This window comes from Candidatus Zixiibacteriota bacterium (genome assembly GCA_040753495.1).
Lineage (GTDB): Bacteria > Zixibacteria > MSB-5A5 > GN15 > PGXB01 > DYGG01.
This window is the reverse complement of the sequence record JBFMEF010000048.1, coordinates 1-57671: the sequence shown is the minus strand read 5'-3', so window position 1 is coordinate 57671 and position 57671 is coordinate 1. Positions and strand designations below refer to the sequence as shown.

Sequence of the window (57671 nt, the reverse complement as noted above, 5' to 3'; positions counted from 1 at the left end):
ATCCGCTCTCCCGACGGACCTGCCGCGCCTGAAAATCTCGCAATGAGGTTGACCATCTCAATATTTTTTCCGGTATGCTTGTCGGCATGGATAAACTGCATGGTGTCGACCTCCGCTCCCAGGTTGCGGCAGAAACCGGCAATGTATTCGCGACAACGGGCGGCGCTGGCGCTTCCCGGCACCCGGGGACCAAACTCCACCTGCGCCACGAGGTAACTCATCGCCCTTTCGCCGTCGAAAGTCGGCAGTGACCTTTCCTTGTTTCCGGACCGGCAGGAAAGCGCCGTCAGCGCCATAAGCGCCATTACAATAATGCCTGAGTGTCTCATACGGTACAGGTGGAAAAAAGGGAGGCGGGGAGGGAAAGTCAACCGAATAATTTAGAACCGGATATCGACCCAAATGCGCAATTCGCGGATATGCGACTTTCGCTGCAGGGCGACGTCATTGGTGTCCTGCCAGCGGGCGCTCAGACCGCCGCGAATCTGCGAGGAGAATGAATACGAAATATTCGGTGTCACCATAAGGTCGGAACGTTCACCGGACGACGCCAGGGGGTTTTCGCCGTTGGCGCTTTCCGTTTTCTGTTTGCGCATAGTGACATCCACCGCCAGAGACATGGTCGAACTGAACTTTAATCGGCCAAACAGCGGAATCTTGATACCGGTCGGCGCCGAGAATGAATATTTGGTCGAAAAATTATAATTGGTCTGGACCGACCGTTGACGGCTGGTCATGGCGCCGCTCTGCGAATTGAATATCTTCTCATCCGTAACAGAGCGGTCGGTATTTACGTTGATCTGAACCCCTTTCAAAATATCAAAATTGACCGAGAGAAGCGGCCTCTGGGCAATTGTAACTCTCTCTGACGCTTGTTTACCGGTCTGCTTATTAATCACTTCAGAGGTGCTGCGGGTATATCCGGTGCGGGGATTGAACCGCTTGATTATCGGATTGAGCAGAGTAAAGGTCTTAAAGGGGCTGATGGCAAAGCGGATATCCGGGAAAGTGGTCTGAATCGATTTCTGGGGATTGAAAGATTTGACAATATCCTGGTCAATCTTCCGGCTGTATGACACATCGGTCCGCAGCCCGCCGAAGAAGACGGTGCCACTCCCGAAGGAATATCCGGTGCTCTTGGAGACAGCCGTGGAGTAGCCGGTGGTGGTGGCATTGGAATCTACTTCTGCCCCGATATCTTCGCTCAAGCCGAAGCGGAATTTCAGCTGGGCTCTTTCCAGAAGCCCGGTGTAGGAGTACCCGTACCGCTCATTGAAGTCGTAACTGATAGGATTTATCCATCCGGTCAGGAATCGCATCAATTTTGCCAGCGGTTCCAATCCTTTTCCTACCGAACTCTTTTTCTTCTGGGCATCCTCCGCTTCCTTCGTCCTGGCGCGGGAGCGCTGCGGTCTGCTGCCGGGGTCACCAAACAATTTTTTAAGATTCAGGTCGCCGCCGACGCCATAGGATTTGCTCGCCGCGGCATTGCGCGTAACATCATTGACCTTTATATCTTCACGATATCCGGTCGAGAATGTCATCTTGTGCGTGAGGAACGAGAAAATGGTCGGGGAGTAAGAAATACCAAAAGATTCATTATAGTTGGTCTCGCGCCCCAGCCGGAATTTGCCTGGGTTCAAACTGAAAACCACCGTGCGCGGGTCCGACATATCCCGCTTGGTATCCATACTATAGGTGGCATTCATATTGTCGGATATTTTGTACCCGAGTCGGAAATTACCGCGGAAATCCCGTCGCAAGCTCTCGGTACGGACCCGGCTGGTATTCTCCGAAACGGTCAGATTGCGGTCAAGATCGGCGGTGGAGCCAAAACTGTTGGGCAGAAGATAAAAACGGCTTCCGCTCAGTTTTTTGAGCAGAGGCACCGGCTCCGTCCAGAAGAAGGGCTTAATGCTGGGAATCTTGCCGAAAGAGAAATCGTATCTTCCGCTCAGATGATAATTTTCATTAAAGGAAACAGGGGTTTTGGGCGATTTGCCTTCCGTCTTGTTATAGGAATAGTTCATTCGCAGTTTATTCAGAAGGATGGAAAAGAGCGGATTGCTGGAGCGCTTGTTGAAACTTTCGGAAATGGTGAATCCTTTGCTGACGTTGATATTGCTTTCATCATCGCGAAGTTCTTCGGGAAGGACGATATCGGTATTGAACCTCAGAAGCGGGATTTCCGTGGTCTTCCCGTACCGTAAGGAAAGCGGCAGAGAGGCATTTAAGGAGCGGGGCAGGAATTTTTCCAGACCAATATTCACGTTGAAGCCGTAGCTGGTGGTGGAGCGTCCGCTGCCGAGGTTGCCCGATGAGCCTCCCCGCGTGGATGATGAAATCTCCCGGAAAAAGGCATCCCGGTACGAATAAGTCACTCCATAAGAAATCAAATCGGCGATATTCCCGCTGGCGGAAACGCGGGCAGCCGTTCCAACATCACGACGAACATCAATCAATTTTAATTCGTTAACCCAGACATCGCCGGTCGGCGTCTGTGCCGTGTCGAGATTGACCACGCCGCAGGCGAGATATTTGACGCGCGTCAGATTGGGCAATCCGAAAATGCGATAATTGCCATCGGTCGTATCGTAAGGCCGGTCCACGCTGCCGTCGCGACTGCGCATCATAAATTCCTTTAAGCCGGTAATCCGGTCGAAATCGATATTAACCTCGTTGGCGGAATTCCATCCCGGCTGAAGCATCGTCTGATATTCGTAGTAGTTGTTAGAGTCCTGACCAAGGCGGAAAAAGAACATAACCGAATCTACGCCGGGGGCTCCATGAACCAGCATATTGAGGCGCCGGTACCCCACATAGTTGGGAGCGTCAAACAGCACCCGTTCCACCAATCCGGTGTCGAGCGCTTTGAAGTTTTCGTAGTGAAGAAGAAGTGACTGCTCCGGCTCCGTGACCTGATTGGTTTTATCATAATAACCGCTGACACCGGGCGGCGGGTCGAGACGGTAATCGATGTTCTCCTGATTGTTTATGACCGCCACATTGAAACGGCTGGTGGTGGGCTGCAGCGGCGCAACCGGCTTCAGTTTATCATCCCAGTTGGATTGAATGAAATCCATAGTGGCAAAGTTTATCTGACAGACTTCGCCGGTAGGGGATTCAAACCAGACCCGCACATAGTTTATCTGCGACCATGACGGCGACCCGACTATCGTGTCCAGCACCGCTGTGTCTTTAATCGGAATGCGGTAGGTCTTCCAGCCGTTGAATTCAGAACTGTCCACATAGAAACCGCCCGGATTGGCGAGGTCAAGCTCAAATGAAAAATAGTTGTTGGCTTTGTCGGAAACGTTGTTTCTATAGATGTCTTCCGAATCCGGCTTTCCCCACCGATTGGGATCTTTGGCATTGCCCTCGGTGCCGTTTATGGCTTCGTAATCATAGGGGTCACATCCGTTACAGCCTGCTCCCTCACCGTTGTAGTACCAATTATCGCCGTTGGGGTCAGGATTGGTGACGGGGTCATACCCTGGCTCATCACTGTCTTTGCGACCATCCAGCCCCACATCCTCTCCCTCGTCGAGAATATTGTTGTAAAAACCGCCGATACTCCTTTTGTCTTCGGTGTCGAGACTGTCATTTCCGTTGACATCCTCGGAAATTATCCCCATTTCGAAGTGAACAATGCCCTTTTCTCCTTGAATGCGCAATTCCAGCAGCTGGGCGGCATCCTGATTTGCCGAACCGGCCGGCATATAGCGCATCAGCCCGTTCCAGGCGCGCAGGGAGTCGTAGGTGATATTGGAGGAATATTCTCCTGCCCGACGGTCGAGCTTGCCCGGCTCAAACCGCACCCAAAGGGTATGAGTGCCGCTTTCGCCAGGTTTTAGTTCCCGATTCCAGATATCGTTGGTTGCCACCTGGTCGTAAGGATTGTACCAGACCAGGCGCGCCCGATGACTGGCTGTGTCCAGTCCGGCCGGGCGTGATGATAGCGTCCAGAGCTCGCGGAAAATCCCCAGCGAATAGGAGTCGCGGCTCCCCTCAAAATCATCGATATATGCCACCCCATCGACATTGGGGTTCGGATGCGATTGCGCCATTTCGCCGGAAATCGCCAGGTTCGATTCGCTGGTGGTCGAATAAAACGGCAGCAGGTTTATCGCTTTGCTGAGGAAATTCGGCTTGAATTTGTACGAGGCATCGGCATCCCAAATCGTGGAGCGAGTGGTCTCCTGTCCCACTTTCGGCTTGCGGTCGGTGGCCTTATCGGACTTGTACAGATAGGTCGCCCCTAATTTAAAATTACTGCTGAATTCATATTCACCCCGGATGCCGAATAAGGTTTTCTTTTCCGCCGCAATAAAGGGCGTATATTCATAGTCAATCGATATATTGGCGTTCGGGTCAAGCGCCTCCTCGGTCAAGAAGGTGACAAGCCCAAAATCATATTGAATATTATAATCGGTCCCTTTGTTTAGCAGACGTCCGTTAAGGGTAATCCGCTCCGAATTTTCGATGATATTGGGCCTTCCCAGGCTAATCTCGGTGGCGCGACTTCGGTTGGAAACCTCGATGTAGTACTTACTTGCCTTTATTACTTCCTGCGTGGAAATCTGATAACTGTATATTTCCGGCACCTGATCTTTTAGCAGCAGGGTATCGTAGTAAGGTTTGTTGCTGGCAAACGGCTTGCGGTCCGGGAATATCAGAAGTCCCCGCACCGGGTCAACTATCGATGGCTTTTGCACATCGGCGAGACCATCCGACATCGCCTGTCCCGCCTGATTGATGCTATCCAGCCCCATCAATCTGATGTAGGGAATGCCGTCCTGATGGTCAAGATTATCCTCGGAGCGCTCGGTGTTCCCGGCTCCTTTCAGAATTCTAATCTCCAGACCGGAGACATCTATATTGGTGGCGTTAAGATAATAAACATTGCGCCACATATAATCCCAGGTGACCTGAGTTGAATCGGGATTTTTGTGACGAATCAGCTTCAGCGCGTACGGTTCCTGACCTACGTTGCCAACGGTGTCAATCGTGCCATTGGCTCGCTTGATAATCATATAGACGCCGATTTCTGTTCCGTAAGAGATATTGGCGTTATCAAACAGAATCCAGTTGTTCTTGACATCTACATAATAGGTGTTCCGGTCCACGGGAGTCGGGTTAACCAGCGCCGAGAGCTTTTCGTTGGCGAACTCGGTGGTATCATCGGGGTCAACATAGAGGTTGGCGTTGATGCCGGTCGTGGTCTGTGAATACTGGCTGATACCGGTATAGACATCTATATATGTGATGGCATCTCCGAGGAAGAAATCAACGAAGAAACCTTGACTGTTTTTTCTCCCCAGGTCAAAAATCCGTCCGGAGGCGTAGTTATAGTCGCGGATGTAATCTTTGCGGGCGCTTGCTCCGGCAATAATGGAGTTTCTTTCGGTGGTACCCTTTTCCTGACTGGCAATAGCGGTCATTGTCAAGTTGCCGATCTGCGCTGTTGTCTTTATGCCAAAGAGCCCCTGAATTCGGGAAGAGTATCCCACAAACTGCGTGTTGGGCAATGAAAGAGTGGTGTTCCCGGCTTCGATGCTTTTAATAATATCATCCTCATCCCCTTTGTAACGGAGCATTATCCGGTTTGCCAGCGGGATGTCGGTCTGGGAATCCTGTGTCACCGAGACCGAGATTTTGGTGCCGATGGTACCATTAATGTCAAATCGGGAAATCTGCTCCATATTGAGGGAGGGGAATTTGCTCTGGCGATAGGTGGCGGTAGAGGCGCGGTCATCCCACTGCGACCGACCGGAGAAAGTAATCTGATGATACCCCGATACTTTCAACCCGGCGCCGCCTTCCCCCGCAATCGACTCCAGTACTTTCGACTTGATGGGGATATTTAGCGACAGAAGTCCCCCCTGCTTCTGTTTCTGGTCTTTGGTCAACGCCTGCGCCCTCAAATCGCTCATGTTTTGAAGCAGACTGAGGTCGCGCCGCCGCTGCATATACTCGGCTGCATCGACCGATCGGGGGGTATATTCGTAGGCAAGCATGCCCGACCGATAATATTCCCCCGAAAAAGTTATGGTCTGGCTTTCAAAGTCGGAGCGAATAACCTTGGTGGGAAGCTCGCCGATTCTTTTCAGACGCGGAATTCTGGCATAACTGAGTGAGATTACAAACTTAGGTTCTTCCAGGGGGTAAGGGGCAATCAGCCCGGCAGGGTAATTCAATTCCCCGTGAAAACCAGGCTCGGCGGAATAAGATAAACTACCGATTGACAGGACAACCGATAAAAGAAGTGAATATGTCAGCTTACTGGTCGTATCTAACAGCTTGAAAAGCGGTTCATTTTAGTTCGTTAAAAAGATTCTATAGTTTCTCCTCCTTAAAATCGCCAAGAAATGTGATTTCTTCAGCCAGTTCAATCCCGAATTTCTCTTTGACTCTCTTTTTCAGCATCTCCGCCAGCCGCTTGATTTCGCGCGAGTTGGCGGTGCCGTCATTAATGATAATATTGGCATGCCTGTCATAAACATAAGCCCCCCCAATCCGCATCTCTTTGGCGCCGACCTCTTCCAGAAGTTTGCCGGCCGGGAGTTTCCCGAATTTCTCCCGCTTGTCCGGAATATTTTTAAAAAAACAGCCGGCCGAGTGTTCGGTCTCAGGGAGTTTGTCCTTACGGGTTCTCAATATCTCTGCCACCTTTCGGGCGCTCTCATTCTTATCACCGGGACTGAGCGCAATGCCTGCCCGCGCCACAAATTCCCGCGTCTGTTTCAGCTTTGATGTCCGATAGTCAAATTCAAAATATGAAGCCGGCTCGACTCTGACAGACCCTTTGCGGTCCACCAGTTCTGCCCATTTCAGCACCGAGCCCATTTCGGAGCCGTACGCCCCGGCATTTCCGAAGATAGCCCCACCGACCGTCCCCCAGATACCGGCCGCGAACTCCAGTCCGCTTAGACCTTTTTCTGTGGCGAAGTCAACCAGACGCTGTAAATCCTCGCCGGCGCCAACCGTTATTTCGGTCCCCTCCAGATTGATTCCCATAATGCTATTCTTGATTATCAGCCCGTTATACCCATCATCGGAGATAAGCATATTGGAGCCGCCCCCCAGCATGAAATAAGGAATTTTGAGTTCCTCGGCGATATGAACCACTGCGGCCAATTCCCCGGTAGTATGAACATTGGCAAAAAGACGAGCCTTGCCGCCGGTGCCAAATGTATTGTGAGCCGAAAGAGGCTCGTCTTTGGTGATCAAGTCGCCAAATTTTTCCATAAGTACTTTCGCTGCTTCCTTTAGCGGCTGCTCCAGCCTTTTTGCCAGAACTTTCATTTCAAATATACCACCAGATATTCTAAAATCAAGCCAAAACGGGGCACAAAACCGCTGCCGTCAGGCTTCTGCGACCTGCCAACTACCCCTTCTCCGCACCCGGTTTCTGTTCGGAGTCAGCCGCGGAAGCGGCCGGTTCCGGCGGTTTCTTTAGTTCGTCCAGATAATTTAAGCGGAGCTCAAACAGCATATTGGATAAAAACTTTTCTTCGTCCGGACTGAGATTATTCCTGGTCTTATCGGCCAGCATAGAGAGCAGTTCAATACTCGCTTTCGCCTGCTCCAGATTCCGTTCCACTTTACCGGTAATCGGAGAGACTATTTTCCCCAGGTACTGCATCGCCGCGATCTGAAGCGACATCACCAGCTGAAAAAACTGCGGGTTTATTTTTGAATCTGAAGTCACTTAAAGCCTCAGGTTATCGGAAATACGGGCCGCCGCTCAGGTGGGAAGCCAACTCATCCGGTTTGAAAACTGTACTTCTTCAGGGAAGCCTTTTTCGTCAAATAGCTTAACAGATTCTGACGGTCGCTGTCAAGCCCTTTATCGCTCAGCAGTTCGGTCACTATATTTCTGGTTATCGGCAGAAGTTCGGCATCTTTTGAGAGATTCGCAATCTTCAATTCGGGCAGACCGTGCTGGCGGGTTCCAAAAAATTCACCTGGTCCTCTCAGTTTCAGGTCGGCTTCGGCAATCTCGAATCCATCCCGTGTGCTTTGAAAAAGCTCCAGCCTTTCTTTCGCCATTTCGCTTACCGGCGGGGTCGCTACCGCTATTACCAGACCCGCTTCATTGCCGCGCCCTACCCGTCCCCGCAGCTGATGCAACTGCGACAGTCCGAACCGTTCGGCATGCTCAATTACCATAATCGAGGCGCTCGGAATATCGATGCCGACCTCGATTACAGTGGTCGCCACCAGTATCTGCAGCCGACCGGAGCGGAAGTCGGCAAGCGCTTTTTCTCTCTCTCCACGCTTTATACGTCCATGCACCAATCCCAGCCGAAACTCCGGGAAGATATCTTTTTTGAGCCGTTCGAATTCTTCTTCAGCCGCCTGCAGATCGACCTTTTCTGATTTTTCCACCAGCGGGTAAATGAAGAAAATCTGCTTGCCGGTCTTTAGTTGTTCCATTAGAAACTTGTAGATTTCCGGTCGGGCAGATGCATTCCGCCAGACGGTGCGGGTCGGCTTGCGACCGGGGGGCATACTCCGTATTGTGGTTATATCCAGGTCGCCGTAGAGGGTCAGAGCCAGCGTTCGCGGAATCGGCGTAGCGCTCATTACCAGCGTGTCAGGATGCCGCCCTTTACCGACCAGATTTCCACGCTGCATCACTCCGAATCGATGTTGCTCATCGATGACGACCAGGCTCAGTCGGGAGAAGTTCACCGGCTCCGATAGAAGGGCATGAGTTCCGAAAATGATTTGCGCCTCTCCGGATGATACCATCCGGTGCGTCTCTTTTTTGTCGGCGCCGGGCAGTGAGCCGGTCAGACGCTCCGCCGTGATACCGAGGCGCTCAAGAAATTCCGCCCAGTTGCGATAGTGCTGCTCGGCCAAAAGCTCGGTGGGAGCCATGAAAGCGGCCTGATAGCCATTCTCGGCAGCGAAAACCGATGCCGCCAGAGCCACGACCGTTTTCCCGCATCCGACATCCCCCTGCAACAGCCGATGCATCGGTCGCTCTCGTTGCATATCGGCGATAATGACATCAATTGCCTTATGCTGGTCCTCAGTCAATTGGAAAGGGAGCTGTTTGACAAAACCGCGCGTGGTGCTGCCGGGAGGCTGATATTTTTCCATTTTTCCGGCGGCGCGAATCTTTTTGCGCATCTTCAGAATCAGATATTGGAGCTCCAGAAGTTCATCAAAGGCGAGACGTTTCCTTGCCCCCTCGATATCCCCCGCGCTCTCCGGAAAATGAATCGACCTGATAGCCCGGTCAAAGGGGGTTAATTGATACTCCTGAGCCAGCTCCCGCGGGAGGGGTTCCGGAAGCCGGTCGCCACAAAGTTCCAAGGTCTGCTTGACGAGTCGGCGCATGACCCTGCCGGTTAAGCCGGTCTCTTTCAGTTCCGAGGTTGCGGGGTAAACCGGCACGATTCTTCCGGCATGAATCAGTTCGCTATCATCATCTTCCATCCGCTCCATTTCCGGGTGAACGATCTGCAGCTGCTGAAAATAGCTGACCGTCCCGGTGGCGGCGTAAATTTCCCCCTTGCTGAAATATTTCTCCAGGAATCGAATCCCGGAGAACCAGATTAAGGCTATAAATCCAGTGCCATCACCCAGCATCACTTCCAGCCGCGGCCGTTTTCCTTTGAGAATTCCCTTTCCCATGACTTTGCCGATAACAGTCACTTCGGTTTCGGACCGCAGGGACCCTATCGGTGTAATGACAGAACGGTCAAGGTATCGTCGGGGAAGGTAATAAAGCAGGTCGGCGACGGTTCTGATTCCGACCTTAGCCAATGCCTCGGCGCGACGCGGTCCGACTCCCTTTACAAATTGTATTTCGGTCTGAAGCGATATATCTGGCATCGGTTTAGATTAATTTTTATATTGAGATATGTCAACATAATTGCCTTAACCAGACAAAGGTTAAGGCGGGTTTACAAGACGGCAATTGAACAAATCTAACCGGGAGGTGACGATGAAAAATCCCGCATACAAAACAACCATACTTCTTTTCTGCTTAATCATTGCCGGATTGGCGACATCAAGGGCGCAAACCGGCTGGGAGAAGTCGCTGGACCTCAGCCTTAATGCCACCCAGAGCAGTTACTCCGACTCTTGGGTCGGCGGAGAAGCCGGCAGTGTTGCCTGGACTATCAATGCCAACGGCATATTTTCCAAGCAGCTATCGCCGGTATTCAATCTCAAGAACACGGTTAAGCTGGCATTCGGGCAGACCCATAGCCAGGATGAGTTAACCAAGAACTGGTCGAAACCGACTAAATCGACCGATAAAATCGACCTGGAAGCGGTCGGTCTTTTTACCATACAATCATTGATTCAGCCGTATGTCGCCTTCCGCTTTGAAAGCCAGTTTCTGGACGCCTCGGTCCCCGACCATAAGCGGTATGTCAACCCGATGCTTCTTACCGAATCGGCCGGTCTGGCACGACAGATTTTGAAGAAGGATAAAGACGAAATCCTGACTCGTCTCGGTTTCGCCTTCAAGCAGAATATAAACAAAGTCCTGCAGCCGCCCGATTCCTCGACCACCAAAGCGGAAACCGCCACCGACGGCGGTATTGAATCGGTTACCGATATAAAGAAAGTTTTAAGCGACAAGCTGGCGTATGTCGGGAAATTGACCGCCTACAAGGCGCTATTCTATTCGGAGAAAGAAAAATTCCAGGGAACGGAAGCCGAGGATTACTGGAAGGCTATCGATGTCAACTGGGAGAATTCTCTGACGGCAAGCGTTTCCAAATATGTCCAGGTTGTTTTCTATATTCAGCTCTTATATGACAAACAGATAAGCACCAAGGGTAGGCTGAAACAGACCCTCTCGCTGGGATTGACCTATAAAATGTTTTGAACGGCTTTTGGGTTTGGCGGAATTCGCACTGAAATCGTCTGACAGACTTGCCGCTAAAAGCGGATAAATTTTTGTTTTACAGCGGCGCACGACTGTGCGCCGCTAAATCTATCACGACCGACGGCGGGTCACTTTGGCTTATATACCAATCGCCCCCCCAATATCGTATATTCCACTTTACCGCTCAGTTTCCATCCGATATAGGGCGAATTTTTCGACTTGGAGCGGAAATTCTCTTTTTTCACAGTCCATTTCTTCTCCGGGTCAATGACGGTGATATCCGCTTTCTTTCCAATTTCCAGTCTGCCGCCGGGAAGTTTCAGGATTCGCGCCGGATTAATGGTCATTTTGCTTAAGGCATCAGCCCAGGATAGATACCCTTTGTCAATCAATCTGGTTTTTACCAGACCGAGGGTGGTTTCCAGTCCTATCATTCCTGGCGGCGCCTGGTCGAACTCGACATCCTTTTCCTCTTCGGCGTGCGGCGCATGGTCGGAGCTGATACAATCGATGGTACCATCAATCAATCCTTCTATAACGGCCTCGACATCCCTTTGCGTTCTGACAGGGGGATTGACTCGGAGGTTGGTATTGAATTCCTTGCCGATTTCATCATCGGTCAGCGAAAAGTGATGCGGTGTTGCTTCAGCGGTTACATTGATTCCTTCGGCTTTAGCCAGCCGCACCGCTCGCACCGCGCCGGCGGTGGAAATATGCGCGATATGAACCCGTCCTCCGGTGAAGGCGCAAAGACGGATATCGCGGAGCACCGCTATCTCTTCGGCGACCGCGGGACTTCCTTTCAAGCCCAGCCGGGTAGACTGATAAGATTCATTCATCACACCTGAGGCGCTCAGATAGCGGTCTTCCGCATGGGATATAATGGGTATATCAAACATTTTGGTATATTCGAGGGCGCGGCGCATCAATTCCGGATTCTGCAGATAATTGCCATCATCTGAAATCGCCACGGCTCCGGCATTTACCAGGTCTCCAATTTCGGCCAGTTCTTCCCCTTTGATTCCTTTAGTAATCGCTCCCACCACATGGACATTGGCGTCCGCCATCTCCGCTCGCGAGAGCACGAACTTGACCGTCTCCTGATTGTCGATGGTCGGCGTGGTATTGGGCATGCAGCAGACCGAGGTAAAACCTCCGGCGGCAGCGGCCTGGCAACCGGTGATAATGGTTTCTTCGTCTTCCCGCCCCGGTTCCCGCAGATGGACATGCATATCAATCAATCCGGGCACAACCAGTTTTCCGGAGGCATCAATGATTCTGTCCGACGGAATACCGGCAGATTCTTTTTTGGTGAGCCCATCTTTTCCGACTCTGGCAATCTTGCCTTCTTTGATAAAGATATCCGCCTCGTTGCCGAAACCGATAGCCGGGTCGATAACCAACCCGTTTTTGATGACCAGGTCAAATTCCGATATCTTCATCTATTCCTCCTCGGCTTTCTTGCCGGACAAAAGATACAGGACCGCCATCCGCACCGCCTGCCCGTTAGTAACCTGCTCCAGTATTACGGAAGCATCGCCATCGGCGACTTCATTGGTAATCTCTACTCCCCGGTTCATTGGACCCGGATGCATTATGGTGTAATTTTTGTTCAGAAGCGCCAGACGTTCCCGTGTCATTCCGAACAGGTTGGTATATTCTCTCTGTGAGGGAAAGAGCCCGGCCTGCTGCCGCTCCAGCTGAATTCTCATGATATTGACCACATCGGCGCCTTCAATCGCTTTATCCAGATTCTGATAGACATCAACTCCGAACTTTTCGATTTCGACGGGAAGCAATGTGGTCGGACCGCAGACCGCCACCGATGCTCCCATCGCTTTTAATCCCCAGATATTGGAACGGACCACCCGGGAGTGTTTGATATCTCCCACCAGCACAACCCGCAGGTCTTTGAGGCGCCCGTATTTTCTCCGGATGGTGAACATGTCCAGAAGCGCCTGAGTGGGGTGCTCATGCGAGCCATCCCCGGCGTTTATCACATTTGATTGGATGCATTGTGTCAAAAAGTACGGCACGCCGGTGGAGGAGTGCCGCACCACCACCATATCTATCTTCATCGCTTCAATATTGCGCACGGTATCTTTAAGAGTCTCCCCTTTTTTCACCGAAGAGGTCGCCGGCGTAAAACTGATGCTGTCGGCCGAGAGCCGCTTTTCGGCCAGTTCGAACGATATCCGCGTACGAGTGGATGGTTCATAGAAGAGGTTCAGAACCGTTATGCCTCGCAGTGTCGGCACTTTCTTGATAGGCCGCTCAATAATTTCTCGGAAAGATTCTGCCGTATCCAGAATCAGGGTGATCTCTTCCTCGGTCATTCCCTCCAGCCCCAACAGATGACGCGATTTAAGCTGCATTATTTCTTTCCCCCTTTCGCCCGGCGTTTTTTCGAGGCCACAATTTCCGGAACCGGCTTTTTCATGCCGCCTTTCACCACAAAAACCCCTTCCCGTCCGTCGGTTTCATTTAGCCGCACCAGCACGCGGTCATCGGCCGCAGTCGGAATATTCTTTCCTACAAAATCCGGTCTGATAGGCAGTTCCCGATGCCCCCGGTCTATCAGGACCGCCAGTTGAATTGATTTCGGTCTCCCAAAATCGATTATCTGGTCCAGCGCCGCCCGGATGGTTCGTCCCGTGAACAGAACATCATCAACCAGTATCAGATTCCGCCCCGCCACATCGAACAAAATCTCAGTTCTCTGTATGACGGGCTGGTCCAGTTTGAAATGGGTATCATCGCGATAGAGATTGATATCCATCAGACCAACCGGGATATCGCGGTCTTCAATTTCACGAATTCTATCCGCGATTCGTTTAGCGATATCGGCGCCGCGACTCAAAATTCCGATTATCACCAGCGATTCCGCGCCGCCGTTTTTTTCGAGGATTTCGTGCGAGATCCGCGTTATGGCGCGCGCAATCCCCTTTTCATCAAGGACTTCTTCTATCTTTTCCCTGGTCACACCGCCTCCGTTGAGATGAATTTATAGCTGACACATACCGGAGGAAAAAATGATTTGAAAACTATGGTTTGGAATACGTTGCTGATAACACTTATCATTTCTTCCTTTTGCCGCCTCTCCGGACGGCTTTAAAAGGTCAAAAAACCAAAGCGATTATATCATTAATTTTTCGGGCGTCAAGCAGTTTCTGAAAAAATTTCAGGGAAAACAGAAAGCGGCTGAAGACTTGAGGGGTGAAGCCCCTCATTCGGCTATTTTATACCCCAATTCCTCAATAAGTCCCGCCTCATCGAAGCGCCGGATTTCCCCCCATTCCTGAAGTTGAAAAGAAATGACTTCCGGCTCCGAAAGAAAACTGCGGTAAGCGGCGCTGCAAAAAAACTCCTCCCGGCTCAAAATGCTTTCGATTTTCCCTTGATTGAGGGTGATTATTCGCTGGCATAAGTCAAAGATAATATTCCCATAATGCGAAATTATCAGGACTCCGACCCCCTGTTCTTGAAGCGATTTCACCAGGCACCGAAAATGCCCAATCCCTTCGGCATCCAAACCGCTGGTCGGTTCGTCAAAAAAGATGTATGACGGTTTCATGGAGAGTATGGCGGCAAATGCCAGCCGGCGTTTTTCGCCGCCGGAAAGACTGAAAGGGTCGCGATTGAAAAATTCCGCCCGGTCCAGTCCCACCATCCGGTAACAGTCCTGCGATATCCGGTCAATGTCAGCGATGCCGAAATTTTCCGCGCCGAAGCGAATCTCCTTCTCCACGGTTTCAAGAAAAAACTGCCGCTCGGGATGCTGAAACGAGACCGCCAGACGGGGATTGTCCGAATCGAAATCAATATACAGGATTTGGCCGCGGTCCGGCTTCAGGAGTTTCGCCATTAGTTGTATCAGCGTGCTTTTTCCGCTTCCCGAGGGACCCACCAGCCCATAAACTGAACGGTTGTCAATCTCCAATGATTCGCCGCAAAATAATCGAGCGCCGGCAGAGCCATTTTGATAGGCGAATTCGAGGGTTTGGACTTTTATCTGATGCACCGGTAGGTTTCCCGCGGTAGTCGGGACTATTTTCTTTGCCGATTCGAGCGGGCCACGGCGCAGCCGGTGACGAAGCGGCGGCTCAATTCCGGCTTCCCGGCAGAGCGCCGGATTGGAAAATGTCTCGTCCGGAGTTCCCGAGAGAAGAACCTTTCCTTTGCTCAGTACGATTAGACGCGGATACTGTTCTGCTATGTAAGAGTATTGCGTTATTCGCACAACGGTCAGAAGGGGATGAGTCGAAAGCAACCGGTCTAAAACCTCACGCAGGAGCCGTTTTCCGGCTTCATCCAGAAACGACCCCGGCTCGTCCAGTATTAGAATCTCCGGCGATGCCGCCATTACTGATGCCAGCGCCAGTTTCTGTTTTTCTCCGCCGGAAAGTTGTGATGTCAGCCGTTCTCGTTTGTCATCCAAATAGAACAGACGGAGCATATTCTCTACCCGCTCCTTCATTTCGACTCGGGGCATATTCAGATTTTCGAGGGTAAAAGCGATTTCCCTTTCCACCGTTGATGCCACTAACTGATTATCGGGATTTTGAAATACCAGTCCGATTTTTCTTTTGAGAGCCTTGCTGTCGGCCATCGCAGCCGGATTCAGATCGTCGATTTCGATCTGTCCCGACTCCGCTTTAAGCAATCCTTTTGCAAGCAAAGCAAATGTTGTCTTGCCGGAGCCGTTGTTGCCGATAATGGCGCATTTCTCGCCGGAGCCTATTTCCAGGCTTAGCCCATCAACACCCCGAATCCCCTGCGGGTAACGATAAGTGACGTCAGAGAATTTAATCATAAGAAACCGCCGATGGGGTAATTAACGCCATCGGCGGAGAAATTCAAGTCAATTCAAACTCAATCGCGCTTATTTTCGAGACTTTCTCACTTGTAGCAGATATCAAGCTCACGCGCCGCCTTGACTTCATCCAGCCGGCGGACCGGGGTTGTGAAAGGAGCATGATGCAGCTTTTCCGCATCGGTCTCCACTTCTGCCGCTATTGCGATTAGAGTCTCGGCAAATGCCTCCAGCGTTTCCCGGCTCTCGGTTTCGGTCGGCTCAATCATGAATGCTTCCGGGACTATCAGCGGGAAATAAACGGTTGGGGCATGAAATCCGAAATCAAGGAGCCTTTTGGCGATATCCAGCGCCTTTGCGCCCAGTTTTTTCTGACGGGTGCAGGAAAGCACAAATTCATGCTGACAGACCGAATCATACGGCATATCGAAGCGCTCTTTTAAGAGTTCCTTAAGATAATTGGCGTTCAGTATGGCGTTTTCAGAGATATCTCTAAGCCCTCTGGCGCCTAAGGTTCGGATGTAAGCATAGGCCCGAATCGAATTGGCAAAATTGCCGTAAAAGGAGTGAACCCTTCCAATTGATTTGGGGCGGTCATAATCCAGGAACAGACGATTATCCTCATCGGCTTTCTTCGACAAGACCGGCGCCGGCAGATATGGCTCGAGCCTTTTTACGACCCCGACCGCACCCGCGCCGGGACCGCCGCCGCCATGCGGAGTCGAGAAAGTCTTGTGAAGATTGAAATGAAGAATATCGAATCCGATTTTCCCCGGCTGGACAATGCCCAACTGGGCATTCAGATTGGCGCCATCCATATAGAGCAGCGCTCCGGCGTCATGCACAATCTTTGCCACCTCGGCAATCTTCGACTCAAACAATCCCAGCGTATTGGGATTGGTCAGCATCAACGCCGCCGTCTCGCTGTCAATGGCGGAGGCGACTGTCTCAGGAGAGATAATGCCATTTTCATTTGATTTGATCTGAACGGTCTCGTATCCGGCGAGGCTGACCGACGCCGGATTGGTTCCGTGCGCCGAATCCGGAATCAAGATTTTCCGGCGGGGATTTCCTTTGTCCTTGTGATATGCCCGGATTATCAGCAGTCCGACAAATTCTCCCTGCGCTCCGGCGACCGGCTGCAGCGATACGGCGTCGAATCCCGAAATCTCCCTGAGATATCCTTCCAGCTCATACATAATCTGGAGGGAGCCAGCGGCGGTCCGACAGGGTGCCAGCGGATGCTGCTCGGCAAACCCGGGCAGCGAAGCCGCCCGGTCATTGAGTTTCGGATTATATTTCATCGTGCAGGAGCCGAGAGGATAAAAGCCTTTGTCGATATGATGATTTTTCACCGAAAGCCCGACATAATGCCTCATCACTTCCCCTTCGGTCACCTCCGGCATAGGGGCATCGACATCCCGCCGGTACTTTTGGGGAATCAAATTCAGAAGTTCCTGCTCCGAGCGGGATGGCTCCGGCATTGGTGTCCCGACTCTTCCCGCCCGGGATTTCTCATGAATCAAAATCTGTTTATTCATTATGCTGCAATTCGCTCGCTTCCGTTAATTTGACGCGCTGGTTGTGTCCGGATTTTTTAGTTTTTCTATCTGCTGCCGGGCATAAGTAGTGTCGGCGCTGGCCGGATTATTGGCGATAAAGTCTTCGAAGGCTTTAATTGCAGCGGTGGTATCCCCTTTCTGGCGCAGACAGATAGCGGTCCAGATTTCAGCGTCGGTCGCCATTTCGGTTCCGGCGAACTGTTTCCGGACTTTTCCAAAAATCGCCATCGCGTCATCGAAATTCTTACCCCGACGTTTCAGGTCGGCGACCGCCATCATCGCCTTGTCGGTATAGCCTTCTTTATTTTCCGGGTCGGCATCAATAATCCTCTGGAAGTACATCTCCGCTTCCGTGTACATACCCCGATCAGCATATTTTTCGCCGATAATGGCATTTAGTTCATTGGTGGCGCCGCTGTCGGCTTGACGCAGATAGTAGTTCAAAGTATGAATATCATTAGTGTAGTCGGTTATCGTCCCGATAAAATCAGGCGGCGGCAGGAAACCGGCGATGCGGTCGATTTCGGTGCCGTCGCTGTTGGCAAACACTACCGTGGGATAGCCGCTCACGCCATACTTGCGGGCGGTTATGGTATCCTGCTCGGCATTAATCCGCGCAAAAACGATATTGTTCGACATGGCGATAACCGCGGAATCGACAAATGTCACGGTGTCCAAACGTTTGCACCAGGTGCACCAGTCGGTATAGAAGTCGATTAGCAGTTTCTGATTTTTCTGCTGCGCCAGCTGCAACGCCTGCTCATAACTGGTGGCAAATTCGATCTTGGTCGGCGCTACCACCTCGGCTTTTTTGGAACATCCGGCAAGAGATAGAATCGCCGCCAGACTGAAGCAGACCACCATCAACCCTAACGTTCTCCCTTTTCTCATAACATCTCCAGTAACTAAAATTTATGATTTCCTTATCGTATTCAAGTTTTACGATAACCTAACGAGATTCTTTGTTTACAAAACAATCTAAGGTCCTCTATCGCTTCGCGGGCGATAAGACTGCCACCGCTGCCGCCTCCTGCATCGCCCGGGCAAAGGCGGCGATTTCGGCGTCGGTCCGCTTCTCTGTTACGGCGACAAGAAGCGCATCTTTCATATCGGGATAAAATCGTCCCAGGTCAATTCCCGGCATTATCCCATGGCGGTCAATCATAATCTCAATTAATTGACCGGCAGGAAGCGGTGTTCGGATAACGGTTTCGCGGAAATAATCGCCGGGGAAGTAGGCGGAAAATCCCGGCAGCGCTGCCAGTTTTTCAGCCGCCTGGTGGGTTTTATCCAGACAGAGGAGCGCCACCTTCTTCAGCCCTTGTTTGCCCAGCAGCGCCAGATAAACAGTTGCCGTCGTGGCGCAAAGCGCCTGATTGGTGCAGATATTAGAAGTTGCTTTCTCTCGTCGGATATGCTGCTCACGGGTCTGCAGGGTCAGAACAAAGCCGGGCTTGCCTTCTTCGTCAATGGTGCGCGCTGCCAGTCTTCCTGGCATCAGTCTTATCAGCTCTTTTTTGACGGCAAAAAAACCGACCAGCGGTCCGCCGAAATTCATAGGAATCCCCAGCGGCTGCCCCTCGCCTACGGCGATGTCGGCGCCGCACCCGGCCGGCGTTTTCAGAAGAGCCGCCGCAATCGGGTCAACGGCCTCTAAAAATAGCCCGCCGCTATTATGAATCAGATTAGCCGCCGGCTCAACATCCTCAACCAGTCCGAAAAAGTTCGGTTGCGCCATAAGAAGAGCCGCGGTATTGCTGTCAACCGCCTGGCGCACCTGCTCCAGGTCGGTCACCCCTTTACTATTTGGAATAATGACTATCTCGACATTCAATCCGGAGAGATAGGTCTTTATGACATCGCGATAGAGCGGGCTGACCGTATCGGAAATGACGACCTTATTCCGACGGGTATGCGCCAGCGCCAGATGGACCGCTTCGGCAGCGGCCGAGGCACCGTCATACATCGAGGCGTTGGCGGCATCCATTCCGCTTAGACGGCAGATGTTGGTCTGAAATTCGTATATTACCTGAAGCGTCCCCTGCGCTACCTCTGCCTGGTAGGGGGTGTATGCCGTTACAAACTCCGGCCGGCTCAAAATGGTCCCCAGCGCCGAAGGGATGAAATGGTCATAGACCCCACCGCCGGCAAAAATTACCAGTCCGGTCTTGTTCTTAAGAGAGATTTCTTCCATCTCCCGCAGCAATTCCATCTCCGGCAGCGGCGCCGGAAGGTCGAGCGGCGACTTCATCTGAATCGCCGACGGAATCGGCTTCAGCAATTCCTCAAAATTCTTAACCCCGATTTTTTCAAGCATTATCCGACGGTCATCGTCGGTATTCGGTATATATGACATAGACGGAAGACAATCCTATTCGACAAGTTTTCTGTAATCATCAGCGGTGAGAAGTTTCCCCAGTTCTGAGGGGTCGTTAGTCTTGATTTTAATCATCCATCCTTCCCCGTAACAGTCGCGATTGACCGCCGTCGGGTCGCCTTCCAGACTTGTATTGACTCCGGCGACTTCGCCGGAAACCGGCGCGAATATTTCGGAAACCGCTTTCACCGCTTCAATTGTCCCGAAGGGCTGAAGCGCCTTGACTTTGGTCCCGACCGACGGCAGCTCTACGAAGACCACATCCCCCAGTTCCCCCTGCGCGAAATCTGTTATTCCGACCGTAGCAATATCCCCATCCATTTTAACCCATTCATGCTCTTTGGTATATTTCAGGTCTGATGGAATGTTCAAAAAACACCTCCTCTATTTTTGCTCATCCTCAGTCGATTTAGTCGTGATTTCTTTGGTCTGTTTTTCAGCCTCTCCCATGCGGTAGATGAAGGATGTGTCGAACTGGCCGTTTATGAAATCAGGATGACTGAATATCTTTTTATGGTAACTGACCGTGGTGGGAATTCCCTCAATGATGAACTCCTCCAGGGCATATTTCATCTTTTCAATCGCTTCCCGCCGGGTTTGCGCCCGCACAATCAACTTGGCAATCATCGAGTCATAATAAGGGGGGATGACATATTTGGCGTAGGCGGCGGTATCCACCCGAATGCCATGCCCGCCGGGAACATGGAACGAGGTAATCTCGCCCGGCGCCGGGCGAAAATCTTTGTCCGGGTCTTCGGCGTTGATGCGGGCTTCTATGGCATGCCACTTGAGAATGATATCTTCCTGACGGTAGCGCAGTTTTTCTCCGGCGGCCACCCGAATCTGTTCTTTCACCAAATCAATGTCGGTCGCTTCTTCGGTAATCGGATGCTCCACCTGAATACGGGTGTTCATCTCCATAAAATAAAAATTGAGGTCGGCATCGACCAGGAATTCAATAGTCCCGGCTCCCAGATATTGAATAGTAGCGGCGCCCAGGACGGCGGTGCGTCCCATGATAGCCCGAAGTTCCGGAGTCACCAGAGGCGAAGGACATTCCTCAACAAGTTTTTGATGACGTCTCTGGATACTGCAGTCTCTTTCTCCGAAATGAATGATATTGCCATAGGAATCGCCCATCAACTGAATTTCAACATGATGCGGGCTCAAAATAGCCTTTTCCAGATAGACATCGGGATTCTTGAAAGCGGCCTCGGCTTCGACCCGAGCCATGGGAAAGTTGTTCTCCAGTTCGGTCTCGTCGCGACAGAGTCGCATCCCCTTGCCGCCGCCGCCGGCAACGGCTTTTATCATCACCGGATAACCAATTTCCGCGGCAATCGATTTGGCTTCATCGAGTGTGCCGACAATTCCTTCCGAACCGGGTATCACCGGTATCCCGGCTTCGCGCATCGTTTGCTTGGCGATGTTCTTGTCGCCCATTTTTCGAATCATGTCCGGTTTAGGACCGATGAAAGTAATTCCGCAGGATTCGCAGATTTCGGCAAACTCGGCGTTTTCGGCAAGAAATCCGTACCCGGGATGAATAGCGTCGGCGTTGGTTACTTCGGCGGCGGAGATTATTCGCTTGGCGTCCAGATAGCTGGAGCCGGCCGGCGCCGGACCGATGCAAACATCTTCATCGGCAAAACGAACATGAAGCGAGGCGCGATCGGCTTCGCTGTAAACGGCAACTGTCTTTATTCCTAACTCGCGGCAGGCGCGGATTACCCGCAGCGCAATTTCGCCGCGATTGGCAATTAATATCTTCTTAAACAAAGATTCCTATTCTCCAATCCAGTCCGATTTCCAATCAGACTAATATACATTAAAAACGATGAATGTCGCCTTCTTTTTCTGCCTGTGGCTCCCCGGATTGCCACCGCTCGGACGCTCCGGTGATACCCTTGACCCGTAAGTCAAAGTCGTCCGGGTTGGTACACTGATTCATCGCCTCTTCAAACGAAATCATCCCGCTCCTGTAAAGATGCATAATCGACTGGTCAAAAGTTATCATTCCGTACTGTCCCCCCTGCTCAATCAGGTCGGGAATGCTCGAGGTCTTATCCTGATTAACAATATAATCGCGAACTGCCGCCGTCGATATAAGAATTTCCAGCGCCGGTACTCGTCCCGGCATATCGGTTCGAGCCAGCAGCCGCTGGCAGACAATCGATTTCAGCGTTCCCGCCAGAAGCAGCCGAATCTGTTGATGCTGATGGGGCGGGAAAAAGGAGATTATGCGCGACAGGGTCTCCACCGCATTGAGAGTGTGAAGCGTTGTCAAGACCAGATGACCGGTATCGGCGGCCGTCAACGCAATCGACATCGTATCCAGGTCGCGGATTTCTCCTATCAGAATCACATCGGGGTCCTGACGAAAGGCATGGCGCAAAGCCGAGGCAAAAGTCTCGGTATCGGCGCCCACCTCGCGCTGGCTTATGATAGACTTTTTATCGCGGTAGATATATTCTATAGGGTCTTCGATGGTCAGGATATTGTCATCCCTGTTTTCATTCATATGCTCAATCATCGCCGCCAGAGTGGTTGATTTACCGGAACCGGTAGTTCCCGTGATTATGATTAGACCGCGCCGTTCCATTGCCAGTTTTCGAATGGTATCGGGAAGATTCAATTCATCAAAGGAAGGGACATTGGTATTGACGGCGCGGATGGCGATACCGCTGGTTCCCCGCTGGCGGAAGAGGTTTATACGAAATCGTCCCAGTTTGGCAACCGAAAGCGCCAGGTCCATCTCGTTCTTCTTCCGGAACCGCTCCAGTTGCTGCTCATTGAGAATCTGGCTGACAACGTTTTCCATTTCGTCTATGGTGATAGGGGTAGTCGATATCTGCTCCAGATGACCATTGACACGAATGTGCGGACGAATGCCGACACGGATATGCAGGTCGGATGCATTGCGGCTGAGCATCTCAACAAGCATCTGTTTGAGGTTCATATCCCGCCTCCTGAAGGTGTTCTTAACTTAACCTTGCGGGTCGATCAGGAACAGAACCTGCCCGAATTCGACGGGCTGGGCGTTTTCCACGAGAATTTTTGTAACGGTGCCGGCGACTTCTGATTCTATTTCATTCATCAGTTTCATCGCCTCGACGATACAAACCACCTGACCGACCGAAATTTTCTGACCCAGTTTCACGTAGGGCGGGGTATCCGGGGCCGGCGCGGCGTAGAATGTCCCCACCATAGGTGACTTGATCTCTACATAGTTCTTTTCGGCATCAGAAGGCTTCGTCTCCACTGCCGCAGTCGGCGGCGCTGAAGTCACAGCCGCCGGCGGCATCGCCACCGGGGCGACAGTCTGTATGACCGCCGGCTGGTCGGACTTGCCGTTGCGACCGCTCATCCGGCGAGTGATTCTTACCGTCCGACCCCAGCTGGTAACTTCAAGCTGATCAATATCTGATTCTTCAACCAATCTTATCAATTTCTTAATCGTTTTCTCACGCATATTCCACCTCGTAGGGGCTTGGGAACGGAAAAAAAGATAACAAATTAAAACTACAGTTCAAACAAATTTTTTGGTGACCGGGTCATCACTCTACCACCCCTTGTGGTCACGAGAACGTCATCCTCAATTCTTACCCCACCCCAGCCGGAAATGTAGATTCCGGGCTCTATCGTTATGACCATCCCTGACTTAAGTGTGTCGGTGCTGCGTGGACCAACATTCGGCTTTGAATGAATATAGACTCCCAAGCCATGCCCTAAACCATGTCCGAAGTTTTTCCCAAACCCCGCCTTGTTAATGATATCGCGCGCCACTTTATCTACCATCTTTCCTTCCACACCATGTCTAACCTTTTTTATCGCAGCAAGTTGCGCCCGCAAAACGATATTATAGACCTTTCTCTGCCGGTCGCTGGCTTTGCCGACTACCACAGTTCTGGTGAGGTCGGCGGTATATCCGTTATACATAGCTCCGAAGTCAAAAGTGACAAAGTCTCCTCTGGCGATTTTCTTTTTCGATGCCACCCCGTGAGGCATGGCAGAGCGGTATCCCGATGCCACAATGGTCTCAAATGCCGGCTTCTCCGAACCAAGGGTCATCATCTGGTATTCCAGTTCCGCGCGGACTTCGTTTTCCCTGAGACCGGGACGAAGGTATCCCAGGATTCGTTCGAAAGCGGTATCAGTTATATCCATCGCTTTTTGCAGCGAGGCAATCTCATCGGCGTCTTTTATCACCGAGAATTGCTCCACCATATCGGTCGCCGGAACGAGCAAGGCGCCGGCTAAGCCGTTTTGAATTCTCTGCAATTCGCCGTGTGTCACGTGCGCCGATTCGAAACCGTATCTAAGATTTTTCCCCTGGAACTGCTTGAGGTCTTTCAACTCGGAAATCGCGTCCCCTTTCGTAATTATGACTTTTGCCCCTTTGACCTCTTTGGCGGCCTGGTCCTTGTATCTGAAATCGGTGAGAAAGAAGGCGTCTTTTTCTCTGACAATCAGAAGCCCCGAAGAGCCGCTGTATCCGCAGAGATATCGAATATGCACCAGCCGATTCACCAGGAAACCATCAAGATTTTCCGCAGCGAGTTGTCTCTGTATTTTTTCAATTCGTTTCTTATGCATTTTTCTTGTCCTTGCTTAATGATGCTTCTATTATTTCAATCTTCTCGGAAATTCGGGGGTTGATACCGGCTTCCGCCAGTTCATTGAACACTTTCAGAGCCAGGCGATAGTACCCTTGCGCCATCAGGAGGTTTCCCAGAGTTTCGGTTCGGAACGGTATATCGCGCAATTTTTCCTCGGCGGTATCTCTCTTATCTTCTCCCTTACGGAGCATTACAATTTTGGTTGCCGTAAAAGGTCGGTCGGCTATCGACGACGCCAGTCCTTCGGAAGCGGGTGCCGTCAGGAGAAATCGCTCATAATATGAAAAGGCGCTGGCGCTGTCGCCGGAATAGAATTTGATATCTCCCAGATATTTCAGCGCCACGAGATTGTCCGGGTCTTTCTCCAGTACTCGGTAAAACTCCTGCTGCGACAATTCCATCTGCCCGGTATGAAACAACGCCCGGGCAAGGATTGTTCGCCCCGAAATCAGTTCCGGACATTCCGAGAGTCTCAGGCGGCAAAGCTCGATTGCCCGGGAGAATTTCTTCTCCAGAAAATATTCCATTGCGAGCGCGGGCCAGTACCCTTTGGCGGAGAGCTCTGAAATCAGGCTGCTGTTCATACCTGACGCCAATATAGGAGATACAATGATAGTAGAAAAGAAAATAACGCGGTCATAGAGCCGCTCCCGCCCGGTTTCGTCCCGTTTTTCCAACGCGACCTGGATTGGCGACTTGTTAATCAAGAGGATATTTTAGCCGGGGCTTACCGGGCTTATAACCAGTCAAACCAGTCCCAGAACTCGGTGCGGATGGTGCGGAAAAATTTGCGGTATATATGATGACCGACTTTTCTCTTGCCGCAGTACACATTGGCGACACCGGTCATTCCCGGTCGGAGAAGATGAGCGTCATTAGGCACCAGACAGGCGGTCTGAAAGACTCGCTCCCCATTGACATTCTCCACAATCTTATTGTCAATCCGATAGACATCACCGTAGAAAGATAACTCGGGATATCCGCGCACTTTGAATTTCACTTTTTGCCCCAGGCCGATATCGGCCAGTTCTTTTTCCGACAGAGTAATCATCGCTTCCACCGTGTCCAGGTTGGCGATTTCGCACACGGTCTCCCCGGTATCGAGATGAAGCACCATGCCCGAAATGGTCGCCTTAATCTCGTAGGCATCCTGTTGACGGGAATGGAAGTCTATCTGGCTTTTAAGACGGTCGATTTCGGCTTCTTTCGCTTTAATCTCTTCCGGGCGGGTCCCGGCTTTTAATAAATAGAGACGGTTCTGCGCCCCTTTGAGGCGCGCGTCCCAGACCAGGGAATCAGCCCGGGCATCCTCCCAGGCCTGTTTCGCTACGAGATTTTTCGCATACATTTCATTAATCCGGGTCAGATTCAAACTCGCCTGGTCCAATTTTGCCTGCATTTCCCGGACGGTATTGCGCGCCTCTTCTATTTCCTGTGGTCGCGCTCCCTGCTGAAGAATCGCCAGTTGCTCCTCCGCCTCACGCAGACGCGCCGTATATTCATTTATCAGGTGCGAAGTCTCGGTATTAATCAGGCGGGCGATTACCTGTCCCGCCACGATGCTGTCGCCGATGCTGACCAGCGGCAGCAATCGAGTGGTAGTATAGTCGCTCGAAAAGGTGCTCACTTCCCGCTTCTGTCCGGTGGAACGGCTCGATTTGTCGTACTGCAAAAGTTCCGCATATCCGGCGCTGTTGTATTTCAGCGTTAAAATCTGGCGCGGGCCGATTTCCAGTTCCCCTTTCACCCGCAGTTCGACTTTCACGAACGCGACCAGAAATATCAAACCGACCAGAATAATCGCCGCTGTTATCCGCCCGGGCCAGCGACGGAGAAGACTTCCTTCCGCTTTTATGGCTCGACCTGTCTCTTTGACTGCGTCCATAATCAGATTCCTGAATAGAAAGACCATAATGGCGGCAAATATCAAGAAGCCGGTGCCGCCCAATCGGGATACCAGGAACTGCGCCAGCATCATAAAGAAGTATCCCAGAATAAAGACTACATAAATAAAAGATAAAATTCCATAATAAAAATAGATTCTTTTCTCGCGGCGGCTGTACCCGGAGTCATCACGCCATTGTCCCAGCAGGAGCCGTCTAAGCAGCCCTTTCCAGTATCTTCCGGCTTTCTGGCGAAGATTGGGAATCTCCAGATAATCGCTGAGGATATAATAGCCGTCATATTTAAGAAGAGGATTGAAATTAAACAGGGTGGCAACTCCCGAGAAAGCCATCACAGCCAGCGCCACCAGATTTATCGCCGTATCGGTCGCGGTAACTCTCCAGACCAGCACCGACAGCGACCAGATGAAAATTTGAAAGAACCCGCCCGAGAAGGAGACCCAGAGACGTTTTCTCTTTTCGGTAAAGAGCCAGGCGTCGCTGACATTGCAGTAGAAGGCGGGCTGAAAATAAAGCAGTAGGAAGCCGATATCGCGCACCTCGCCGCCGTAAAATTTGCAGGTCAGCCCGTGCGCGAATTCATGCAATACCGCCACCATGAGCATTGAAAGATATAAGATGATTATCCCCTGAACCGAGAGAATCTCCCCCATTCCCCGGAGTATATCGCGGCTGTTATTCAATGATACGAGTACAGCCAGGAGAATCAGAAAAGCCGCCAGAGCGACAAATTGCGGCGTGAAGAATAGCCGCACACGATTTATCAGCCGGTCAAACAGGCGGCCCGGGTCGATGGCTTTCAGTTTTATAAACAGCAGTCTGCCGAGAAGGGATTGTTTTGGTTCTCTGGTCGCTTCCCGCTGCCGTCGCAGCAGTTCCAGCCGGGTCAGGTCATTGTCAAGAAAGCAGAGCTTTTGCAGGTGCGCCGCAAAGCCCTCAATAGAAGCGGCATCAATTTCCAGATTGAACCGCTTGGTGAATTCGACCGCGATATCAGCAGACCCCTTGGCGCCATCAAAACTTGTAATTATGAAGTATTCCGGCTCCCGCACCTGAAAGAAGAGACCGGTTATCGGGTCTTTGATTACAAAGTTCTTGGAGCCGTCTTTAGCGGTCACTTCCCGGATAACCAGATCGTCCCTGATTTTAGGCGGTTTGTCCATAAAGCCTCAGGCGATTTGTTGATATAAAATAAGTAGAGAGGGCGAATCCGTCAAAGGAATAAATGGCCGGTCTCAGCCGAATATCCGCTGATAAAGATAGATCATTAGCCCCATGAAAGCGATGCCGGTGTAAATGCCGAGCATATAATTTCCAACCCACCAGGGTCGCGACTTTTTCTTCTCCGGCTTTTTTAGAATGGTATGGCAGTGCTTGCAGACTATCGCCCCCGGCGCAATCTCTTCCATACAATAAGGGCATTTGCTTTTTTCTTTTGACTTAAGCAGTTTCACGGCAGTAAAATCGGCATCATAAATATATTTTGGCAATATAAAAATTAATGCCCCTTATCTGACAGGGAGAGTATCCTCGGGCGGCCCGAACCGCTCTGATATTATAGTACTGCCTTAGTCTCCGACAGATACCGCTTTTTCTCTTAAGCCGGGTATTCTACCCGCGCGAACCACTCCAGTTCGATTTCCGGAAAGAGGGCGTCCCGTTTCTTGCAGTCGGAGTAGAACTCCCAATCGCCGAGGGACGGACTCTCCCCGGCAATCATCCTGTCGGCCATCTCTGCGAGGCGCTTGAATATCGACCAATGTTCCGACAACCGCAGTTCGGCATAATCGCGGGCTGACCAGGTTGAAATCAGGAACTGCCAGTCGGAAGCGGCCATCAGCATCAACTCCCGCGCCAGCTGCTTGATAAGTTCGGTCAATTCATCCGAAATCGTGCTTTTATTTGCCTCATAATGGCGCGCCAGGGCGCAGAGTTTTTTCTCCGCCTCATAGATATGTTTCCAGGTCCATTCATTCTCAGCGTTGAGCCAGATATAATGGTTCCCCCCTTCGCCCCAGCTTCCCTCCGGTATTGAAATTACTTCGGTCGGCTGCACTCTATCGAGATGTTCCGCCAGAAAGGTCAAATCTACTTCGGGGTCAAGGCAGATTTTCCGAAGCACTTCCTTCAAAAACAGCGGACCTTCGAACCACCAGTGCCCGAAAAGTTCGGCATCATATGGCGCTGTCAAAATCCCCGCCCGATGCGACTGTTCGTAATATCCGGTAACGATATCATGAATCTTTCCGACAAAATGTTCCGAATTCTCCCCAATGCGGGCCAGGGCAGTCTTGCGAAAATACTCCACCTTGTCGGCTAAGTCGGACTTCGATGAGGTTACCGCCCAGTAACGATGCCCTCCCGGAAAACGTTTCTTATGGAAATCGAGATAATTTCCATCGCCGGGATATCCATGTTCGCCGGACCAGACCAGAAGCCCTGTCTCCGGGTCGCGGGTGAAAATCGAAGTCGGCTTTTTTCCTTCGGGTGAGGAGCTGACCAGATAGACCTCGCGGGGGGTTTTATCTTTCTGCTCTTCGCGCGGGCGATATTGGGCTTCGAATTGTCCCCAGAGACGTTTTAACGCCTCGAACCGGTCAAGGTAGACACCAATCGATTTTCCCCCTTTCAGCAACGCTGAATCGACAATGAAGAAATCAATCCCGTTCTCGGAGAGGAATTCATCCACACCTTTTCGCTGGTATGCCTCCTGGGAGCCGTCAATCGGCACCGGCGGCGCCCATTTGTAGCGGGGACGATAGGCGCACTCGGGCAGCCATATCCCGCGCGGTCTTCGCCCGAAATGCTTTTCATAGTTCTTCACCGCCAGTTTCACCTGCGCCTGCACGGTTTCATCGCGCGAGAGAAGAGGGAAATAGCCATGGGTCGCGCCGCAGGTCATTATCTCCAAAAATCCCCGCTCCTGCAATCGTCTCAGCTGACCGATAATATCGCGATTGATGGAATTGAACTGTTCCAGGGTGTCTTTATAGAATTTTTCCCAGAAATGGGCGTTCTCCAGCATATTCGGCTGGGAATATTTGAAGAATTCCGCGGCATCTTTTCCGGCGGCGTCGATTTTCTGAACCAGATAAGTCTCAAACTCGGTCTTGAAGGAATCATCGGCTAACTGCTCGGTCAGCACCGGTGAAATATCTATCGTCAGTTTCGGTTTATATCCCTCCTGAACCAGTTCATTGATAATTCGAATTAGCGGCAGATAAGTTTCCGCAGCCGCTTCGGACAGCCAGTCCATCCCGTGCGGCCAACGGCCATGGGCAAGCACATAAGGGAGATGAGTATGCAAGACGAAAGCGAAATATCCTTGCGGCATCTTATTTCTCCTCGCTGTTGCTGGCCGGTCCGAAACCGATGTTTTTTGGATGTACTTCCGGAATGCCGTGTATCTTAATTTCGCCGAATTGCTTCTCGAATTTTTTCAGGTTCTCATCGAGAGTTTTCTGCAGAAGTTTCGCGTGTGTGGGGGTCATGATTATACGCGCCTGCACCCGGGTTTTGGGCGCGCCGGGCATAATTCGGGCGAAATCCATAATTATCTCGGTTGCGGAATGCGCCACCAGGACCAGGTTGGCATAAATCCCTTCGGCCTCTTTTTCGCCGATTTCAATATTTACCTGTTGCGGTTTTATCTCCATTTTATCAACCTCGCATTTCCTTTTCTTGTCAATTGCCTGAACTTTATATATATTGAGTCAATCATTAAAATTGTAGAGCAGGCGCTCAATTATGCCAATTAAGATTGACCGAATTGATAAAATAACCGGTAATATCGGAAAAGCAAGGATATTAATTCTCGGCGATATCATGCTCGATGAATATCTTCACGGCGTGGTCAGCCGGATTTCACCCGAAGCCCCGGTTCCGGTGGTTGAAATCAACAATGAGCAGCTGCGTCTCGGCGGCGCCGCCAATGTCGCCAATAATATTCGCGCCCTCGGCGATGAGCCGATTCTGGTTGGCGTAATCGGCGAAGATGATGCCGCCATTAAGCTCTCGCAACTTCTTAAAGAGCGAGATATCTCGCGGGAGTATTTAATCGACAATGGCGAGCGGCGCACCACTATCAAGACACGAATCATCGCTCATTCGCAGCAGGTAGTTCGCGCCGACCGGGAGGATACTTTTGAAATTTCCAGCGACACCGAGAGGCAGATACTGAATCGGGTGCAGGCGGTCGCGGAAAAAATCGCGGCAGTGATAATCTCCGACTACGGCAAAGGGGTGATTACGGCGTCGCTTCTGGAGAAGTTGATACCGTTCTGCCGCGAAAGAAATATTTTTGTCGCCGTTGACCCGAAAGAGACGCATTTCTTCAATTACAAGAATGTTTCGGTCATCACGCCGAATCATCACGAAGCCGGATTCGCCGCCGGGAGAAGAATCAAGACTGATGATGACCTGCAGACGGTAGCACAGGCGTTGCTGGATAAGCTGAAAGCCGATTCTCTGCTGATTACCCGCGGGGAGAAAGGGATGTCGCTGTTCCAATCGTCCGGGGAGGCGGACCATTTCCCGACCGTGGCGAAAAAGGTTTTTGATGTCACCGGCGCCGGCGACACGGTGATTTCGGCCTTTGTTTCGGCGGTGGCGGCGGGAGCGAGCCTGAAAGAAGCGGCTGTGATATCGAACTGCGCCGCCGGCATTGTGGTAGGGGAACTGGGGACGGCGACGGTGGCGCTTCCGAAACTGGTGGATGAACTGAAGCGGAATTTTGCGAATGGAGGATGATGAAGCCCGGTGACCGAATGGTCGCCTTATTGGCATTCCCGACCACGGTCGGTATGCTCCACCTGGCGGGGGAACCCAGAACGAAGACTCAAAATCAACGGTTTCGGCAAAGTCAAGTGAGAACGATAGAATGATAATCCCAAGAACAAAACTAAAATCAATTCTGGCTGCCCTCCGCCGGTCCGGCAAGAGAATTGTCTTCACCAACGGCGTCTTTGATATTCTGCATTACGGACATGTCGATTACCTCACCAAGGCGAAACGGCTCGGCGATATTCTGATTGTTGGACTTAACACCGATTCCTCGGTGCGGAAATTCAAGGGGAAGAACCGTCCGATTCAAAACGAGAAAGACCGGGCGCGGATACTGGATGCCCTCAAGCCAGTCGATTATGTGGTGCTTTTCTCCGAAGAAACACCGGAGCGGCTGATAAGAATGATTCGACCTGACATTCTGGTGAAGGGGGCGGACTATAAGGTTTCCGAAATTGTCGGGGCGGAGTTTGTGAAATCATACGGCGGGAAAGTTAAGCGGATTGCACTTCAGAGGGGGCGGTCAACGAGTAAGATAATCTACAGAATGTAGACGTTTTCAAATTTCGAATGCGCGCGGGATTCGACCTGAAGGGGCTGAAAGCTGAGAAGATTTCGTCAGGAGGGACTCCTGACGACGCTTTCTGGGGAAATATCTTTAGTAGAGCAGGGTCCCCGCCTGCGGCGGGCTCCTGCCAGAATCCACCAGCAATGGTGGATTCAATATTTACAAGGGTATTTATTCCACAGGGCGGAACAGATTTGGCACGAGCGCGGGGCACATGCCCCGCAGAAGAAGATGTCGAAACTTAAGTCGCAAATGTCGCCCAATGAACCGGACAGATTTGGATTCCGCTATAGGCAGAGCGGCACAGAATAATCCGACGAATTCTTAATAACCGGCTCGCAGGAGAACGCCGTGACGAACGGACAATATGCTGTTGTATTCTACTTTTTCGCGCGCTTCCAGGATGCCATCAAAAATCGAGAAGTGATACCCGAGGTCAATGAACAAGCGGGAGCGATTCGACTTGTAACCGATTATGGCGGCCACGGACATTGCCATATCAGATCCGGAAATTCTATCCCAGTCAAACAGACTCGGCAAAAGCGAAAGCGGAATTACGGTGCCCTCAATACTCCAGCGAAAAGAGGATGCCCTTGGGGCGCCGAAAGCAAGGCCCAAGCCGATGCTATTAACCGAATGGTCTCTTATCAGCGGATTCAAGGAATCGACGTCAGCCCGAAACCAGCGATAGGCCAAGAATAGATGTATATTTGCGCTCTTATCCGATAATTCGGCCCAACCAAACTCGAAATTTGCGGTTTGCATGTTACTGCTCCCCGCGCCATGATAACGGAATTCACCAAACTCGACTTCGGCCGAGAGAAAAAGTGATCCATAATATATTTTCGCTCGCGGTCCGTAGGTAATGCCAATTTTCGATGTTCGAGTATGGAGTTTGTCGTACAAATATCCTTCGACATCACCATAGTATGGCTGGCGCTCGAAGGCGATTTCCCAGGTACCGACCGTAGAGCGAACGGAGATTTCTGCTCTCCACGGATTCTTATCCGGGCCGGCTTGAATACTCGACGACGGCACGGCAATGACAAGGGCGATTAGGAGACTGAGTCGAAATGGCAATTTCATAGTACCCTCCAGAACTATATTTGCTACGCATAGCGCTGTAAGTTGCCGAATAAAATCTACACAATTTCTATCCGGATTGCAACACTCTACCAATATCGGCCGGGGGAATTTACTAATAGAATTTTGATATCGATTCCGGGCAAGCCGGGAATGACTTAGCCCGTCAGATGAAGCAACTAACGACGGAAAGCAGAATAACCTACGCCTTCTGGAATTTCCGGCTCCCCCGTTGGGTAAGCGGGATTCCTTTCTTGCAGAGAGGACAGACCTCCGGTTCCCAGGCGTTGGCGGCGACGGTGGCGAGAGGTTCCAGAGGGTAATCGAATTTTATCTTGCCGCCGGAGCGGTCAAGAAAAAGTCCAATCCCGACTATGTTCGCCTTATAGGAACCGACAAGATTAATGACTTCAACGATAGAGGTTCCGGTGGTGAGGACGTCATCGACAATTAAAACGCGCGTCCCTTCATCAATATGGAATCCCCGTTTGAAAATCCGCCCTTTCCCCGCTTCGGCCGGCTCGGCGTAGATGGCATCAACCCCGAGACATCGGGCGACTTCATAAGCGATAATGACGCCGCCGGTAGTGGGACCGACCACCAGTTCGACATTGTCCTTGGCAAATTTCTGCGCCAGGGCGGCACAGACTTTTTCGCACAGACGGGGGCGTTTGAGAATCATGAATTTTTCGTAGTAGATATCGCTATGCTTGCCGGAAGTCAGTTTGAAATGACCCTCCAGCAGGGCATCAGACTCTTTGAAAATTTCAAGAACTTTATTTTCGTCCATTTCAGTCTCCTGTGATGATGGCGACGGCGGCAGCCATTTGACGTTCGTGCGTGATGGATATCTTGACTTCTTTGTCCAGTATTCGCTCCCGAATCGGGTCATCGAGATGCACATACGGTTTTCCGTAGAGGTCATTGAGAATCTGAATCTGTCTGAAGGAGACCCGCTCATCAAAGAAGGCGCCGAGGCATTTGATGACGGCCTCTTTGGCGGCGAATCGTCCCGCAAGAAATTGCACCTTGTTAAATTTGGCGGAAAATATTTCCATCTCTTCCTCGCCCAGAATTTTGTCGGCGAATTTTCCGCCCCAGGTTTCAAGAGCCTTCTTTACCCGGTCGGTTTGAATAATATCGATGCCCAGCGAATAAATCATTTAATATTTCACTTTCTGTTTCCGAAAATATCTAATGAAGATGATAAATGAAATCTAATTTTTTTGCAATATTTTGAAAAAGTAGTTGCGTAAGAAATTTGAAGTCGGTACATTGCCGCTGACAAATGAGTTGGAGAGGGTTGATTTTTGAAAAATCTCTAACAACTCAATAATGAAGGTTGTCTCTTCATGGTTGCGCGCACGCCGTGACCCCCGCCTCTGGCTGGGTAGCGAAAGCAAAATACCGGAAGCGGCTGTAAAAACCCTTTACCGTAAGGAATTGAGGAGTTTTTTCAAAGCTATTTGCCCTCTCCATTCTTTTTTTCTTTCTTCCCCCTGAATTGAGATTGCCGGTCACCGCGAGGGCGGGAGAGTATTGTGCTGGATTTCGACGCGAAAGCGGGGATGGCGAAATATATTAACTGAATTGTTCCAAGATAAGGCGATGAAATTCGGCTTCGTAGTTTTTGGCTGCTTTCTGCCGGCGGGTAAGCACAAAGTAAAATTCGAATCCGGAAGAAATCAGATAAAGTCGGTTATGCTCGATGACATAAACGCCTTCCTCTTTGCGTCCGCCGGGCAGGTCGCGGAAAATATCGAGCAATTCGCGCAGCCCCTTGAAAATCGGAGCATATTTTTTTTTGAGGTCGGAAGAGACGGCATCAGAATCAAAATTGCCATCCGGGTCAATGCGATAGATTTTCTCCACTCCTTCAATTTCTGAGAAGCGGTTGAGGAGCGATACCTTGGGGCGAAGCGGCGTTGTTTCGACCGCGGTCGGCGTATCCTCAGGAGCGGTTTTTCGGGGCGGCTCGGGGGCGCGGGCAATCTTGACGCCGGACGGCGGTGTCGACGGGGAAATCTGCTGCATGATGCGATTGACAAACTGACCGTCATTGAGAATCTCCATCACTTCCATATGCTGTTTGCGCAGAAGCCCCTCGACTTTCAGTTTTTCTTCCATTGAGGCAATTGGCGCCGCCAGGTCCTTTTCGATTTTATGAAGAACCTGACCCTTGGAAAAAATAGACGTCGTTAAACGGGGGTTTGGTCGATATGCATACTCGGTCTGAATCTGCAGTTCGACCGCGCCTTTGACGATGCGGGAGGTTCTTCCCGCCGGTATGAAGTCAGCTTGTGCCATAATTTCTTCGGGGAGTATAATCGCATATACTCCCCCGAAGATATATCGGCAGAATCAGCATTTTGAATAACCACAGGCGTGGCAGACGAGACATCCCCCCTCATGCTCGATACGGGAGGCGCAATCGGGGCAGAACTCTTCGGTGAGGTCTTTTTCTTTTTCCAGTTTGGCGCCGTTGCCAAAAAGTTTATGCAAGACCTGAGCGATAGCGTCCGGGATGGATGAGATTAATCCGCCGCTTCCGAAGACCGGCTGGCCACCGCCAATACCGCGCAGTTGCTCCACGACTCTCTCCACCGGTATTCCGGAACGAAAGGCGAGCGAAATCAGGCGGCAGATAGCCTCGGTATCGGCCATGGTAGAATAACCGGATTTCCCAATCTGGGCGAAAACCTCAAAAGGTTTCCCTTCGTACATATTGACGGTGATATAAAGATTTCCATAACCGGTTTTGATTTTCTGGGTGACCCCCTGAAGAACTTCGGGGCGGTCCTGAATGGTAGTCGCCACCGGTACTGATGTCGTTTTGCCGGCGGTCTGGGTATGACCGGTAGAAAGAACCTGGTCGGCCCGGCTGCCGTCACGATAAATCGTGATTCCTTTACAGCCGAGTTTGTAAGCCAGCAGATAAGCGGTGCGGACATCTTCCGGGGTGGCATCCTTGGGGAGATTGATAGTCTTGGAAACGGCGTTATCGGTATATTTCTGGAAGGCGGCCTGCATTCGGACATGCCATTCCGGAGAGACATCGTGAGCGGTGACAAAAACGCGCTTGACGTCATCGGGGATTTCACTGAACGAGGCAATTGAGTTAGTCTGGGCAATTCGCTCCATCAATTCCGGCGAATAGAATCCGCGGGAACGGGCGACCGCTTCAAAGAGAGGATTGACTTCGATGAGGCGGGTCTTGTCCATCACGGTCCTGACATAGGAGACGGCAAAGATCGGTTCGATACCGGAGGAGCATCCGGCAATAATTGAAATAGTGCCGGTGGGGGCAATAGTCGTGACGGTGGAATTGCGCATCCGCGGACCCTGTCCGTCGCGGTAAAAGAACGATTTCTCCCAGTTGGGAAAAACGCCGCGGGTCTCGGCGAGCCGTTGCGATTCATCATGACTGACATTCTGGACGCGGGACATCAGCCGTTCGGCAAGGTCAAGCGCCTGCTGGGAGCTGTAGGGGATGCCGAGCATGATTAGCATATCGGCCCAGCCCATCAGACCGAGACCGATTTTGCGATTTTCTTTGGTGTTGAAATCGATTTCGGGAAGGGGGTATTTGTTGGCTTCGATAACATTGTCAAGGAAATGGACGCAGAGGCGCACCGTGCGGTCAAGTTTCTCCCAGTCGATTTCATAGCGAGAAAGGGCGTGAGGCGAATTGAAATCAACCACCGCGCGGACCATTTTGCTCAGATTCAAAGAACCGAGGTTGCAGCTTTCGTATGGAAGGAGCGGCTGCTCGCCACAGGGATTGGTTGACTCGTAGAGAGCCACCCGGGTGACCGGATTTCCTTCGTTCATCCGGTCGAGATACATCAATCCCGGTTCGCCGGTGCGATGGGCATGCTCGATAATCTTGTTGAAAACTTCGCGGGCGTCGAGATAGACCGGCTTGCCCTCTTTGGCGTAAACGGACCCGGTACGGGGGTCAATCAGTTCATATTTGCCGCCCGCTTCCACGGCGCGCATGAAGGCGTCGGTAATGGCGACAGAAATATTGAAATTGGTCAGTTCCGACAGGTCGTCCTTGCAAGAGATGAATTCAAGAATATCCGGGTGGTCGACGCGGAGGATACCCATATTGGCACCCCGGCGGGTTCCCCCCTGTTTCACCGCCTCGGTGGCGGAGTTGATAACCCGCATAAAAGAGATGGGACCGGAAGCAACTCCGGAAGTGGAGGCGACCATGGCATGCCGGGGACGAAGGCGGGAAAAGGAAAATCCGGTGCCTCCCCCCGACTTGTGAATCAGGGCGGTATGCTTGACGGCGTCAAAGATAGATTCCATCGAATCATCGACCGGCAAAACAAAACAGGCGGAGAGTTGCCCGAGCGGGCGACCGGCGTTCATAAGGGTCGGCGAATTCGGCATGAATTCGAGACGATACATCAAGTTGTAAAACTTATCTTCAATCTCCTGCACCTGTTCCGGAGTGGCGCCGAATTTCTTATCCGGCTCGGCGATGGCTTTTGCCACGCGGCGGAAGAGCTCTTCGGGAGTCTCCACCACACGTCCCTGGTCATCTTTCTTGAGATAGCGCCGTTCAAGAACTTTGATGGAATTTTCGCTCAGCTGGTAATCTTTGTCATCTTCCATGACGACCTCCTAAGATTCAATCAAGGTTGCGGAATTGGTTTCTCTGTCGATTTGAAAATCACCAAACACGATAGGAGCCTCTTTTTTCATAACTTCCAGCATAATCATACAGATTTTTCTTATCTCCCAGTGCGCCCGCGGATTGCAGCGGACTTCAAAAATATGCCGATATTCCCGGAAATTTGCCGAGATGACAATCTCAGAAGTAGTGCCGTTGGGCAAAATATAGCGGGCATCTTCCTTGGGCACGCCGGCTTTAACCATCTCCGAATAAAACTGCTCGCATTGCGCCGCTAATTCTAAGTATCGGTCTTTGTAGCCCGATTGTTCAATGGTCGGCGGCACGACGACATCAAATTCCCGCACTTTGCCGTATTCGACATATCGCTGCGACTCCTGCGAAGGAGACATGAGACGATGTCGCACCAGTTCATGCGTGAAAACACGAGAGCCCCCCTTGATGCGAAAGGTGGCAAGGGCATGCTCGAGGACGGAGTGGTGTTTCTTCCGGATTACCTTCTTGATCAGTTCTTCCGTTGAGGAGGGCGGAGAAAAACGATGGAAGGAGAGATAACAGGTACGACAGGCAAGCTCAATAACCTGCTCGGCATTAGGGGTGATTGCCATCAGTTCGACCGATGGTGTGGCGACTAATTTAGACATTTCCTTTGCCCGGTCTGTTAAAGTGACATCCATGATATAATACCTTATTTTGCTTTATATAAGTCTCACATTTTTCGAGGCAGGCGAGTTGGGGCAAAAACTCCCGTTACCGTTGCCGGCTTTTCCTCGTAAGCCATTAATATATAATTAGATACCTAAACGCGCTTGACTGCCGGGGGACTACTCGACTATATCGCCAAGCCGACCGACACTCTAATCAAAAATACGAAAAGTGTCAATATAAAAATTGCGATTTTTTGCAAAAAATCACAATATATTGTGTAACAATGGCATCAGGGGGCGTTATTTTGTATCTAACGGACATTTGGCAGGTAGTTACCCTTTCAGGTTGCCCGCCGGTGCCAGAAACTGACAGGTATTCAACTATTCGGAAATCGACTTGATGCATTAGCCAAGTTCTGTTGAAGGAAGCTGAGAATAGTTGCCGGCTGCCTAACGGAGCTGGACCTGCCATAACTTCGAAAAATGGCTTGACACCAACTGATTAATTGCGGATTTTGCAAGCTGAATCAGATTAATCGTTTAGCGCGATTATACCCTGTGTAACTTGATGGCGATGAATACGTAAACTTATAGATAGAAGCGGAGGCTGAGGACTTAATGAAGCTTAGTAATTATGAAAAGGACGGAGTGGTGGTGCTGGAGCCGAAAGGAAAAATAATGGGCGGCCCTGATGCCACCGTCTTGCATGAGAAACTCCACGAATATATCGAAAAGGGGCAAAAGAAAGTTGTGGTCGATATGGCCAAAGTGGAGTGGATGAATTCGACCGGGCTGGGAATCCTGATTTCCGGTCTGACAACTTTGAGGAATAATCAGGGGGAATTGAAACTGGCTAATGTGACCGGCAAGATCCAATCGCTTCTAACGATAACAAAACTGATTACGGTATTTGAGGCATTTGATTCCGTTGAAGAAGCGGTGAAATCGTTTTAGGGAATTGCCCGGGTGATTCCTAAGATAGCAGGGTGGGTTGGGTCTTCAACCTGCCTTTTTTATTAAAATGGAAGATAAAATGAAGAAACCGACAATCAAAGGCAACAGCATTCATATCCCCTCGTCGCAGGAGTACCTCAGTGATGTTGACAGTTTTCTGGAAGGAATTCTTCGAGGTTACGGGGTGATGGAAGAAACGATAGCCGATATTGCGATATCGGTTACAGAAATTGTCAACAACAGCATAATTCACGGCAACCGCTCCGACCTGGACAAAGAGGTGACAGTATCAATAGAGCGGAAGGACGGGGCCATAGAGATAGTGATTGGGGATGAAGGAAACGGGTTTGACCCGACGGCGGTGCAGAATCCGGTGGATGAGGATAACCTGATGCGCGAAGTGGGGCGCGGAATTTTCATAGTCCGCTCACTGATGGACTCCGTAAAATTCGATTTTCTTCCCGGAAAAGGAACCCGGGTAACGTTGTCAAAGAAAATCTCCTGAGTATTCGGGAATTGAACTGAAATGGATATTTATCAAATAGCGATAACGGCCGTCTATTTCATTTTCGGCGGCATATTGCTGTTTCTGGCATATTCCATAGTGCGCGACCATATTGGTCATCGCGCCAACCGGATTACCGGCGCCATGCTGTTCTTTGCCGCCCTGGGTCCGATTTTTCTGGCGCTGGGCACGATTGTCAAGCCGAATGTCTCGGCTGAGGCTCCTTTTGAAGAATCCTTAATCTATAATCTTCTGTATGTCTGGGAGCTTTTCTTCCCGTCGTTTCTCTTATTTTCTTGGATTTTTCCGGTGGACCGTCTTTCAGGGATGCGATTCCCGAAACTCAAATATCTTATATTTTTGCCCCACATATTTCATCTCTTTCTGGTCACCGTTTTCAAAGACCCGGACAAGATTTTGAATCTGCTTGATGTGCAGTCGGGAGAAGGATTTGCCTCGCTGATTCTGAAACCGCTCTCCGATATTCTGAAATATGTGGTGCTTGGGTTCAGCCTGTTGATTCACTCACAGGAAACACTATTTTCATTGATAAATCTAATCTATGTGGCGCTGGCGGTCTATTTCATTCTGAGAGGCAAAGGGCAGATTGCCAATCAGCAGCTGAGACGGCAATCTAATGTCCTGATTACCGGCATTTCGGTAGCGATGGGGCTTTATACGGCGGCCTTTCTGGTGCCGGAGATTTTCTCGATTGATTTTTCAGCGTCACTGCAGACCGGCGTGTTAATCGGCTCCCTTCTGGTCGGGGGCGGCGCCATTGCCTGGTCAATTGTGCGATATCAGTTTCTGGATGTCAGCGTCATTGTGCGACAGTCGCTGGTCTATACCATATCCTCGGGGATTCTGGTGGGGCTATATATACTTCTGGTGGGGGAAGCCGACCGGATGATAACGTCGCTATTTGGCGCCAAGACCACGATTGTCAATATCGCTTTTATTGTGGTGGCGCTGATGCTCTTTCAGCCGATTAATGTCCAGCTCGATAATCTGATAAAGAAACTGTTCATCAAGAGCCGCACCGATTATCGCAACCTGATGGAGATTCTCTCGCGCCGTTTGATATCAGTATTCGATCTGGAGCAGGTGCGGAGCATGATTGAAAAGACCCTGACATCGTCACTTTTCATCAAGCGGGTGTACTTCGTGCTATTTGACGACCGTCTGGGCGAATATGTGCTTCTGCCATCGGAAGATTTTGCCCATCGTGTCATTATTAATCGGGAAGACCTCTTTCTGGGAGGAATCGGTCAGCTGGAAACTCCGACTTTCATGGAGCGTTTGTCTATGTATCGCGCCGGGAGTTCCCTTGCCGATGAATTGGAGCGTCGTAAAGCGCAGCTGATATTACCTCTTAAAGATGCCGACCATCTGCTGGGATTTCTGGCGCTGACCGAGAAAGAATCGGGCTACCGTTACAATGCGGAAGATATATCGATGCTGGGGGTCATTTCCAATCAGCTGGTGACGGTCCTTACCAACGCCCGCCTGTACGCCGATTCGCTCGAAAAACAGAGGATGGAAGAAGAGCTGAATATGGCGCGCCAGATTCAGCTTGACCTGCTGCCCAAAAATCCTCCCCGTTCGGCGCACCTGGATATCTTTGCCTATTCGCTGCCGTCGCGAACAATCGGGGGGGATTTCTACGATTTCATTCCGAAAGATGACGGCATATTTGGAATGGTCATAGCCGATGCCTCGGGTAAAGGGATGCCGGCAGCGCTTCTGGTGGCGCAAATCCAGGCGATGATTCGATCGGAGGTCGCCAATAACACCGAAATCGCCAAGATTTTGTATAATATAAATAGATATGTGGTGGAATCGACATCCTCAGAGAGATTTGTGACGCTGTTCTACGCTGAATTCAATCCCGGGACGGGTGAGTTACGCTATGCCAACGCCGGTCATAATTACCCTATTCTGGCAAAGGCTGATGGTCGTCTTCAGAATCTTGACACCGGCGGCATTTTACTGGGGGCGTTTCCGGGAGCCTGTTATCAGGAGACATCTATCAGATTGGAACCGGATGATATGCTGTTTTTATATACTGACGGCCTGTCGGAAGCCCAGGATGAGAAGGAAACGGAATTTGGTGAAGAGCGGATAAGAGACTTTGTGCGACAGAATCGTGACGGCAGCTCCCGGGAGATTGTCACCAAAATATTAGAGATCGTTCGTGAATTTGACCCGACCGATCCACCCCGCGATGACACCACCCTGATTGCCATGAAATTGACGAGAGGATGACTATTCCGATGCCCCGAAAGAATTTCAACGAGCAGCTTTTATTTGAACGAAAAGAGCGATTTTCCGGGTACAGATACTGTCCCCTTTGCGGCCAGGAACTGCAGGAAGAATTTATCGACCATCGTCCGCGGCTTCGCTGTCAGAGTGAGAGCTGCGATTTTATCTATTATCATAATCCTACCCCGGCCGCCGGCGCTCTGGTGATAGCGGAGGGGAAAATACTTCTCGTCAAGCGGGCGGCGCCGCCCAAGGTAGGCTGGTGGTGTTTGCCGGCCGGATTTATGGAGTGGGCGGAACATCCCTCACAGACCGCGGTTCGGGAAATTGCGGAAGAAACCGGGCTCAAAGTGAGATTGGATTCCCTTTTTGAAGTCTATTCAGGTGAAGATGACCCCCGCACCAATGCCATCTTGATTCTCTATCTGGCATCGGTTGAAGGAGGCGAACTGTCGGCGGCGGATGACGCCCAGGAAGTGCAATTTTTTGACTTCGACCAGGTTCCGGAGACTATCGCATTCAAGTCGCACCGTCAAGCGCTCGCCGATTACCGCAAGCGATTCCTGAATAAGGCTTGACAATGACGACGGGAAATATTTCACTTGACCGTCAGGAAGTAACATAGGGACTTTTGCCCTTATTGGAGGTAAGAGTGAAATTACGCCGTTTCATAATAACCGCCGCAATAATACTGACAGCGTCATTCTTGAACGCGGCCGACGAATTTAAGAAATTCGAAAGAACATCCAGTCAAAACCCGCTTCTGGAGATCTATTTTGACAACGACCAGATCAATATTACGATTTTCGACAACGACACCAGTTTCCAGGTCCAGTTCGATAAAGAGGATGTCAGGGCAAACCAGGACGAGGTTCGCATAAAAGATACTCTGGCTTTGAGCAAAAAAGGATTCGCGCTGGGGAATCAACTTTATGGTCCGGAATTGATAGGGCGAATGGCCCTGGAAACCAATGGTGAGAACGAAACCCGGATAGTGCTTTATCGAAAAGATACAGCGGGAGTGATGCCGGCGCGCTCGCGGCGCCAGAACGAAATCACGTTTCTGGAAGATATTGTAATTGCGAAAGAACGGTTTCTCAGGGGGGGTGCGGTGGCATTCTGGGGAGATATACTGGTTGACGGTGAAGTGAATGAGGATGTTGTGGCGATATTCGGCAACGTTACCATCGGCGACAACGCGGTGGTGCGGGGGAATGTGGTCTCTTTGAACGGCGAGGTAAATCTATCGAAAAAAGCGACGATTTACGGGTCGATTAGGACCTCCAGCGGCAAGAAAAACCAGGGCTTTGACCGCTGGAAGAAATGGTACCGACGGGACCGGTTTTTCTCTCCGGTGGTAATGCTCTACTATAATCGTGTTGATGGGGCGGCGCCATATCTGGGAGTGAAATATCAGGATGAAGACTCGGTGCTGCCGAAATTCACTATCTATGGTGGATATGGTTTTGAATCGGAGCGCTGGCGATTCGTGGCGGAAGCGGAACAGACGGTGCTTCGCTCCCTGCCGCTGGCGGTGGGGGGAAGTTTCTACAAGAAGTTGTCGTCAAATGATGGCTGGCTCTTAAGCGAGGCGGAGAATACCGCTTTTGCTCTCTTAGCCACCGAGGACTATAAGGATTATTATGAGGCTGAAGGGGGAAGCGGTTATGTCAGGGTCAAGCCGTTCGGTAATCTGACAGCACGACTGGGGGTGATGTCGGAAAAGTACAAATGGCTCGACGGGCATAAAAATCTCTGGTCACTGTTCGGCGGCTCCAAGCGTTTCGGGGAAAACTTCTCAACAATAATTGAACCGGTGCGGGGAGCGGCGATAAAACAGCTCGATGGAAGCGAACTTTCCAGTGTCACATTTTCAGCGGCATTCGAAACCGAAATGCCGGAAGAATTATTTGCATCATCCTATTGGAAAGGAGTCCTCGATATCGAATGGGCGCCGGGGGAATGGAATGATGACTATGTATTCACAAGATATCAGCTGACGGTAACGCGACACCAGGAGTTGAGCCGTCAATCGGGGCTGGTCTTCAAAGGATATTATGGCGGCGCCGACAATCCTCTTCCCTTGTCACGGAAATATTTCCTGGGCGGCTTAGGTACACTGCACGGATATGAGCATAAGGAGTTCTATGGCTCGGAGTTCTGGTTGGCGAATCTGGAATATGGGGTTCGTTTCCCCAACTCAGAGATGGTGGGATGGATATTTTATAATGTCGGTCAGATAACGGAAGAGCCGATCAGTCTGTCGGAGGCGGAAGTGCGGCATTCGGTAGGCTTGGGTCTGGCGTTTGGAAATGATATCAGGATGTTAGTCGGGAAACGACTTGACCGCTCCGATGTCTCCCCTGTTATCTATGTGAGATTTCAAAATCTGTTTGAATGACAACAAGTTAGATGCTTGAAAAGACGGTCGTTACAAGGGCCGTCTTTTTTATTTGGGGGTATCATAGGTGGTCAGAATCAGAGGCAGCGGGACCCTTTGCGGTCTTAAGGATTGGGGCTTATCTGCCGATATCATAAGGAGATAAATAAGATGAAGGTGAAACTATGCCTGACTACAAGGATGAGACAGAATCTGGCACCGGCATTTTTGTAAGTAAGCCGAAACCATCTGGGCAGAAGACCGAGAGACTTCGTCTGGGTGACACCGGAAGCGTTCTGGCGCAGATGGAGGCGGCTCTGGATGAGATTGCCGGTGAGAATCCCCGAATAGAAGCAAGCGAGAATGCGACCACCACCAGACTCGAGGACCTGAGGGCAGTCCTGGAGGTATCCCTGGCTGTCAATTCCTCTTTGGTGCTTGAGGATGTTTTGCAGATGGTGATGCAGAAAGCGATTGAACTTCTCTCAGCCGAGCGCGGCTTTATAATGCTCCTGGATGACAATGGGGAGCTGCAGTTCAAGACGGCCTTCAATCTCTGCAAAGAATCTCTGATGGAGGAGGATTTCCGGATTTCCAATTCGATTGCCAACCAGGTGGCGGCGAGCGGAAAATCGATTTACACCTCGGATGCCCAGGCCGACCAGAGGTACGCCAATCAGAAGTCGGTACTGGAGCTGCATTTGCGCTCCATCATGTGCGTGCCGCTCAAGATTAACAATCGGGTCATCGGGATAATCTATCTGGATAATTCGTCTCAGGCGAAACTGTTTCTCAAATCGGACCTTTTCCTGTTTGAACTTCTGGCGCAGCAGGCAGCGCATGCCATACATAACGCCAGCCTCTATGACCGGCTTCTCGACCTCAAGCAGTACAACGAAAAAGTCATCAATAATTCGCCGGTTGGCATAGTTGTAATTGATACCGATTATCATCTGGTTTCCATTAATGACGCCGCCCTGGCGACCTTTGATAAAGACAAAGACAAAGTCCGTCTCTTCACTCCGAATGAGACTTCGACCACCTTCTTTGAATTGATTCCCGAAAGTGAGCGGGGGAAATGGCGTCAGATGATTGATATGGCGCTCAGCACACGTCAGCCGCTGGAGGATTCGCGCTATTTTCATAATACCGGCTACGATGAGAAAGTTTTTTCCATCAAGCTCTCCCCTATCAGGAAACTGCCGTACGGGCATGATGGCCTGATACTCATTATTGAGGATATCACCGAGAAGGTGATTATGGAAAAATATGTGATTCTCTCCGAGAAACTGGTGGCGCGGGGAGAAATGGCGGCCTCAATAGGCCATGAATTAAATAATTATCTGGCGATAATCGCCAATAATGCGGAATTGCTTTCGCTGAATCTTCAGAGAGGGCAGGCGGAGAAAGCTTCTTATAATTCCAAGCAGATAATTGAGAGTATATCGAAAATGAAACGGTTCACCGATGGCCTGATGGATTTTTCCAAGATGGATACCGAGGTGGTATCGTACGATATCAAGCATCTCATCGAAGACCTGTTATTCTCTCTCAAAGCGCAGAACCGTTTTAAGAAGATTGTATTTTCGGTCGACCTGGGAGCGGTCCTGCCGTCGGTGCAGATCGATGTCGGGCAGATACAGCAGGTTCTGATGAATCTTCTCAATAACGCGGCGGATGCCCTGGAACAAAGGGGGAAAGATGAAGAGGCAAGCGGGAATCGTGATTTCACCCGCAAGATAGAAATTCAGGCGGCCTTTGACGAACCCCGGGCGCAAATAAAGATATCGGTTGCCGACAACGGTTGCGGCATACCGGAGGAGGCGCTGTCGCGCATTTTTGTGCCTCATTATACCACCAAAGAAAGCGGCCATGGTCTGGGACTGGCTAATTGCAAGAAAATTATCAAAAATCATGGCGGCGAAATAGCGGTGGTTTCCAAACAGAATGAAGGTACCACATTCATAATCAGCTTGCCTTTGGAGCACGTTTCAAAAAAATAAAAAAATGGATGCCTCGTCAATCGGAGAGGAATACCAGTTAATCCGCTCTCTCGGTCAAGGAGGGACGGCGGAGGTATTCCTGGCGCAGAACAAGAAGGACAGGACTTACTCCGCGCTAAAGATGCCACTCCGCCGAAGCGCGGGCGACCTTGCCACATTTCGAACTCTGATAAGCCGTGAGTTCGATTTGATAGGGGGATGGCGCTTCCCGGGAGTGGTGCGCCTCAGGAGATTAATCGATTCCCCGACTCTCCCCTTTCTGGAGATGGAGTATTGCCCCGGCAAGTCGCTGGAGAGTATCGGACGCATCGAGGAGCCGCAGGCGTTACTGCGGCTTCTTTCCTCAATCAGCATTTCACTTTATTACCTTTATTCGGCAGGATTGTCGCACGGAGATCTCAAACCACAGAATATATTTGTTAATGGCGACACCTCCTCGGAATGGAGGAACGGATTACTTTTTACCAAGATTTCCGATTTTTCATTGGCGAAAAAGATGGGGGAAGATAGCGGCGCCCGGCTGGGGGTGGGAACGGTCGGCTATATGGCTCCGGAAACAATCCGCGGCGGAACGCTGGAGCATCGCTCCGATATCTTTGCCCTCGGTATAGTCGCCTATATGATGGCGTCAGGAAAACATCCCTTCCTCGCGGATGACTCGGACCCGGTCAGGACCAATGCCGCCATTCAGGAAACGGAACCGCCGCGTCTCTCAAAAGTTCGCGCCGATACACCGGAATCTCTTTCGGAAATCGTGGCGCAAATGCTGGATAAACTGCCGGAGAAAAGGCCTCAGGACGGCTTTGAACTTTGCCGGCGGTTAAAAGCGGCCGGCTCCGATTTTCCTTTCGAGCGAGTCATCAGGCCCAAATATCTGATGCAAGCGTTTGATAGACTTGACAATCAGGCATTCCTGGAAAAAGAGTTTGTCCGATTCTCGGCCGGTATAAGGAACCGGTTGTATGACGGCGCCGGAGCTAAGCGCCATTGTTTGAGAAGTCTTCTGGAGTGCAATTTCACAAGGGGCGTATTTCAATGGAAAGACGGGGCTCTAATATCGGCATCGGATGCAAGCGACAAAGTAATCTTCCCGAGGAGATTGCGGCGCGCCGTGGAATGCGAGATAAAAAGACTTTCTTTCAATCAGAAGAGAATGGCGATGAAGATGGCGGTTGTCGGCGATATAGAACGAGCGCGGTGTCTGGGATTAGAGCCAGAGGCAGCAGAGCGTGAAATATACACCCGTCCAGTCTTATATTGTCTGCGGCAGAGGATATCGGCCGCCACTTTGCGAAGATTATCGACGTCCCTGGCGCGAAGAGCGATCGAGTCATATAAGGATATTGAGATGGGGGCGGAACTGTATCTTCAGACCGGCGATTTTGAAGGCGCTTATGCCGCGGTGATGGAGGCGGCGGATATCAGGATAGACCGCAATGAGAATTCCGAAGCGGTGGCGTTATTGAGCGCTCTGGAGGCGCTGGCGTCAAATGGAGATGATGAAACAAGACTCGCACCGCTATTAATGAAAAAAGCCGATGCCCTGAAGGGGATGGGAGAGCTACCGGCGGCGGAAGATTGCTATAAGAGGATAATCGCTCTGTATCAGAATAAGCCCCCGGATAGACTTCTCGCCGAGACCTTTAAGGACCTGGGCGATCTCTATCGGATGAAGCAGGATTTTGAATCAGGGATTGAGGCGCTGAGGAAAGCGGAAGAGATTTATTCGGCGCTGGGGGACCATTTGGAGTTGTCGCATACGATAAATAATCGGGGCAATATTCATTGTGTCAGCAACCGATTTGACGAGGCGCTGAAAACTTTCCGGATGGCGCTGCACATTCAGAAAAAGTTAGGAGCCAAAAAAGATATCGCTTCAACTTTGAATAACATTGCCGTCACCTATTTTTCGAGGGGGCGTCTGCGCCGAATGGTGACAATCCTCAACGCGGCGCTTCTCATGAACGAAGAATGCGGCAATATGGTAGAAATTGCCCGGGTGCATAACAATCTCGGTTTTGTGCATAATGAAATGGGTGAAACGGCAATGGCGATTGACAGCCTCTCGGAGTCGCTGAAAATTAACCAGAGGATTGGTAATAGAAGAGAACTTCTTTACAACTATGAGAATCTGATACAGGTAATGATAAGAGGAGGACGACTTCGCGATGCTCTGCGCTATCTTGCCGAAGGAGCGGCGCTCTCTGAAGAACTGAATGATCAAAATCATTCCAGCATGTTTGCCGGATTCGTTGGGATAATACAATGGAGAATGGGGCAATATGGTAAGGGGCAGGAAAATCTTCTTAAGGCGATAACGGGAACGGCGCTACTGGGCAATAAACTTGACCAGACACTGTACCAGTTGGCGCTGGCGGAACTTCACGGGTGCATCAATGACCATGAGGGAGCGCTGAAGATCTTGTCGGAGGCCGAAAGAGCCGCCGAGTCCATTAATGACAAACGGGCGGCGGCATCTATCCTAACTCTACGGGCGGTCTTGAAACAAGATATGACACTGATGGAACAGGCGGAGAAACTTGCCATTTCAAACAAAGTGGCGCGAGACCTCCAATTGGTTCAGTTGAGAAAGGGGCACCTTTTGCTGGAATCCGGCAGACCGGATGAGGCGGTAAGCGTTCTTTCCGGTTTACGATTCTTGTCAGATGAGAAACATATTGACATCGAAGCCGCCGGATATTTTCGAGACCTCGGCAAAGGGTTTCTGGAAATCGGGAAAATCGCTGAAGCAGAGGGCTGCTTGACTCAAGGAGCCAGCCAGGCGAAAAGGATAGGCTTAATTCCGGAAACGACTGAATGCCTTATCGGGCTGGGACGAATCAGCGCACTATCCGGCTCTTATGAAAGCGCATATGAATATTATCGCAAGGCAATCAAGTTCATAAAGACGATGGCCGAAAGCATCGAAGACGAGAACTTGCGGGCACGATATCTGGAGGCAGGAAAAATAAATTATCTTGCAGCTGAGATAAAGAATCTGAATCGATTCCTGGGCAAAAAGATGGGGGCAGGCCGTTAGCCCTGCCCCCGCCATCAACTTTCAAAGGAGCTTATTGCCCGCCAAGGCTTAGACCTACGGGGGCGATTTTCTCCTCAAGTCTCTCGATGGTGAGTGTGTACATCAATCCACCTCCTTCGAAGTTGAGGTTAATGTTCCCGGCTAAACCGGGCTTCTCTTGTTTAAAAATTGCGAATATTCCTCTTAAGGGACTATCTGAGAACGCCTCATTTATTAATTAAATATCTTTAATTTGGCCAAATGTCAAGTAAAATTATCGTTTAAGTCTTTATCCAGCCATGAGTAAGTTATACTTTTTGCTCATAGATCTAAGGTAAGTCATTATTTTATAATTACTTAAAAACTGCTCGAGAAAATATAAAAGGCGCCATAGTGGACAGCATTAATCCAGATTGCCATTTCTGCTGGCATCTCTTGAAGGGAGTTTAAAATATTCGAAACCTCGGATTTGAATCAAGATTGAACTGCCTTTGATTCCGGTTTCGTTTTCCCTTGACTTATCTTTCCTCACTCCTAAATTAACTAAGTGAAAAGTTTCACTTTTAACTTACCAGTTTTCTTTATATTGACGGGATTTAGATATGACTAAGAGCGCAGATGTTGTCATAGTTGGAGGCGGGATTATTGGTCTGGCGACGGCATATGAGCTGGCACGACGGAAATTTGGGAAGATTGTAGTTTTGGAGAAGGAGCTTTTCCTGGGAGCCGGAGCGACCAGCAAATGCGCCGGCGGTATTCGCGCCCAATTCACAACCAGAGTAAACATTGAAATGTCAATGCTTTCCGAGAAGATTCTGGCGAATTTCGAGGATGAGGTCGGGTATCATGCCTTATTTGACCAGGTCGGATATATGTTTCTGTTGTCGGACGAGAAGGAACTGGCGCAGTTCAGCAAGGCGATGGAGTTGCAGCGCTCTCTGGGGCTGCCGGTGCAGATGATTGAGCCATCGGAAATCAACAAAATTGCCCCCGAAGTCAGAACTGATGATATAATCAAAGCAACCTTTTGCAAAAATGATGGACTGGCTGACCCCAGCGACCTGATACAGGGGTATGCCACCGGCGCCCGGAGACTGCAGGTTGAGATCAATATCGAGACCGAAGTGACCGGCATTAGGGTCAGCGGAGGAAAAGTTGCCGGCGTGATGACAAATAATGGCGAAATTGCGACACCGCTGGTGGTGAATGCGGCTGGACCTCAGGCAAAACTGATAGGTGAAATGGCCGGAATCAAGATTCCGGTGGAGCCGATTCGGAGACAGATTGTCACTACCGGGGCGCTTGACTTTATACCGCCGACTTTTCCGATGGTGGTCGATGTCAAAGCGGGACTGTATTTCCATAAAGAGTCACCGGGACTTCTGCTCGGCTGGGCGGATAAGTCGGTGCCGCCGTCATTCGATATCTCGGTGGACCCGGAATATACCGATACCATTCTGATGAAAGCGCTGGAGCGGGTGCCGCGCCTGGAGACGGCCGAAGTCTCCAAAGCCTGGGCCGGATTGTATGAAACGACACCGGACCATCATGCCATAATCGGATATGCGGAAGAGATTGAAGGTATCTTCTTGGTCACCGGATTCTCGGGGCATGGGTTAATGCATGCGCCGGCCGCCGGAATCGTTACGGCGGAAATTTTGAGCGGCAAGAATCCCTCTATCGATATCTCTCCCCTGTCGCCGCACAGATTTTCCAAAGGGTTGGTCCACGAAGAGACCAATGTAATATAGAATATATGGCCGATAATTGAGTCCAAGGATTCGAATCGGGTGGGAGTGCCATATCTGCGCGGGAAGGGCTGATTCCAAAAAGGAGTTTACAAAGGGGCAAACAAATGTTATATTTTTTGTCTTTGAAAATGGAACCTGCCGTATCGGAGTAGTTCTTCGGCCGGGAGGTTAAGTACTTGAAAAAGAATATCTTGTCATAAGCGAGTAAAAGATGGCGAAAATGAATCCGGAAGATATCAAGATTATTTTGGCAACCGACTGCGGTTCGACCACGACGAAGGCAATCCTGATTGAGAAGCGAGACGGCGAATTTCGATTGATTGTGCGAGGCGAGGCTCCCACCACAGTAGAGGCGCCGTTTGAGGATGTAACCAAGGGCGTTTTGAACGCGGTAGGCGAAGTGGAGGAATTGTCGGGGAGGAAGCTGCTGGATGATGAAGGGAAGATAATAACGCCCTCCAACGGAAATGTTGGAACGGATATATATATATCGACTTCCTCCGCGGGCGGGGGACTTCAGATGATGGTTGCCGGGGTGGTGCGCTCGATGACCGCGGAGTCGGCGGAGCGGGCGGCGCTGGGAGCGGGAGCAATAGTGATGGATGTGATTGCCTCCAATGACAAACGTCTCCCCCATCAGCAGATTGAGCGAATCCGGCATCTCAGGCCCGACATGATTCTTTTGTCGGGGGGAATCGACGGCGGTACGACCACGCATGTTGTAGAAATAGCGGAATTGATATCGGCGGCCGACCCGAAGCCTCGACTGGGGAGCGGCTATCAACTTCCGGTTATCTATGCCGGCAACAAAGATGCCACGGAGCCGGTGAAAGAGACATTGGGGAAGAAAGTCGATTTAAGAACAGTCCCCAATATCAGGCCGGTTTTGGAGCGGGAGAATCTTGGTCCGGCGCGCGAAGAGATTCATGAGCTGTTTATGGAGCATGTAATGGCGCAGGCGCCGGGGTATCGAAAGCTGATGACTTGGACCGATGCCCCTATTATGCCGACACCGGGGGCAGTGGGGCTGATAATCAAGACCATCGCTGATATGGAAGGGATTGAAGCGGTCGGGGTAGATATCGGCGGTGCCACGACCGATGTCTTCTCGGTCTTTCGTCCCGATGGCAAGGAAGGGATATTTAATCGGACGGTTTCGGCGAATCTGGGGATGAGTTACTCGATTTCAAATGTTTTTGCCGAAGCCACCTTGCCCAAAGTAATGCGCTGGGTTCCATTCCATATGGACGAGAGGGACCTTCGCAATCGTGTCAAAAACAAAATGATTCGCCCGACGACCATACCGCAGTCGATGGAAGAGCTTATTTTCGAGCAGGCGATAGCCAAAGAGGCGCTGCGGCTGGCATTCATCCAGCACAAGAGCTTCGCCACGGTTCTAAAAGGGGTTCAGCAGCAGAGAACGATTGCCGATGCCTTTGAGCAGACGGCATCGGGGCAGACGCTGGTCAATATGATGACGCTGAATATTCTGGTTGGGTCGGGGGGAGTTCTGTCGCACGCGCCGCGAAGACACCAGGCGGCAATGATGTTGATTGATGCCTTCCTTCCCGAGGGAGTTACACGACTGGCAGTTGATTCGATCTTTATGATGCCGCAGCTGGGGGTGCTCTCCACGGTGCAGAAGCAGGCGGCGACGGAAGTATTCAACAAGGACTGTTTGATTCATCTGGGATGCTGTGTGGCGCCGGCCGGCGAAATCAAGAAGCCGGGACCGCTCATGAACTATAAGATTAGCCTGCCGGACGGAAAAGTCGAAAGCGGGACTCTTGAATTAGGCCAGATGAAATTGATTCCTCTTGGCTTAGATGATAAAGAGATTCCTCTGAAAGCAAAAGCGGAGCTGGAGCCATTACGAGGGCTTGACTTGGGACATGGCAAAGGGAATAAGATTGAAACGGAACTTACCGGCGGCGTAGTCGGTATCATTCTGGACGGCCGCGGCAGACCCTTTATTCTTCCGGAAGATGACAAAATTAGAGTCGAAAAGCTTCGCGAATGGATGCTGGAGTTGAAGGTATATCCTGAAGAAGCGCTGGCGCGTCAATAAAATGCATAAAAGATTAGGCCATAAAGTAATTCTGATAGTCGCATCATCGCTTTTTGCCCTTTCGGCATTGGCGGGAGTCTTTGTCGATTGGCGCGGCGGCTTTCATGTCACCTATCCGGACAACTGGCGGGTGGTGCCATATTCCGAGGTGAGCAGTTTTCTGGAAGACCAGGGACTGGATGTGATTTCAATTGACTATGACGCCGTTCTGGCGGAAGCAGAATCAGAGCCGTTCCAGAGCGGGGCATATGTTTTTGTGGCGTTGCACGAGACCGGCGCTTTGAGCGACCGTCAGATTGATTCAGTACTGAAATCAGTGGCGGAGGTGCAGTTTCTGACTATCAGTGAAGGTGCTCTTGACGCCGCTGCCAGTTTGAGCAAAGACAGGCTGATTTTTGACCGCAACCGGCAAGCGGCGGCATCATACAGCGATATCAGAACGGCGACTACCGATAAAGCCTATCTGGAGCTTCGCAAATTCTATGAAAAAGGGGTAGCGCTTTTTCTCTGTTATGCGCCGCGGGAGAGATTCAGCAGTTTGAAGCCGGTTTTCTTTAATCTTCTGGAGACTTTTTCGACTAAGAATCTAAGAGAGATGGCTCCCCAGGAAAACCTCAAAATTGTTGACCTGGCTACCCGGGAGAGGCTGGCGTCACCAACGACAGAAAATGAACCGCCGGCGGCAGGGCAGGGAGTGAACAAAGAATCAGGAAATAAGAGCATTTATATTATTATACTGGCGATAGTCTTAGCCGGAATCGCTCTGGTAATAAGATTGAAGAAGAAAATAATCCAATCAGGTAGCGATAGATAAGAGGCGAATAAATGGGACATGCATATACCCCCGGATTGAAAGTAACCGACAAGATACTGATAACCAAGAATCGGATTCTTCCTCTAAAAGGGGCAGTAGTCGTTAAGAAAGGCGATAAGGTCAAGCCGGATGATATAGTGGCAAGAACGCATTTACCCGGCACGGTGGAGCCGCTCAACGTTGCCAACATTCTGGGGCTTCCGCCGGAAGATATCAATGATGCCATGTTGAAGAAGCAGGGGGATGCGATCAAGGAAGGGGAAGTCATTGCGCGGACGAAATCATTCTTCGGCCTTTTCAAATCGGAATGTGCGGCAAAAATCACCGGCACTATAGAGTCGATATCGCATATCACGGGGCAGGTGCTTCTGCGCGGAGAGCCGATACCGGTCACGGTAAAAGCGTATATTGACGGTGAGGTGGTGGAGATTTTTGAGCGGGAGGGAGTGGCGGTCGCTACGTGGTGTTCGTTTATCCAGGGGATATTCGGAATCGGCGGCGAAACCTACGGGGAGATAAAGGTTGTCGTTCCGGACAACAGCACCATATTAACCGACCAGGAAATAGGGCCGGAATGCAAAGGGAAAGTGGTGGTAGGCGGCTCAATGGTTACGGCTGAGGCCATTAAGAAAGCAGCTAAGGTCGGGGCGGCCGGAATCGTTGTGGGTGGATTCGATGACAAGGATTTAAGAGACTTTTTGGGATATGACCTGGGAGTCGCCATTACCGGTTCGGAAGATGTTGGAATTACTCTGATTGTCACCGAAGGATTTGGTCAGATAAATATGGCGCAAAAGACTTTTGACCTTTTGAAATCGAAGGAAGGGCAGCGCGCTTGCATCAACGGCGCCACTCAGATTAGAGCCGGCGTTATCAGGCCGGAGGTAATAATTCCCTTCCCAGCCGATATCCATGCCAAACAGGATACCGGCGACTATCGTGAGCAGGGGTTGAGGGTAGGGTCGCCGGTCCGGGTGATCCGACATCCCCACTTCGGCAAACTGGGAGTGGTGACCGACCTTCCTCCGCAACTGCTGGAGCTGGAATCAGGTTCGAGCGCCCGTATTTTGGAAGTGCAATTTAAAGATGGCTCCAAATCAATAGTGCCGCGCGCCAACGTGGAGATGCTCGAATCTTAATTGCTGCAGAATATCGACGGCAAAACCAAAGGTCCCCGGGATGGGGACCTTTTCATTTATATCGCAACTAAACCAGGAAATATTTTCAATATAGCGACATCAATGTCCGGAATGACCGGTGGTGTCGGCGCCGGTTCCGCCGGTGGTATCGACGGTAGTGGCGGAATCGGTGGCCATTGCGGTGTCAGTGGTCGCGGGAGCGGTCTGAGTTGTTGTCTCAGTCGTGGCGGATGACTTATCGGCTTCAGGTTTTTCCGATTTACCACACCCGGCCAAAACAAAGATCAAAAGCAACCCGGCCAGCAGAATGATTGAGATTCTTTTCATCGAGAACTCCTTTCTCTTATATCCATCCGGTAACATCCAAAACTCATCTACGCAATTTGAAATGGATTGTCAAGCAAAAGATGCATCCGGGGGGACGTTCATTTGTTTTTATTGACTCAAGCTGTTTCTGGGCATATTATTGCTGGGGAGATCCGGCATGTCCGGTTAAGCCGAGTATTATAAACCTTTTACACGCTTGGAGCGTAAAAGAGTAAAGTATGACAACGGAATTGATACTTCCTTTCAGCATATTTTCCGGCGGCGTCTGGCAGATAATAGGCCAGTCGAGTCTGTTTGGACTGATAATATTGTTCATATTGATAGTTTTCTCGCTGGTTTCCTGGGCGATTATGTTCAACAAATGGCGGCTGTATAAGAAAGTTGACGCGCAAAACGAAATCTTCTTGAGTTCCTTCCGGCGCACCAGGAAATTTACGGAAGCCCTGGGGCAGGCGAACACCTTGCGCCTCTCCCCGCTTTCGGCGCTGTTTCTTGCCGGATATAACGAGATAAAAGAGATTTTTGAGAAACAGAGCGGCGGGAATCCATCGAACGCGCCGGCAAAACTTGGCGACGACGACCTGGAAATAGTGCGGATGACCCTGGAGCGGGCAACGGCGGAGGAGGTGGGGAATCTGGAGAAGCATGTAGTTTTTTTGGCGACAACCGCCAATGCCTCTCCCTTTCTGGGACTTTTGGGAACGGTGGTTGGGGTTATGGATGCCTTCTGGTCGATAGGTGAGCGCGGTTCGGCGTCGCTGGCGGTGGTCGCCCCGGGCATAGCGGAAGCGCTTCTGGCGACAATTGTGGGACTGGGCGCGGCGATTCCGGCAGTGATTGGATATAACTGGGCAAATAACAAATTGAAGTTCTATTTTGATAAGGCGTCCAATTTCTCCCTGGAGTTTCAGGCACGAATTAAGAAGGATTTGTCATGAACAAGAAGCGGGAATATCGCGCCATGGCGGAGATAAATGTCACCAACCTGGTCGATGTGGTGCTGGTGCTTCTGATAATTTTCATGATATCGGCGCCATTGCTTCAATCCGGCATTGAGGTCGATTTGCCCAAGACAAAGACAGCCGCTCTGAATGAGCAAGCCGAGGGAGTGGTGCTTACGATTGACCGCAAGGGGGGAATCTTTGTCAATGATGTCTGGACCAGGCTGGAAAATTTCGAAAGCAGCGTTGACAAGGAATTGAAGAAGGCGAACCGCTCGTCGGTTTTCCTCCGGGCTGATTCCCTGGTGCCGTACGGCGTGGTCGTGGAGGTAATAGGACGTTTGAAAACAATGGGGATTGAAGAGATGGGACTTATTACCGGTAAAGAGGAAAACAACAAGCCGAAAAAGAGATGAGACAGGATTTCTTATTATCAATAATGATTCATCTGGTAGTGGTTCTGGCAATGGTGGTGGCGGCGCCATTCAAGCCGCAAATCAGGACTGACCTGGGAGACGTAATCAAAGTCAATCTGGCATCGCTGCCGGCATCATTGCAGGCATCGCCGGTACTGCCGTCTCTCGGAGCCGGTATCATTGAGGACGAACCGATAGCGGCAATCCTCGAGCCGGCCACGGTGAAAAAAGCCAAGCCGATTGACAAACCGAAGCCGAAACCAAAAAAGAAAGAAACCAAGCCGAAACCGCAGACAAAAACCACTGATTCGACCAAAGTCGGCAGTACGGCTGGGCAGAAGGATGTCAGCGACAATCTTGGTGTCGGTTCCCGCTTTGGCGGGGCATCGATAGACAACGCCTCATTTGATTACCCCTACTGGTTTGTTCAAGCCTTTTCCAAAATAGAGCGGAATTGGAGCAATCCGGTTTATGCCAATCAGCCGTTAGCCTGCATTATCTACTTCCAGGTTATTCGTTCGGGAAGAATCATAAAAATAGAGATAGAGCAGTCCTCGGGGTTTGACGCCTATGACCGCGCCTGCGAAAGAGCGGTTAAAATGGCCGAGCCTCTTCCCCCGCTTCCCAAAGAGTTCACCGACGAAATAATCGGCATTCACCTCGAATTTCCCTATTCACCGCAATGAAAATCAGAAGTCTCTTATTATTATTATCACTACTGGGGCTGGTTAATCTAAACTCGGTGGGTCAAACCGTGCGGGATGTGCGGGGACGGCTTGGAGAGAAATCGACTTTCGAGCCGACCAAAATTTCGGTGGAAGAAGTGCGCTATGTGGGGATAAATTATATCAGCGCCAATGATTCGATAATAATGAATAACTGCGCCGAGATTCTGCGCAACGACCTCGATTTCTCGCCGTTTTTTGAAGTCGTTTATCTTGATTCGTTTTTTATGCGGCATATGGAACTTCAGGAGATGACGCTCTTGGGCTGGTCCTGGATGGGCTCATCGTATGTAGTTAAACTCGACGCCGAATTTCCCCACAACAACATACGGTTGCGCTATTATCTGTACGCGACCGATTCCCAGAGAGAGATTCGGAAAGAGCGGTTCGAAAGCGATAAGAATGACTACCGGGCGTTGGTGCACGAGATGGCCAATGATATCTATAGAGCGTTGACCGGCGATGAGGGAGTGTATCGGACAAAGATTGCCTATGTTAAACAGGTGGGGAAA

47 protein-coding genes (1 of these 47 running past the window's edge) are annotated in these 57671 nt (G+C 50.8%); 18 read left to right on the top strand and 29 right to left on the bottom strand.

Annotation, left to right across the window (positions count from 1 at the left end; translation table 11 throughout):
• The 5 genes from AB1690_03020 to recG form a co-directional block, all read right to left on the bottom strand.
• Positions 1 to 329, bottom strand: partial view of a M28 family peptidase gene (locus AB1690_03020; protein ID MEW6014274.1) — the beginning only. 610 nt of this gene lie to the left of the window's left edge; the window shows 329 of its 939 coding nt (coding positions 1-329); its start codon is at positions 327 to 329; the stop codon falls past the left edge of the window.
• 51 nt (positions 330 to 380) lie between these two features.
• On the bottom strand, positions 381 to 6197 hold the full coding sequence (gene sprA / locus AB1690_03015; GenBank protein MEW6014273.1) for a cell surface protein SprA: 5817 nt from the start codon (positions 6195 to 6197) through the stop codon (positions 381 to 383).
• Between the two features lie 139 nt (positions 6198 to 6336).
• Positions 6337 to 7305: a UDP-N-acetylmuramate dehydrogenase gene (gene murB / locus AB1690_03010; protein ID MEW6014272.1), complete on the bottom strand. Its 969-nt coding sequence runs from the start codon at positions 7303 to 7305 to the stop codon at positions 6337 to 6339.
• A gap of 82 nt (positions 7306 to 7387) precedes the next feature.
• A complete protein-coding gene (locus tag AB1690_03005) occupies positions 7388 to 7711 on the bottom strand; it encodes a DUF1844 domain-containing protein (GenBank protein ID MEW6014271.1) in 324 nt (107 codons plus the stop codon).
• Positions 7712 to 7764: 53 nt separating this feature from the next.
• Positions 7765 to 9849, bottom strand: a complete 2085-nt coding sequence (recG, locus tag AB1690_03000) for an ATP-dependent DNA helicase RecG (protein MEW6014270.1) — start codon at positions 9847 to 9849, stop codon at positions 7765 to 7767.
• A gap of 112 nt (positions 9850 to 9961) precedes the next feature.
• On the opposite strand from recG, the gene AB1690_02995 reads away from it, so the two are divergent.
• Positions 9962 to 10855, top strand: coding sequence for a DUF3078 domain-containing protein (locus AB1690_02995; GenBank protein ID MEW6014269.1), 894 nt, complete (start codon positions 9962 to 9964; stop codon positions 10853 to 10855).
• A gap of 128 nt (positions 10856 to 10983) precedes the next feature.
• Here AB1690_02995 and AB1690_02990 read toward each other — a convergent pair whose 3' ends face one another.
• From AB1690_02990 to AB1690_02910, 17 genes are all read right to left on the bottom strand, one after another.
• Positions 10984 to 12297, bottom strand: a complete 1314-nt coding sequence (locus AB1690_02990; protein ID MEW6014268.1) for a dihydroorotase — start codon at positions 12295 to 12297, stop codon at positions 10984 to 10986.
• Complete coding sequence (locus AB1690_02985; GenBank protein ID MEW6014267.1) at positions 12298 to 13230, bottom strand: aspartate carbamoyltransferase catalytic subunit; 933 nt, start codon at positions 13228 to 13230, stop codon at positions 12298 to 12300.
• Positions 13230 to 13838, bottom strand: a complete 609-nt coding sequence (pyrR, locus tag AB1690_02980; protein MEW6014266.1) for a bifunctional pyr operon transcriptional regulator/uracil phosphoribosyltransferase PyrR — start codon at positions 13836 to 13838, stop codon at positions 13230 to 13232. Before pyrR ends, AB1690_02985 begins: the two co-directional genes overlap by 1 nt.
• Before the next feature lie 243 nt (positions 13839 to 14081).
• Positions 14082 to 15668 (bottom strand): energy-coupling factor transporter ATPase, encoded by a 1587-nt coding sequence (locus AB1690_02975; protein ID MEW6014265.1) that lies wholly within the window; start codon positions 15666 to 15668, stop codon positions 14082 to 14084.
• Between the two features lie 86 nt (positions 15669 to 15754).
• Positions 15755 to 17209 (bottom strand): aminomethyl-transferring glycine dehydrogenase subunit GcvPB, encoded by a 1455-nt coding sequence (gcvPB, locus tag AB1690_02970; protein MEW6014264.1) that lies wholly within the window; start codon positions 17207 to 17209, stop codon positions 15755 to 15757.
• Positions 17210 to 17233: 24 nt separating this feature from the next.
• A complete protein-coding gene (locus AB1690_02965; protein MEW6014263.1) occupies positions 17234 to 18121 on the bottom strand; it encodes a thioredoxin domain-containing protein in 888 nt (295 codons plus the stop codon).
• Positions 18122 to 18218: 97 nt separating this feature from the next.
• A complete protein-coding gene (gcvPA, locus tag AB1690_02960) occupies positions 18219 to 19586 on the bottom strand; it encodes an aminomethyl-transferring glycine dehydrogenase subunit GcvPA (protein MEW6014262.1) in 1368 nt (455 codons plus the stop codon).
• A 15-nt stretch (positions 19587 to 19601) separates the two neighbouring features.
• A complete protein-coding gene (gcvH, locus tag AB1690_02955; GenBank protein MEW6014261.1) occupies positions 19602 to 19979 on the bottom strand; it encodes a glycine cleavage system protein GcvH in 378 nt (125 codons plus the stop codon).
• Between the two features lie 12 nt (positions 19980 to 19991).
• Entirely contained in the window at positions 19992 to 21386 is a 1395-nt protein-coding gene (gene accC, locus AB1690_02950; protein MEW6014260.1) for an acetyl-CoA carboxylase biotin carboxylase subunit, read from the bottom strand.
• A gap of 49 nt (positions 21387 to 21435) precedes the next feature.
• Positions 21436 to 22566 carry a type IV pilus twitching motility protein PilT gene (locus AB1690_02945; protein ID MEW6014259.1) on the bottom strand — a complete coding sequence of 377 codons (1131 nt, stop codon included), beginning with the start codon at positions 22564 to 22566 and terminating at the stop codon, positions 21436 to 21438.
• 27 nt (positions 22567 to 22593) lie between these two features.
• A complete protein-coding gene (gene accB / locus AB1690_02940; GenBank protein ID MEW6014258.1) occupies positions 22594 to 23124 on the bottom strand; it encodes an acetyl-CoA carboxylase biotin carboxyl carrier protein in 531 nt (176 codons plus the stop codon).
• A gap of 5 nt (positions 23125 to 23129) precedes the next feature.
• Positions 23130 to 24203: a Xaa-Pro peptidase family protein gene (locus AB1690_02935; GenBank protein ID MEW6014257.1), complete on the bottom strand. Its 1074-nt coding sequence runs from the start codon at positions 24201 to 24203 to the stop codon at positions 23130 to 23132.
• Positions 24196 to 24903, bottom strand: coding sequence for a hypothetical protein (locus tag AB1690_02930; protein ID MEW6014256.1), 708 nt, complete (start codon positions 24901 to 24903; stop codon positions 24196 to 24198). Before AB1690_02930 ends, AB1690_02935 begins: the two co-directional genes overlap by 8 nt.
• 59 nt (positions 24904 to 24962) lie before the next feature.
• The gene (locus tag AB1690_02925) at positions 24963 to 27293 is read right to left on the bottom strand and encodes an efflux RND transporter periplasmic adaptor subunit (protein ID MEW6014255.1); all 2331 of its coding nucleotides are present in this window, start codon (positions 27291 to 27293) and stop codon (positions 24963 to 24965) included.
• 72 nt (positions 27294 to 27365) lie between these two features.
• Complete coding sequence (locus tag AB1690_02920; GenBank protein ID MEW6014254.1) at positions 27366 to 27620, bottom strand: zinc ribbon domain-containing protein; 255 nt, start codon at positions 27618 to 27620, stop codon at positions 27366 to 27368.
• A gap of 107 nt (positions 27621 to 27727) precedes the next feature.
• A complete protein-coding gene (locus AB1690_02915) occupies positions 27728 to 29464 on the bottom strand; it encodes a 1,4-alpha-glucan branching protein domain-containing protein (protein ID MEW6014253.1) in 1737 nt (578 codons plus the stop codon).
• A 1-nt stretch (position 29465) separates the two neighbouring features.
• A complete protein-coding gene (locus AB1690_02910) occupies positions 29466 to 29786 on the bottom strand; it encodes a DUF3467 domain-containing protein (GenBank protein MEW6014252.1) in 321 nt (106 codons plus the stop codon).
• Between the two features lie 91 nt (positions 29787 to 29877).
• Between AB1690_02910 and rfaE1 the strand changes: the two genes are divergently transcribed.
• A complete protein-coding gene (rfaE1, locus tag AB1690_02905) occupies positions 29878 to 30879 on the top strand; it encodes a D-glycero-beta-D-manno-heptose-7-phosphate kinase (protein ID MEW6014251.1) in 1002 nt (333 codons plus the stop codon).
• A 130-nt stretch (positions 30880 to 31009) separates the two neighbouring features.
• Positions 31010 to 31465 (top strand): D-glycero-beta-D-manno-heptose 1-phosphate adenylyltransferase, encoded by a 456-nt coding sequence (gene rfaE2, locus AB1690_02900; protein MEW6014250.1) that lies wholly within the window; start codon positions 31010 to 31012, stop codon positions 31463 to 31465.
• Positions 31466 to 31804: 339 nt separating this feature from the next.
• Here the strand turns inward: rfaE2 and AB1690_02895 are convergent, their stop codons facing one another.
• The 6 genes from AB1690_02895 to thyX form a co-directional block, all read right to left on the bottom strand.
• A complete protein-coding gene (locus AB1690_02895) occupies positions 31805 to 32566 on the bottom strand; it encodes a hypothetical protein (protein MEW6014249.1) in 762 nt (253 codons plus the stop codon).
• A gap of 199 nt (positions 32567 to 32765) precedes the next feature.
• Positions 32766 to 33353 (bottom strand): orotate phosphoribosyltransferase, encoded by a 588-nt coding sequence (gene pyrE / locus AB1690_02890; protein MEW6014248.1) that lies wholly within the window; start codon positions 33351 to 33353, stop codon positions 32766 to 32768.
• A 1-nt stretch (position 33354) separates the two neighbouring features.
• Entirely contained in the window at positions 33355 to 33726 is a 372-nt protein-coding gene (acpS, locus tag AB1690_02885) for a holo-ACP synthase (GenBank protein ID MEW6014247.1), read from the bottom strand.
• Between the two features lie 418 nt (positions 33727 to 34144).
• The gene (locus AB1690_02880; GenBank protein MEW6014246.1) at positions 34145 to 34870 is read right to left on the bottom strand and encodes a hypothetical protein; all 726 of its coding nucleotides are present in this window, start codon (positions 34868 to 34870) and stop codon (positions 34145 to 34147) included.
• A gap of 54 nt (positions 34871 to 34924) precedes the next feature.
• Positions 34925 to 37189, bottom strand: coding sequence for a vitamin B12-dependent ribonucleotide reductase (locus AB1690_02875; GenBank protein ID MEW6014245.1), 2265 nt, complete (start codon positions 37187 to 37189; stop codon positions 34925 to 34927).
• Positions 37190 to 37198: 9 nt separating this feature from the next.
• A complete protein-coding gene (thyX, locus tag AB1690_02870) occupies positions 37199 to 37852 on the bottom strand; it encodes an FAD-dependent thymidylate synthase (GenBank protein MEW6014244.1) in 654 nt (217 codons plus the stop codon).
• A gap of 621 nt (positions 37853 to 38473) precedes the next feature.
• Here thyX and AB1690_02865 point away from each other — a divergent pair.
• The 11 genes from AB1690_02865 to AB1690_02815 all read left to right on the top strand — a co-directional run bounded on the left by AB1690_02865 (position 38474) and on the right by AB1690_02815 (position 54750).
• Positions 38474 to 38809 carry an STAS domain-containing protein gene (locus tag AB1690_02865; protein ID MEW6014243.1) on the top strand — a complete coding sequence of 112 codons (336 nt, stop codon included), beginning with the start codon at positions 38474 to 38476 and terminating at the stop codon, positions 38807 to 38809.
• A 79-nt stretch (positions 38810 to 38888) separates the two neighbouring features.
• Positions 38889 to 39314 carry an ATP-binding protein gene (locus AB1690_02860; GenBank protein ID MEW6014242.1) on the top strand — a complete coding sequence of 142 codons (426 nt, stop codon included), beginning with the start codon at positions 38889 to 38891 and terminating at the stop codon, positions 39312 to 39314.
• A gap of 21 nt (positions 39315 to 39335) precedes the next feature.
• Positions 39336 to 41579, top strand: a complete 2244-nt coding sequence (locus tag AB1690_02855) for a SpoIIE family protein phosphatase (GenBank protein MEW6014241.1) — start codon at positions 39336 to 39338, stop codon at positions 41577 to 41579.
• Positions 41580 to 41587: 8 nt separating this feature from the next.
• The gene (locus tag AB1690_02850) at positions 41588 to 42154 is read left to right on the top strand and encodes an NUDIX hydrolase (protein MEW6014240.1); all 567 of its coding nucleotides are present in this window, start codon (positions 41588 to 41590) and stop codon (positions 42152 to 42154) included.
• Between the two features lie 74 nt (positions 42155 to 42228).
• Positions 42229 to 43977: a BamA/TamA family outer membrane protein gene (locus AB1690_02845; GenBank protein MEW6014239.1), complete on the top strand. Its 1749-nt coding sequence runs from the start codon at positions 42229 to 42231 to the stop codon at positions 43975 to 43977.
• Positions 43978 to 44141: 164 nt separating this feature from the next.
• Positions 44142 to 45959 (top strand): ATP-binding protein, encoded by a 1818-nt coding sequence (locus AB1690_02840; GenBank protein ID MEW6014238.1) that lies wholly within the window; start codon positions 44142 to 44144, stop codon positions 45957 to 45959.
• Between the two features lie 4 nt (positions 45960 to 45963).
• Positions 45964 to 48999 carry a tetratricopeptide repeat protein gene (locus AB1690_02835; protein MEW6014237.1) on the top strand — a complete coding sequence of 1012 codons (3036 nt, stop codon included), beginning with the start codon at positions 45964 to 45966 and terminating at the stop codon, positions 48997 to 48999.
• A gap of 581 nt (positions 49000 to 49580) precedes the next feature.
• On the top strand, positions 49581 to 50729 hold the full coding sequence (locus tag AB1690_02830) for an FAD-binding oxidoreductase (protein ID MEW6014236.1): 1149 nt from the start codon (positions 49581 to 49583) through the stop codon (positions 50727 to 50729).
• 211 nt (positions 50730 to 50940) lie between these two features.
• Positions 50941 to 52797 carry a glutamate mutase L gene (locus tag AB1690_02825; GenBank protein MEW6014235.1) on the top strand — a complete coding sequence of 619 codons (1857 nt, stop codon included), beginning with the start codon at positions 50941 to 50943 and terminating at the stop codon, positions 52795 to 52797.
• 1 nt (position 52798) lies between these two features.
• On the top strand, positions 52799 to 53611 hold the full coding sequence (locus AB1690_02820; protein MEW6014234.1) for a hypothetical protein: 813 nt from the start codon (positions 52799 to 52801) through the stop codon (positions 53609 to 53611).
• An 11-nt stretch (positions 53612 to 53622) separates the two neighbouring features.
• Positions 53623 to 54750 (top strand): hypothetical protein, encoded by a 1128-nt coding sequence (locus tag AB1690_02815; protein MEW6014233.1) that lies wholly within the window; start codon positions 53623 to 53625, stop codon positions 54748 to 54750.
• A gap of 99 nt (positions 54751 to 54849) precedes the next feature.
• Here the strand turns inward: AB1690_02815 and AB1690_02810 are convergent, their stop codons facing one another.
• Complete coding sequence (locus tag AB1690_02810; GenBank protein ID MEW6014232.1) at positions 54850 to 55077, bottom strand: hypothetical protein; 228 nt, start codon at positions 55075 to 55077, stop codon at positions 54850 to 54852.
• A 218-nt stretch (positions 55078 to 55295) separates the two neighbouring features.
• Here AB1690_02810 and AB1690_02805 point away from each other — a divergent pair, with 218 nt between their 5' ends.
• The 4 genes from AB1690_02805 to AB1690_02790 all read left to right on the top strand — a co-directional run.
• Complete coding sequence (locus AB1690_02805; protein ID MEW6014231.1) at positions 55296 to 56015, top strand: MotA/TolQ/ExbB proton channel family protein; 720 nt, start codon at positions 55296 to 55298, stop codon at positions 56013 to 56015.
• The gene (locus AB1690_02800) at positions 56012 to 56434 is read left to right on the top strand and encodes a biopolymer transporter ExbD (protein MEW6014230.1); all 423 of its coding nucleotides are present in this window, start codon (positions 56012 to 56014) and stop codon (positions 56432 to 56434) included. Before AB1690_02805 ends, AB1690_02800 begins: the two co-directional genes overlap by 4 nt.
• A 23-nt stretch (positions 56435 to 56457) precedes the next feature.
• A complete protein-coding gene (locus tag AB1690_02795) occupies positions 56458 to 57120 on the top strand; it encodes an energy transducer TonB (GenBank protein MEW6014229.1) in 663 nt (220 codons plus the stop codon).
• On the top strand, positions 57117 to 57671 hold a 555-nt coding region (locus AB1690_02790; GenBank protein ID MEW6014228.1), incomplete at its 3' end, for a hypothetical protein. The genes AB1690_02795 and AB1690_02790, both read left to right, overlap by 4 nt.

Excerpts from the sequence above, each read along its gene's own strand:
- murB (MEW6014272.1), bottom strand. The coding sequence starts at position 7,305 with ATGAAAGTTCTGGCAAAAAGGCTGGAGCAGCCGCTAAAGGAAGCAGCG.
- rfaE1 (MEW6014251.1), top strand. The coding sequence starts at position 29,878 with ATGCCAATTAAGATTGACCGAATTGATAAAATAACCGGTAATATCGGA.
- AB1690_02875 (MEW6014245.1), bottom strand. The coding sequence starts at position 37,189 with ATGGAAGATGACAAAGATTACCAGCTGAGCGAAAATTCCATCAAAGTT.
- AB1690_02880 (MEW6014246.1), bottom strand. The coding sequence starts at position 34,870 with ATGGCACAAGCTGACTTCATACCGGCGGGAAGAACCTCCCGCATCGTC.
- acpS (MEW6014247.1), bottom strand. The coding sequence starts at position 33,726 with ATGATTTATTCGCTGGGCATCGATATTATTCAAACCGACCGGGTAAAG.
- AB1690_02835 (MEW6014237.1), top strand. The coding sequence starts at position 45,964 with ATGGATGCCTCGTCAATCGGAGAGGAATACCAGTTAATCCGCTCTCTC.
- AB1690_02935 (MEW6014257.1), bottom strand. The coding sequence starts at position 24,203 with ATGCATAAGAAACGAATTGAAAAAATACAGAGACAACTCGCTGCGGAA.
- AB1690_02965 (MEW6014263.1), bottom strand. The coding sequence starts at position 18,121 with ATGAGAAAAGGGAGAACGTTAGGGTTGATGGTGGTCTGCTTCAGTCTG.
- recG (MEW6014270.1), bottom strand. The coding sequence starts at position 9,849 with ATGCCAGATATATCGCTTCAGACCGAAATACAATTTGTAAAGGGAGTC.
- gcvPA (MEW6014262.1), bottom strand. The coding sequence starts at position 19,586 with ATGTCATATATACCGAATACCGACGATGACCGTCGGATAATGCTTGAA.
- AB1690_02810 (MEW6014232.1), bottom strand. The coding sequence starts at position 55,077 with ATGAAAAGAATCTCAATCATTCTGCTGGCCGGGTTGCTTTTGATCTTT.
- thyX (MEW6014244.1), bottom strand. The coding sequence starts at position 37,852 with ATGTCTAAATTAGTCGCCACACCATCGGTCGAACTGATGGCAATCACC.
- AB1690_02830 (MEW6014236.1), top strand. The coding sequence starts at position 49,581 with ATGACTAAGAGCGCAGATGTTGTCATAGTTGGAGGCGGGATTATTGGT.
- AB1690_02825 (MEW6014235.1), top strand. The coding sequence starts at position 50,941 with ATGGCGAAAATGAATCCGGAAGATATCAAGATTATTTTGGCAACCGAC.
- AB1690_02865 (MEW6014243.1), top strand. The coding sequence starts at position 38,474 with ATGAAGCTTAGTAATTATGAAAAGGACGGAGTGGTGGTGCTGGAGCCG.
- AB1690_02860 (MEW6014242.1), top strand. The coding sequence starts at position 38,889 with ATGAAGAAACCGACAATCAAAGGCAACAGCATTCATATCCCCTCGTCG.
- AB1690_02995 (MEW6014269.1), top strand. The coding sequence starts at position 9,962 with ATGAAAAATCCCGCATACAAAACAACCATACTTCTTTTCTGCTTAATC.
- AB1690_02855 (MEW6014241.1), top strand. The coding sequence starts at position 39,336 with ATGGATATTTATCAAATAGCGATAACGGCCGTCTATTTCATTTTCGGC.
- AB1690_02840 (MEW6014238.1), top strand. The coding sequence starts at position 44,142 with ATGCCTGACTACAAGGATGAGACAGAATCTGGCACCGGCATTTTTGTA.
- AB1690_02945 (MEW6014259.1), bottom strand. The coding sequence starts at position 22,566 with ATGAACCTCAAACAGATGCTTGTTGAGATGCTCAGCCGCAATGCATCC.
- AB1690_02925 (MEW6014255.1), bottom strand. The coding sequence starts at position 27,293 with ATGGACAAACCGCCTAAAATCAGGGACGATCTGGTTATCCGGGAAGTG.
- AB1690_02910 (MEW6014252.1), bottom strand. The coding sequence starts at position 29,786 with ATGGAGATAAAACCGCAACAGGTAAATATTGAAATCGGCGAAAAAGAG.
- AB1690_02895 (MEW6014249.1), bottom strand. The coding sequence starts at position 32,566 with ATGAAATTGCCATTTCGACTCAGTCTCCTAATCGCCCTTGTCATTGCC.
- pyrE (MEW6014248.1), bottom strand. The coding sequence starts at position 33,353 with ATGGACGAAAATAAAGTTCTTGAAATTTTCAAAGAGTCTGATGCCCTG.
- AB1690_02985 (MEW6014267.1), bottom strand. The coding sequence starts at position 13,230 with ATGCAGCTTAAATCGCGTCATCTGTTGGGGCTGGAGGGAATGACCGAG.
- AB1690_02975 (MEW6014265.1), bottom strand. The coding sequence starts at position 15,668 with ATGATTAAATTCTCTGACGTCACTTATCGTTACCCGCAGGGGATTCGG.
- AB1690_02820 (MEW6014234.1), top strand. The coding sequence starts at position 52,799 with ATGCATAAAAGATTAGGCCATAAAGTAATTCTGATAGTCGCATCATCG.
- AB1690_02850 (MEW6014240.1), top strand. The coding sequence starts at position 41,588 with ATGCCCCGAAAGAATTTCAACGAGCAGCTTTTATTTGAACGAAAAGAG.
- AB1690_02915 (MEW6014253.1), bottom strand. The coding sequence starts at position 29,464 with ATGCCGCAAGGATATTTCGCTTTCGTCTTGCATACTCATCTCCCTTAT.
- rfaE2 (MEW6014250.1), top strand. The coding sequence starts at position 31,010 with ATGATAATCCCAAGAACAAAACTAAAATCAATTCTGGCTGCCCTCCGC.
- AB1690_02990 (MEW6014268.1), bottom strand. The coding sequence starts at position 12,297 with ATGAAGATATCGGAATTTGACCTGGTCATCAAAAACGGGTTGGTTATC.
- gcvPB (MEW6014264.1), bottom strand. The coding sequence starts at position 17,209 with ATGAATAAACAGATTTTGATTCATGAGAAATCCCGGGCGGGAAGAGTC.
- AB1690_02815 (MEW6014233.1), top strand. The coding sequence starts at position 53,623 with ATGGGACATGCATATACCCCCGGATTGAAAGTAACCGACAAGATACTG.
- AB1690_02795 (MEW6014229.1), top strand. The coding sequence starts at position 56,458 with ATGATTCATCTGGTAGTGGTTCTGGCAATGGTGGTGGCGGCGCCATTC.
- AB1690_02800 (MEW6014230.1), top strand. The coding sequence starts at position 56,012 with ATGAACAAGAAGCGGGAATATCGCGCCATGGCGGAGATAAATGTCACC.
- AB1690_02805 (MEW6014231.1), top strand. The coding sequence starts at position 55,296 with ATGACAACGGAATTGATACTTCCTTTCAGCATATTTTCCGGCGGCGTC.